A 56561-nucleotide genomic window follows, 5' to 3' on the forward strand; every position below is an offset into this window, starting at 1 on the left:
GGGTGCGGCGGCGGGGGCGGGCGGGGCGGCGCTGGGGGCGCTCGGGCTGGCGGCGGCCGAGGCGGTGGTACGGGCGCGGCTGCGGCCGGGTCAACTGCCCCCGCTCCCCCAGCGGATCGCGATGAGCGGCGCGCTGGCGGCGTCGCTGGGCTGGGCGGCGGGGCGGGTGGCGGGGGCCGGTCCGCTGGCGGTGGGCACGGTCGCCGGGGCGGCGGCCGGGGCGCTGGGGCTGCGGCCGCAGAAGGTGGCGCTGGGGCCGGTGGTCGGCGCGGCGGTGGGCGGGGCGGTCCGCGGGCGGGCGAGGCGGGGGCCGGGGGATGGCGGGCTGGGCGCCGGCGGGCGGGACGTCCGTACGCGCGGCGCCGAGGCCGAGCGGGCGGCGGCGGCGCCCACCGCCGCCGTGGTCTCCTTCCGTACGCTCTCGGCGCTGCTCTTCCGCGATCCGCAGGTCAGCCTGGTCGCGCAGGAGGTCCCGGCCGAGGAGCTGCCGTTCGTGGTGCCGCGCGCCGCGCGCTCGCGCTACGTCGGCACCGGCTACGTACGGGAGTTGGCGGCGGAGCTGGGCGGTACGTACACCGCCGGGGAGCCCGACCTCGGCATCGTCGCCTCGCTCGACGACCTCGCCGGGCCGGACTTCGACCCGGCGCGCGTGGACGCGCGGGTGCGGGAGTTCTACGAGCACACCGCGCGCTTCACCCTGGACATCGTGCCCGAGTGGCGCACCTGGGTGCGCCCGGCCTACCTCCTCTACCGCACCTTCGTGGCCCGCCCGCTGGGGCAGGCGAACGTGCCGATGAACCAGCGCGAGACCCAGCGCGGCATGCGCTCGCGGATCGACACCGTCACCCCGGCAAAGGGCGGGGCGCCCACGGTGCGCGGCTGGATCCGCAGCTACGCCGACACCGACGACCCGATCTACGTCGGTATCTACACCACGTACCGGCACGGCGGCGAGGGCTTCGTCAGCGTCGGCTTCCCGCTGCCGCAGGCGAGCTTCACCGCCACCCTGCGGCCGTCCGGGCGCCCGGACGGCGGGCTGTCGCTGAGCAGCAGGGCGGCGGCGCGCGCGGACGGCGCCGTCGACCAGCCGGGGCACTACCTGAGCTATGTGGACGAGGAGAGCGGCGGGCTGACCACCCTGGCCGTGCACGGCTTCGCGGAGGAGCTGGACGTGTACGTGGCGGACGGCGAGCTGCGCGCCGAGCACGCGTTCTCGCTCTTCGGCATCCCGTTTCTGGTGCTTCGCTACCGGATGTCCCCCAAGGGCTAGCGGCAGGAGCGGGGGCGGCCGTACGGGGCGCGGCCCAATCCGCCATACTGCGCGCTGTGGAGCCGAATCGAGGTCAGAACATCACGCCGGTCAACGCCGCCGCCACCGATCCCTCCGCCCTTCCCGGGCTGATCGTGCCACGGCCCCGTACGACCGAGGAACCGCAGGAGGCGCCGGCCCCGGAGGAGGAATCCGCCGGGGCGGCGGAGTCCGAGGTGGCGGAGCCTGAGGCGGCGGAGCCGGTCGGGCTGCTGGAGAAGGCCGCCCCCGACACCTCCGCGGACGCCGCCGAGGACTCCGAAGTCGCCCCCGAGTCCGTCGAGTTGGAGTTCTCCGACCGCCGGGGCTCCGTCGTCGCCGACGCCGCCGGGATGCGCTTCACCCTCGACGACACCGAGGCGGAGTTCGACTGGGAGGAGATCGGCGCCGTCGAGTACGCCACGTCGCGCTTCGGCCGCCGCCTCACGGTGACGGTGCACCTGCGCGGCCGCAAGCTCTACGAGACGGACGTCACGGCGCCCGACAAGGCCGCCCTCGCCCGCTGGACGAAGTCCCTGGACGAGCTGATGGACGCCCGTTTCGACGACTGAGTCGACAACTGGGTCGACAACTGGGTCGACAACTGGGTCGACGGAGCCCGTACCCCCGCATCCCCGAGCGCGGACCACTCGCCACTGGCGGGTGGTCCGTCTCCGCGTTGCGGTGACGTAACGCCGGTGTCACCGCCCCTTGACCCCGTATCCACGCGATTGCATACTCGCCTCGCGGAAGTTAATCGATTGAACTAGCGCGGGGCGGGGTGGGGACGGTCATGGCTCGGGTGCGGATGTCCGATGTCGCCGCCGTGGCGGGCGTGTCGACGGCGACGGTGTCGCTGGTGCTCAGCGGGGCCGGCAGCCACCGCATCTCGGCGCAGACGCAGGCGAGGGTGCGGGAGGCGGCCGAGGCGGCGGGCTACGCGCCCAACTCGGTGGCCCGCAGTCTGCGCACGCAGCGGACCGGGATGATCGGCCTGCTGTCCGACACCATCGCCACCACGCCGTTCGCCGGCCGGATGCTGGCGGGGGCGAACGACGCGGCCCGCACGCACGGGCGCCTGATGGTGCTGGTGGACACCGACGGCGACGCGTCCCGGGAGCGGCAGGCGATCGAGGCGCTGACCGGGCAGCGGGTCGACGCGATGATCTACGCCCGGATGTGGCACCAGGTGGCCGACGCCCCGGTGGGGCTGCCCCAGGGCAGCGTCTTCCTGGACTGCCGTCCGTCGAGGGGGAGTTGGCCGACCGTGGTGCCGGACGACCGGGACGGCGGGGCGGCGGCGACCCGGGAGCTGGTGGCCGCGGGCCACCGGCGGATCGCCTACCTCGACGCGCCAAAGAGCGCCGGCCTGATCGCCTCGGCGCTGCGGCACCAGGGGTACCTCCAGGTGCTGGCCGAGGCCGGCATCACCCCCGACCCGGCCCTGCACGTGCGGGCCGGGACGGACGCGGAGGGCGGGCGGGCCGCCGCCGGGGAGCTGCTCGACCTGCCTGCCGAGCGCCGGCCGACCGCGCTGTTCTGCTTCAACGACCGGATGGCGATGGGCGCCTACACCGCGGCCCACCGCCGGGGGCTGCGCATTCCGGACGACCTGTCGATCGTCGGCTACGACGACCAGCAGCTGATCGCCGCCGAACTCGACCCGCCGCTCACCACGGTCGCCCTGCCGCACTACGAGATGGGGCGCTGGGCGATGGAGGTGGCGCTCGGGGAGCGGGAGGCCGATCCGGCCGAACCGCACCACATGCGGTGCCCGATCATCCGTCGGGACTCCGTGGGTCCGCCGCCGCCCTGGTCGGGGGACCGATAACGGCGGCGAACCCCCCGTACGAAAACGGCAGTTGGCGCTGCCGTCCGCTGGAGAAACCACACGGCAGTTGGCGCTGCCGCTCACTCGGGGGCCGACCGACGGCCGGCCCCGGGAAAGGGACCACCTGATGCGCAATCCCCTCGCGATCGTAGCAGCGGCGAGCCTGCTCGCAACGGCCGTACTGACCGGCTGCGCCAAGGCCGGTGAGGACACCGCCTCCGACGACGGCCCGGCGAAGGTCACCATGTGGACCCACTCGGCCGGCAACCCGGGCGAGCTGGCCGTCTACAAGCAGCTCATCGCCGACTTCAACGCCTCGCAGGACGACTACCAGGTCGTCCAGCAGAACTTCCCGCAGGGCGCCTACAACGACGCCATCACCGGCGCCGCCGCCGCGAAGAAGCTGCCCTGCCTGCTCGACATGGACGGTCCGATCATGCCGAACTGGGCGTGGGCCGGATACCTCCAGCCGCTCGACCTGCCCAAGACGATCACCGACAAGCTGCTCCCGACCGCGGTCGGCAGCTACGACGGCAAGATCTACTCCGCCGGCTACTGGGACGCGGCGATGGCGATCTTCGCCCGTACCTCCGTGCTGGAGAAGAACAAGCTGCGCGTCCCGACGATCGACCGGCCCTGGACGCAGGCCGAGTTCGACGCCGCGCTCACCACGCTCAAGGGCGCCGGGTACAAGACCCCCGTCGACCTCGGCGCCGCCGACACCGGCGAGTGGTGGCCGTACGCCTACTCCTCCATGCTGCAGAGCGCGGGCGGCGACCTGATCGACCGCTCCACGATGAAGTCCGCCGACGGCGTCCTCAACAGCCCCGACTCGGTGCGCTTCCTCACCTGGTTCCAGAACGCCTTCGAGAAGGGCTGGGCCGACCACGCGGGCCCGGTCGGCAACCAGCGCTTCATCGACGGCAAGGTCGCCCTCAGCTACACCGGCGTGTGGAACGCCAAGGACGCGGTGGAGAAGGTCGGCGACGACCTCGCCATCCTGCCTCCGGTCGACTTCGGCAAGGGCGCGAAGATCGGTGGCGGCTCCTGGCAGTGGGGCATCTCCACCGGCTGCTCGGGCAAGGCCGCCGAAGGCGCCCGCAAGTACCTGGAGTTCAGCTTCCAGGACAAGTACCTGACGGCGTTCTCCGACAGCCAGGTCGTCATCCCCGCTACCGACAGCGCCGCCGCGGCCTCGAAGTACTTCGGCCCGAACGGCAAGCTGAAGACCTTCGCCGAGCTGTCGAAGAAGTTCGCGCTGTCCCGCCCGGCCACCCCCGCGTACCCGGTGATCTCGACCTCCTTCGAGAAGGCCGCCAAGGCCGCGATGGACGGCCAGGATCCGAAGGAAGCCCTGGACGAGGCCGTGCAGTCGATCGACAGCGACCTCAAGTCCAACGGCTACGGCGACTGATCCCGCTCGGGTGCGGAAGTCCCCCCGCGCGGGGGGACTTCCGCACCCGACCTGAGGCCGCACGCACCTTGAGGGGAGGGACGACGCGCCCGCCGTCCCTCCCCGGCCCAGCCCCGAAAGGCATCCCATGACGGCGAACCATCCGTCGCGTCCGGCCCGCGAGCCGGACGACCCGGTCGGTACGGACGTGAGCACCGCCCGTACCACCAGCGGCCCCGCGCGGGCCTTCGGCACCGCTCCGGCGAAGGCCGCCAGGCGCCGGCGCCCCAGCTCCTCCGCGCGCGGTGAGCGGCGGGCCGGATGGGCGATGATGAGCCCCGCCGCCCTGCTGCTCCTGCTCTTCCTCATCATCCCGGTGCTGCTCGGCTTCGCGCTCTCCTTCACCAACGCGCGGCTGATCTCCCCCGAGCCGCTGCGGTTCGTCGGCCTGGAGAACTTCCGGCGGGCTTTCACCGTCGACCCGACCTTCTTCAAGTCGATGCGCAACACCTTCGCCTTCGCCGCCGTGGTCGTGCCCGTACAGGCGGGTCTGGGGCTGGTGCTGGCCCTGCTGGTCAACCAGAAGCTGCGCGGCGTCACCGCCTTCCGGGTCATCTTCTTCATCCCGGTCGTCACCTCGATCGTCGTGGTGTCGATCCTGTGGAAGTTCATGTACCAGCCCGACGGCGTCGTGAACTCCTTCATCGACACCGTCACCTTCGGCGCCTGGCAGGGCGCCGCCTGGCTCAACGACCCCGGCACCGCCCTCGGCGCGATCATCGTGCTGTCGATCTGGCAGGCGGTCGGCTTCCACATGCTGATCTGGCTGGCCGGCCTCCAGACCATCCCCGAGGAGCTGTACGAGGCGGCGCGGATGGACGGCGCGGGCCTGTGGCAGCAGTTCCGCCACGTCACCTGGCCCTCGCTGCGCGCCACCCGCGTCTTCGTCCTGATCACGATCACGATCGCCGCGCTCGGGCTGTTCGTCCAGGTGGCGGTGATGACCCAGGGCGGCCCGGTGGACTCCACCTCCACGCTCGTCTACCACGCGATCCGTACCGGATACAGCCAGCAGCAGGTCGGCTACGGCTCGGCGATCTCGCTGGTCTTCTTCGTCATCGTGCTCGTCATCGCGCTGATCCAGCGCCACCTCACCCGCGAGAAGGACTGACCGATGGCCGCCAACATCCCCCACCCCGCCCCGGGGCGTGCGAAGAGCGAGCGGGCCCTGCGCCGTCGGCGCCGGATCTGGTCGTACACCGCCCTCGTCGCCTTCGCGGTCTTCTTCCTGTTCCCGCTGGTCTTCCTGTTCGTCGCGAGCCTGAAGCCGGACAGCCAGATCCTCTCCGACATGAGCGGCTGGCGGTCCTTCCTGCCGGTCGGCGACATCAGCCTGGACAACTACGCGGGCGTCTTCGAGCGGGTGCCCGTGGGGCGGTTCATGGTCAACTCGCTGCTCGTCACGGTCCTCATCGTCGTCTTCGGTCTGATCGTCAACTCGATGGCCGGGTTCGCGCTGTCCCGGCTGCGCTGGCGCGGCCGGGGACTGGTCCTGGCGATCATCATCGCCACGCTGATCGTGCCCTTCGAGACGATCGCCGTGCCCCTGGTCTACTGGGTCGCGCAACTGCCGACGCTCGTGCTGGAGGGCGGGCAGATCAAGTACGACATCGGCTGGCTCAACACCTACCAGGTGCAGATCATCCCCTTCGTCGCCAACGCCTTCTCGGTGTTCCTCTTCGCCCAGTACTTCTCCACCATCCCCACCTCGATCGACGAGGCGGCGCGGATCGACGGCGCCGGCTGGTTCACCATCTACCGGCGGATCATCGTGCCCCTGTCCGGACCCGCCTTCGCGACGGTGGCGATCCTGACATTCCTGCCCGCCTGGAACCAGTACCTGTGGCCGCTGATGGTCGCGCAGGACGAGAGCCTGCGCCCGGTCATGGTCGGCCTGCAGTACTTCTTCCAGGACAACCCGGCCTGGGGCGAGATCATGGCGTACGCGGCGATGATCACACTGCCGGTGCTGGTCGTCTTCCTCGCCTTCCAGCGCGCTTTCGTCTCCAGCGTCGCGGCCAGCGGCGTCAAGGGCTGACCCGGGCGCCGCGCCCCGGTGCCGCCCCTTCCCCGCTGCCCCGCTGCCCCGCTTCCCCGCTTCCCCCTGCCCGCACCCGACCCCGCCGTCCGGCACCGGCGCGGGTCTGCGCGGCCCGCCCCGAAAGGCCCCCATGTACGCGCTTCCCGACTCCTGGGTCTGGGACTTCTGGTTCGCCGACGACGGAGAGGAGTACCACCTCTTCTTCCTCTACGCCTCCCGCGCCCTGCACGACCCCGAGGCCCGCCACTACCGCGCCTCCGTCGGCCACGCCGTCTCCCGCGACCTGCGCGACTGGACCCGCGTCGAGGACGCCCTCGTCCGCGCCGACGCGCCGGCCTTCGACGATCTCGCGACCTGGACCGGCTCCACCGTCCAGGGCCCCGACGGCACCTGGCACCTCTTCTACACCGGCTCCACCCGCGCCCCCGACGGCGTCAGGAACATCCAGCGCGTCGCCGTCGCCACCTCCACCGACCTGCGCACCTGGCACCGTTCCGGCGGCGAACCGCTGCTCAGTGCCGACGGCGAGTGGTACGAAACCCTCGACTCCGGCGCCTGGCACGACGAGGCGTTCCGCGACCCGTGGGTCTTCGCCGACCCCGAAGGCGAGGGCTGGCACATGCTGATCACCGCCCGCGCCACCGAGGGCGAGCCCTTCGAACGCGGCGTCGTCGGCCACGCCCACTCCACCGACCTGCGGACCTGGGAGCTGCGCCCGCCGCTCTCGGCGCCGACCGCGCACGGCTTCGGTCAACTGGAGGTCATGCAGGTCGAGATCGTCGACGGGAGGCCGCTGCTGCTGTTCTCCTGCCTGGCCGCGCACGCCTCGACGTCCCGGGCCGCCGTGGAGAGCCGGGGCGGAATCTGGGCGGCGCCCGCGAGCAGCCTCCTCGGCCCGTACGACATCGACGCAGCCACCCTCGTCACCGACGACCGCTACTACAGCGGTCGCCTCATCCGCCGTCGCGCGGACGGCCGTTGGGTGCTGATGGCCTTCCACCACACCGGCCCCGACGGCGCCTTCGTCGGCACGATCAGCGACCCGATGCCCGTCAGCTGGGACGGCGCGCGGCTGACGCTGACCGACCCCGCCGGCTGACCTCACCCCACTGACGTGGCCGACCGCCGGGCGCCCGCCCTCCCGCAGCGAAGGAGTACGACGTTGAACGCCAAGACCGCCATGGCCCTGGGCCTGGGATGCGCCCTCACCGCCTGGAGCCTGCTGGGCTCGGGCCCGGTGGGCGCCGCTCAGGCCACCACCGCTCAGGCCACCGCCGCCACCTCCGCCGCGGGCGCCGCGGCGGCCTCCAGCGCGGCGCCCGGCTACCGTTCGCAGTACCACTTCAGCGTTCCCGACCACTGGAAGAACGACCCTCAGCGGCCGATCTTCCTCGACGGCGCCTTCCACTACTACTACCTCTACAACGCCGACTACGGCACCAAGGTCGGCACCGCCTGGCGGCACGCCACCACCACCGACAACGTCTCCTTCGCCGACCAGGGCGTCGCCGCGCCCAAGGAGACCAACGCCAACTACGACCTGTGGTCGGGCTCGGCCGTCATCGACACGCACAACACCGCCGGATTCGGTGCCGGCACGGTGATCATGCTGGTGACGCAGATGGACCACCCGACCCCGCAGCAGATCACCGACGCCTCGGGCCCGCAGGCGCAGTTCCTCTGGTACTCCACCGACGGGGGCCGCAACTTCCGCCCGTACGGGGAGAGTCCCGTCATCCCCAACGGCGGCCGCCGGGACGCCCGCGACCCGAAGGTCGTCTGGGACGCGGCCCGCGACCGCTGGGTCGCCGCGATCGCCGAAGGCGACCGGATCAGCTTCTCCACCTCCCCCGACCTGAAGAACTGGACGCGTGTCTCGGAGTTCGTCAACGACCAGCTCGGCACCCTGGAATGCCCCGACCTCTTCCAGCTCCGCGCCGATGACGGCACCCTGCACTGGGTGCTGGGTCTGAGCGCCAACGGCTACCGCACCGGCGACCCCAACACCTATGCGTACTGGACAGGCGACTTCGACGGCACCCGCTTCACGCCCGACAAGACGGCGCCGCAGTGGCTGGACCAGGGCTTCGACTGGTACGGAGCGGTGAGCTGGGAGGACCCCGCCGCGCCGCTGGAGCGCCGCTTCGCCATGGGCTGGATGAACAACTGGACCTACGCCCACACCACCCCGTCGTGGCCCACCGACGGCTTCAACGGCACCGACTCCATCGTCCGCACCATCAACCTCAAGCGCTACAGCGACGGGTACGCCCTGGCCTCGCGCCCGGTCGACACCCTCGCCGACCACGCCACCGCCACCCGCGACCTCGGCGACCTCACCGTGAACGGCGTGCTGCCGCTCGACTACCAGGGCGACGCCTACCAGCTGGAGGCCGACGTCAGCTGGCAGACCGCCACCAACATCGGCGCCCAGCTGCGCGTCTCCGCCGACGGCACCCGGCACGCCGACGCCGGCGTCACCACGGGCCCCGGCGCCTACAGCTACCTCAACCGCGGCCAGACCGGGAACCCGGGCCCCATGGGTGGGAAGTACGAGACCCGGGGCGCCTTCGACCCGGCGAAGAAGAAGGTCCGCCTGCGCATCCTCGTCGACCGCACCTCCGTCGAACTGTTCGTCGACGACGGCCGCCAGACCCACACGCAGCTCGTCTTCGCCGACCCGGCGGACAAGGGCCTGAAGCTCTACGCCTCCGACGGACCCGCCACCTTCGCCAACGTCAGGATCACCGAGTTCGCCGGCCTCGACCAGCGCCCGGCCACGGTCCTCGCGGACTTCGAAGGCGGCTCGTACGGCAGCGGCTGGAGCGCCACCGGCGACTTCACCGGTACCGCCCCCGTCACCTGGGACGCGCCGGGCCGGGTCGGCACGGCGTACGCGGACACCTTCGTCCCCGGCCGCGACAGCGCCACCGGCACGCTCACGTCGCCCGCCTTCACCATCGACCGGCGCGCGCTCCACCTCCTGATCGGCGGCGGCCGCCACCCGCTCGGGCAGCCCGGAGCGACCTCGGTGAACCTGCTGGTCGACGGGCAGCCCGTCCGTACCGCCACCGGCTTCGACAGCGGTGAGCTGAGGCCGGTGCGCTGGAACCTGGACGACCTCCAAGGCCGTCGCGCGCAGCTGCAGATCCTGGACGACGCGAGCGGCGACTGGGGGCACCTGATGGTCGACCAGGTCGTCCTCAGCGATTGACAAGGCTGTCCGCGGGTGCGGGCGGTGCGCCCGTTCCCGGCGCACCGCCCGCACCCGTCCGCACCGCATCTCGTTCCGCCCCGCACAGGCCCACCCAGGAGCAGCCGAGTCCCATGGCAGAACCCGCCACCGCAGACGTCGACTTCCTCGTCATCGGCGAGTGCGTCGCCGACATCGTCCGCACCCCCGGCCGCCGCGACCGCCCGCATCCCGGCGGCAGTCCCGCCAACGTCGCCTACGGGCTCGCCCGGCTCGGCCGGCGCACCGCCCTGCTCACCCAGCTCGGCGACGATCCGTACGGCGAGCTGATCCGCACCCATCTCACCGCCGCCGGCGTGGACGTCCTGACGGACTCCCGGCCGGTGGCCACGCCCACCGCCGTGGTCACCCTGGACGAACACGGCGCCGCCGCCTACGAGTTCACCATCGACTGGAGTCTCGCGGCGAGCGAGCCGCCCCGCGCCCGCCACGTCCACCTCGGCTCGCTCGCCTCGGTGCGCGAACCCGGCGCGGCCGTCGCCCGGCGGCTGCTGCGCGAGGCGCGCGCCGCCGGCGCCACCGTCTCCTACGACCCCAACATCCGTCCCGCGCTGTTCGGTGAGCGCGCGGCCGGCCTCGCCGCCGTCGAGGACTGCGTGGCCCTCAGCGACCTGGTCAAGGCCAGCGACGAGGACCTGGCGTGGCTCTACCCCGGTGTCCCCGTCCGGGACAGTGCCGCCCGCTGGCTCGGCCTCGGGCCCGGCACCGTCATCGTGACCATGGGCGGCGAGGGGGCCTTCGCCCTCACCGCCGACGGCGAGACGCGTATCGAAGCGCCGCCGACCGCCGTCGTCGACACCGTGGGCGCCGGTGACTCCTTCATGTCCGCCGTCCTGGCAGTCCTGCCCGCCGCCCGCCCTGGCCCGGACGTGCTGGCCCGGGCGCTGCGGACGGCCGCCGCGGCCGCCGCGATCACGGTCTCGCGCGCCGGGGCCGACCCGCCCACCGCCGCCGAGCTCGCCGCCGCCCGACCCGGGGCCCGTACGGGCTGATCCGGTCGGCGTACGGGGGTGGGGCCCCTTCCCCAACTACTGGGCTGGCAGGGGGTGTTCAGCCGCGCCGCGACGTCGTCAGGCGTCCTCGCGGAACTCGCACCACACCGCCTTGCCCTCGCCGCGCGGCTCGACGCCCCAGCTGCCCGCCAGTTCGTCCAGCAGCAGCACGCCGCGGCCGGAGGAGGCCAGTTCGCCGGGGTGGCGGCGGTGCGGGAGGGCCGCGCCGGTGTCGGCGACCGCCAGGCGCAGGAGGCGGTGGCCGGGCGGGCCGGTGAGGTCGGCGCGGACCTCGGCGGGGCCGCCGGTGTGGAGCATGACGTTGGCGAGCAGCTCGGAGAGCGCCAGCACCGCCGCGTCGCGCGAGTCGGGGTGCTGCCAGTCGTGGAGCATGCCGCGCAGCTTGCCGCGGGTGTCGGCGATCCGCTCGCGTTCGTCCTGCGGGACGACCAGCTTCAGCCGCCGGGCACTGTCCCGTCCGCCGTCCTCCCCCTGCGCGCGGGCGCGGTCGGCGCGCAGCAGGACCAGCGCGATGTCGTCGTCGCTGTGGTGGGAGTGGGGGCCCGGGTAGCGGTCGGCGCCGGGGCCGGCGACCACGTCGACCAGGGCGTCGGCGACGGCCTCCAGCGGCTTGCCCACGGTGTCGTGGAACGCCCGCTGCAGGCGCTCCTGGCCGGTGTAGAGGTCGTGGCCGCCGTTCTCCGCCAGTCCGTCCGTGCAGAGCATCATCGTCTCCCCCGCCGCCAGGACGTGCGGGGTGACCGGGTAGTCGGGGTCCTCCTCGATGCCCAGCGGCAGGCCGCCCTCGGTGGGGTGGATGAGCATGGTGCCGTCCGCCAGCGTCAGGACGGGGTCGAGGTGGCCGGCGCGGGCGACGGCCATGGCGCCGGTGGCCGGGTCGATCTCCAGGTAGAGGCAGGTCGCGAAGCGCTCGTCCGCCTCGCCCTCGCCGAGGCGGTGCAGGAAGCGCGAGGCGCGGCGCAGGACCACCTCGGGGTCGTGGCCCTCGCTGGCGTAGGCGCGGATGGCGATCCGCAGCTGGCTCATCACCCGGGCGGCCCGCACGTCGTGGCCCTGGACGTCTCCGATGACCACGGCGATCTTCCCGGTGGGCAGCTCGATCACGTCGTACCAGTCGCCGCCGATGCTCAGGCCCGTACCGGTGGGCACGTAGCGGGCGACGAGTGCGAGCCCCTCGACCGCCGGCAGGTCGCCCGGCATCATGCTGCTCTGCAGTTCGTCCGCGGACTCCCGCTCGCTGTCGTGGGCCTGGGCGCGGTCGAGGGCCTGGGACAGCATCCGTGCGACGGTCGCCAGCACGGTCCGCTCCTCCGGGGCGAAGGCGGTCTCCTCGCGGAAGGCCAGCACCCACACGTCGCGCACGCCGTCACGGGTGGTCAGGGGCAGGTAGGCCCAGGAGTTCATGCCCGCGCGCTCGGCCGGGTCCCACACGGCCGGGAAGCGGCGGCGGAACTCCTCGCGGCTGACGAGGTAGACCGGCTTCCCGGTGCGCGCCACCTCGCAGGAGGGGGCGACGGTGGCGAGCGGCAGCGGGGGGAAGTCCGTGCGCTGCGCCCAGGAGCCGTGCCGGCTGATGATGCGCAGGTGGTCGTCCTCCTGTACGAGGACAGCCTGCCCGGCGGGGGTGAGGCCGGGCAGGGCGAGCGCGGCGGCCGTCCGCAGGACCGCGTCGGTCGAGGGGGCCTCGGCGAGGGCCCGCCCGGCGTCCAGCAGGAACGCCTCCCGGGAGAGCTGCCGCTCCCTCGGGACGTCGCCCAGGGCGGGCTCCGTCACCTCCTGGACGGTGCCGGAGGCGGTACGCGCCTGCGGGTCGCCGAACCGCAGCCGCACCCGCAGCCGGCGCAGCACCGCGCCGTCGGGGTCCACGACGCGGACGGTCGCCTCCGCGAAGGTGCCCTCGATGCGGGCGAGGTCGGCCGCGCCGGTCAGCCCCACGTAGTCCAGGCCGTGGATACGGGCGCGCAGGTCGGCGGGCGCCGTCCGGATCCCGGCCGTGGCGGGGTCCGGGGAGGGCAGCCCGAGGAGCTCCGCGGCCACGGCGTCGAGCGTGACCGCTCCGTCGGCCGTCGACCAGCTCCACACGCCGGTGTCGACGGCGGGGAGGACCTCCTCGGGGTGCATTTCGCCATTTTATTGGCGTTTCAGGCGTTTCGCCGGGTCGGGAGGCGGCCGTGGGGGCGGGGGTGGGCGGCGTCGCGGGTGCGGCGGTGGGCGTGGTCGTGCGGGTCGCCGCGGGCACGGGGTGCGTGCGGTGCGTGAGAGTCCACGGGCGGCGCCCTGTCCGCGTGCCGTGCGCGGGCTGTACGGGCGCCGGGGGGCGGGGAGTTGTCGGTGGGCGCCGGTACGATCTGCGCGAAGATCCGACGCGGGGGGTGCGTATGGCGTGGCCTGGGGAGCTGACGGACGCGGAGCGGCTGGTGTGGGAGGCGTTCCCGCGCGGCGGCCGGGTCGACCTGCGGACGGGGGACGCGGCGGCGGACGATCCGCGGCGGGCGGCTCAGTGGGGTCCGGAGCGGACGGTGCGGGCGGAGGTCATAGCCGCGCTGCTGCTGGGCGCCTGCGAGCCGGAGAGCGGCCACGTGGCGGCCGTGCACCTGCGGGGGGCGCGGATCACGGGCGAGCTCTTCCTGGAGCACGCGGACATCGGCTGCCACATCCGCATCCGGGACTGCGTCTTCGAGGACACGATCAACCTCTACGGCGCCCGGACGCGCAACGTCAGCATCCAGGACTCCCGGCTGCACTGCGTGGGCGCCCACTACGCGGTGGTGGAGGGGAACCTGCGGCTCTACCGCTGCCGGATAACCGACCGCGTCACCCTGCTCGGCGCCCGGATCGGCGGCAGTCTCAACCTGGGCGGGTCCACGCTGGGCTCTCCTGGATCGGGCTTCGGCCCTGGGTCCGGCTCCGGCGACGGCAGGGCGCTGGCGGCGAGCCGGCTGCAGGTCGACAGCGACGTCCTGCTCAACCAGGGCTTCACCGCCGAGGGCCTGGTCGAGCTGCGCAGCGCCCGGATAGGCGGCAGCCTGCAGCTGCGCGAGGCGCGGCTGCGGGGTGTGGGCGGGGTGGCGATGGACGCGGCGCGGCTGCGGGTCGAGGGCGATGTCTCCGGCTACAAGATGAGCGTGCGCGGGAAGGTGGGCCTGCGCGGCGCGGTCATCGCGGGCGCCCTCTTCCTGCGCGACGCGGAGCTGGCCAACCCCGGTCGGCGCACGCTGGACGCGCCGGGGGCGCGGTTCGGGGCGGACGTGGTGCTGGACCGCGACTTCCGCTCCCAGGGGGCCGTCCGGCTGGCCGCCGCCGGTATCGCCGGCCATCTCCAGCTGGGCGGCGGGGCGTTCTCGGCGCCGGGCGAGATCGCCGTCGACGCGTACGGACTGCAGACGGGCGGCGACATCGCCGCGCGCGAGGCCACGGTGGAGGGGATGCTGCGCATATCGGGCGCGCAGCTCACCGGCCGCCTCGACCTCACCGGCGCCCGGCTGCGCAGTGGTGACGCGACCACCTCGCGCACCGTGCTCTCCCTGCGGCAGACCACGGTGCGGGAGGTGACGCTCTCCACCGCGCAGCCCCCGGCGGGCACGGTGGACCTGCGGTACGCGACGATCGGGCTGCTGCACGACGACCCGGCGACCTGGCCGCCGCGCATCCGCCTGGACGGCGCCTCCTACCAGCAGCTCGACACCCCGCTCCCGGCCGCCGAGCGGCTGCGCTGGCTGGCCCGCGACGAGGGCGCGTACCTGCCGCAGCCCTACGAGCACCTGGCGGCGATGTACCGGCGGCTGGGCATGGAGGGCAATGCCCGCCACGTGCAGTTGGCCGGGCAGCGGGCGCGGCGCGGGCGGCTGCGGTGGTACGGGCGGCTGTGGAGCGTCGTCCAGGACGTGACGGTGGGCTACGGCTACCGGCCGGCGCGGGCGGTGGGCTGGCTGCTGGGGCTGCTGGCGCTGGGGTCGGTGTACTTCGCGCTGCACGAGCCGCTGCCGGCCGACCCGTCCCGCCCCGAGGGGATACCGAACTTCAACAGCGTCCTCTACGCTCTCGATCTACTGCTGCCCGTGGTCGACTTCGGGCAGGAGAAGGCCCGGGTGCCGGTGGGGACGGCGGGGCAGTGGGTCGCGTTCGTGCTGATCGCCTCGGGCTGGATCCTGGCGACGGCGGTGGCGGCGGGCCTCGCCCGGGCGCTGAACCGGCCGTGAGCGCGGCGGCGTGCCGGGGACGGGCCGCCTCCGGTATCGAACAGAGATCAAATCTCAGGGCTGGCCCTGATGTGGGCCTCTTGGGGCGCCCGTAGCGTGTGCATCACCGAGCACCGCTCCGCGGCAACGTACGGGGGACGTACGGGGGACATGGCGGGGGGAGTCGCGGAGCGGCGCATCGGTGGGGGGGATCAACTTCCGAGATAGGCCAGTACGGCCTTCACCCGGCGGTGCTCCATGAGTCCGCCGTCCAGCCCGAGCTTGGCGAACACGTTGCGCACGTGTGTCTCGACCGTCTTGGCGCCGATGACCAGCTCCCGGGAGATGGCCTCGTTGGAGTGGCCCTGCGCCATCAGCTCCAGCACGTCGCGCTCGCGCGCGGTGAGCGCCGCGAGCGGCTCGGCGGCCCGCGCCGCCTCCATCAGCCGCGCCACCACCTGCGGGTCCACCACCGACTCGCCCGCCGCGACCCGGCACAGCGCGCTGACCAGTTCGCCGGGGTCGGCGACCTTCTCCTTGAGCAGGTAGCCGAAGCCGCGCGGATCGTCCAGCAGGGCCTGTACGGGCCGCCCCGTCTCGACGTACTGGGAGAGCAGCAGCACGCCCGTGCCCCGATGGCGGGCGCGGATGCGCTGGGCGGCGCGCAGCCCCTCGTCGGTGTGGGTCGGCGGCATCCGGATGTCGAGCAGCACCGCGTCGGGGCGCAGCGCCGCGACCAGGTCCAGCAGGCGCTCGGTGTCGGCGCACTCGGCGGCCACCTCCACCCCCTCGTCCCTCAGCAGCCGCACCAGTCCGGTGCGCAGCAGGGCCGAGTCCTCCACGACGATCACTCGCACGGCAGCTCCGCGACGACCCGGGTGCCCTGGCCCGCCGGGCTGTGGACGCGCAGGACCCCGCCGACGGCGGCCACCCGGTCGGCGATGCCGCGCAGCCCGGTGCCCAGGGCGGTGTCCGCGCCGCCCACCCCGTCGTCGACGGTCTCCACCACGAGGCGCCCCGCGCGGCTGCGGGCGCTGACGCTGATCGCGCGGGCCCCGGCGTGCTTGGCGGCGTTGCTCAGCGCCTCGCTGACGGTGAAGTAGGCGGTGGCCTCGGTGACCGCGTCGAAGCGGCGCTCCTCGGCGGCGACGACGACGGGCAGCGCGGTCTGCCCGGCCAGCTCCTTGAGCGCGGGGGCGAGCCCGTCGCGGGTGAGGACGGCCGGGTGGATGCCGTGGGCGAGGGCGCGCAGCTCCTCGACGGCGGCGTGCAGGCTCTCGCGGGCCTCGGCGAGCGAGCGGCGCACCTCCTCGTCGGGGTGGTCGGCGAGCCGGGTCTCCACGCGGCGCAGCGTCATCAGGGTGAAGACCAGCCGGGTCTGGGCGCCGTCGTGCAGATCGCGCTCCAGGCGGCGGCGCTCGCTGTCGGCGGCCCGGACGATACGGGCGCCCACCTCGCGGGCCTGGCCGCGCAGCCAGACGTTCTCCAGCGCCAGGCGCAGCGCGGCGACGGCCGCCTCCAGCAGCCCGGCGTCCGCCTCCAGCGCGGGGTCGTGGCGCAGCAGGGCGAGGGGGGCGCCGCGGGAGGAGTCGACGCGCACGCAGCCGCGCGCGGCCGGCTGCACCGCGGCGCCCGCCTCGTCGGTGTAGCCGGCGCGCTCCTCGTCCCACAGGCCCAGCCGCAGGTCCGGGTCGGCCAGTACGTCCGCCAGCGCCGCGCGCAGCCGCCCCGGATCGGAGTCGGCGCCGACCTCCATGACCAGTCCGCCCACCCCGGCGCGCTGCAGCCGCATCCGCAGCAGGCCGGTGAGGAAGGCGATCGGCACGGCGGTCTGGGTGAGGTCGGACAGGAGGGTGAGGCCCTGTTCGAAGGCGGGGCCGCCGACGGGGAGCAGCACCACCAGCACGTCCCAGAGCATGACCAGGACGGCGAGGAGGAGCGCGATCCAGGCGGGCAGCAGTGCCCGGCGCCGTGCCGTCGAGGCGCGCCGCCAGCGCCGTACGACCAGGGCGGCCAGCGCGGCGGAGAGGATCCAGCCCACCACGCGGTAGGCGCCGTCGACGTACGGGAAGAGGTCGGCGGCGGCGGGGACCAGCAGGGCGTTGGGGCCGCAGATGTCCGGGCAGCTCAGATAGGTGACGTCGGTGTGGACGGCCGGGTCGAAGGTGAGGGCGCGCAGCAGGCCGCCGCCGACGGTCACCCCGTAGCAGGCGGCGACCAGGGTACGGGCCCGGCGGCCGGTGAGCCGGCCGTCGGGGTAGACCACCAGGAGGTGGGCGAGGACGGCCAGGTTCAGGCCCTCCCCCCAGGCGCCGGCCGCGAAGAGCGCGGGGACGCCGCTGCCCTGAAGGTTGCCGGCGAACCAGACGACGCCCTCGATGAGCATCAGCGGGCCGACGAGGTTGCCGGGGCGCCGCCACCAGGCGACCAGTCCGGCCGCCGCGTAGGCCCAGCCGACCGACAGGTCGCGCACCACCTCGGCGGCCGAGCCGCCGGCGCGGGCGTACGCCCAGGCGCCGACCAGGCCCGCGAGCGCGGCGGCCGCCGCCCCGGCGGCGAGCCGGCCGCGCACCGAGGGGCGTGCCTGACCGTTGTTCACAAGGAACAAAGCTAAGCCATCCGAGGGACGCCGTCCGCATACCTCGGGTACGGAAAGCGGCTACCGGGTGACCGCGCGGTCCCGGATCAGCCCTGGACACCCTGAATACCGGAGGTGTCGCGCTGCCGCGGCAGGAGGCGCGTCGCGTCCTGGAGGCCCTCGGCGTCCTCGCGCTGCAGCATCACCCGGCGCACCGGGTAGGCGATCTCGATGCCCTCGGCGCGGTAGCGGGCGTGCAGGCGCTTGATGAACTCGTGCTTGATGCGGTACTGGTCGCCGTACTCCCTGGTCCGCATGATCACGGAGAAGCCGATGCGCGAGTCGCCGAAGGTGTGGAAGCGCACCACCGGCTCGTAGTCCGGCACGCCGCCCTCGACCTGGACCATGACCTCGCCCGCGATCTCGACGGTGGTCTTCTCGACCTGTGCGAGGTCGCTGTCCAGTCCCACGGCGGCCTGCACGATGACGGACATCTCCTCCGCCGGCCGGTAGTAGTTCGTCATGATCGTGCCCGCGAGCTTGTCGTTGGGGATGATCACGAGGTTGTCGGACTGGGTGCGCACCACGGTGTTGCGCCAGTTGATGTCGGTGACGTAGCCCTCCTCGTTGCTGCTGAGCTTGATGTAGTCGCCGACCTGCACGGTCTTGGAGGCGAGGATGTGCACGCCGGCGAAGAGGTTGGCGAGGGTGTCCTGCAGCGCGAGGGCGACGGCCAGACCGCCGACGCCCAGGGCGGTGAGCAGCGGGGCGATGGAGATGCCGAGCGTCTCCAGCAGGACCAGCACACCGATGGCGAGCACGGCGATCCGGGTGATGTTGACCAGGATCGTCGCCGAGCCCAGGCCCACGGAGCGCGAGCCGACCAGCTCCCCGATGATCCGGGCCACCGCGACGGTGACGGCGAGGATCAGGACGGCGACGACGACCTGCTGGGCGGTGCGCTGCACCGCGCCCTTCAGCGGCAGCACCTCGGCGGCGACGGCCAGGCCGCCCGCCAGCGCGCTCCACGGCACGATCGTGCGCAGGGCGGCGACGAGGTGGTCGTCGCCGCTCCAGCTGGTACGGGTGGCGCGCTTGCCGAGCCAGCCCAGCATCATCCGCAGCAGCAGGCCGGCGGCGAGACCGCCGCCGACGGCAGTCGTGGCGAGGAGTATGTCGTGCAGTGTGAGAGCCCGGTGCAAGGCGTCATCCGTCCCGTATCGAAAACCAGTTGTGCTGCCGGACACCTCAACGGGCCCGGCACGGTGGGACATCCTGCCTCATCGGCGGCGGTGGTCGTTTCGGGAGGGGCCGTATCCGGTCGCCGGGTGGGGAGTTGGGCGCCTTTGCGCTCGGCGCTCCCGCCCCTTCGTGCTCAGCGCTCCCCCGCGTCCGGCTGGACGAGCAGTCGCGCGGCCGTGTCGGCGACGGCCCGCGCCACCCGCGCCAGGGCGGGGACGTCCAGCTTCCACTGCTGCCAGTACAGCGGTACGTCCAGCGCCCGGCCCGGCGTCAGCTCGACCAGCGCGCCCGTGCGCAGCAGGGGCGCCGCGTGCTGCTCGGGGACCAGTCCCCAGCCCAGGCCCGCCACCACCGCGTCGCGGAAGCCCTCGGAGGCCGGGACGAGGTGGCGCAGTGGGCCCGCCTGCGCCGCGCCGCCGGTCAGGGAGCGGACGAAGCGGTCCTGGAGTTCGTCGCGGCGGTCGAAGACGATCACCGGGGCCGCGGGGAGCGCCTCCGCCGGCGGGCGGCCGGCCAGCCACCGCGCCGCGAAGGCGGGGCCGGCGGCGGGGACGTAGCGGGCCAGGCCCAGCGGGCGCACCGTGCAGCCGGCCACCGGGTCGGGCGAGGAGGTGACGGCCGCCATGACCTGCCCGTCCCGCAGCAGGGTCGCGGTGTGGGCCTCGTCCTCCCGGTGCAGCTCCAGGCAGACGGGCGGCTGCCGCGGGTCCTCGGCGGCCAGGTCTGCCAGCGCGCCCGTCAGCGCGGGGAGCAGCCAGGTCGCCAGGGAGTCGGCGTTGACGGCGATCGGCAGCCGGACGGCCGCCGGGCCCTCGCCGATGCCCAGCTCGGCGCGCGCGTCCTGCTCCAGCGCCGCGAGCTGGCGCGCGAGGCGGACGATGACCTGGCCGGACTCCGTGGGGCGCACGGGCTTGGTGCGTACCAGCAGCACGCGGCCGGTGCGCTGCTCCAGCGCCTTGACGCGCTGGCTGACCGCCGAGGGGGTCACGTGCAGGGCCGCCGCGGCGGCGTCGAAGGTGCCCTCGTCGACGACGGCGAGGAGGGTGCGGACCTGGTCGAGAGGCAGCTCACTCATCACGGCCGCTAATGATACGTAAGATTCCTTAGCTTCCCTGAAGAGCGCGCGGCGTTTAGCGTCGAAGCCATGACCAGCGTTCTTCCCGCCGCCCTCGCCGGTTTCGGCACCGGGCTCTCCCTCATCGTCGCCATCGGCGCGCAGAACGCCTTCGTGCTGCGCCAGGGCATCCGCCGCCAGTCCGTCTTCGCGGTGGTGGGCATCTGCGCGCTCTCGGACGCGGTGCTCATCGCGCTGGGGGTGGCGGGGCTGGGCGCGGTCGTCACCGCCTGGCCGGGCGCGTTGACGGTGGTCGCGCTGGCGGGCGGCGCGTTCCTGCTGGGCTACGGGGCACTCGCCGCGCGCCGCGCGCTGCGGCCGGCGGCGGACGCGGCGGCGGGGCTGGCGGTGCGGGGGGACACGGCGGGCTCGGTCCGTACCGCCGTGCTCACCTGCCTCGCCCTGACCTGGCTCAACCCGCACGTCTACCTCGACACCGTGCTGCTGCTCGGCTCGGTCGCCGCCGACCGGGGCCCGCTGCGCTGGGTCTTCGGGCTGGGCGCGATGGCGGCGAGCGTGGTGTGGTTCGTGGGACTGGGCTACGGGGCGCGGCTGCTGAGCGGACCGCTGGCCCGGCCGGCGGCCTGGCGGCTGCTGGACGGGCTGGTGGCGGCGACGATGCTGACGCTGGGGGTGCTGCTGGTGGCGCGGGCGGTGTGAGGGCGCGCGTCCGCGCCTACTCCTCGATCTGCGCCGCGGCCGGGTCCAGCACCCGGGCCAGGAACGTCCGGGTGCGCTCGTGCTGGGGGTCGCCGATGACCTGCGCCGGGGGCCCCTGCTCGACGATCATGCCGTCGTCCATGAACACCACCCGGTCCGCGACCTCGCGGGCGAAGCTCATCTCGTGCGTGACCACCAGCATCGTCATCCCCTCGTCGGCCAGCGAGCGCATGACGGCGAGGACGTCGCCCACCAGCTCGGGGTCGAGCGCGGAGGTCGGCTCGTCGAAGAGCATCAGCCGCGGGTCCATCGACAGCGCGCGGGCGATGGCGACTCGCTGCTGCTGACCGCCGGAGAGCTGCGCGGGGTAGGCGGTCTCCTTCTCCGCCAGTCCGACGCGGGCGAGGTTGCGCCGGGCGATCCCGGCGGCCTCCTCCTTGCCCCGGCCCAGGACCCGGCGCTGGGCGATGGTGAGGTTCTCCAGCACCCGCAGGTGCGGGAAGAGGTTGAAGCTCTGGAAGACCATGCCGATGCGGCGCCGCACCCGGTCGATGTCCACGTCGGGGTCCGTGACCTCGGTGCCGGTGACGGACACGGTGCCGGCGGTGGGCTCCTCCAGCAGGTTCACGCAGCGCAGCAGCGTCGACTTGCCCGAGCCCGAGGGGCCGATGACGCAGACCACCTCGCCCTCGGTGACGGTCAGGTCGATGCCCTTGAGGACGTCGAGATCGCCGAACGCCTTGTGCAGACCGGCCACTTCGATGGCGTGGCCCGCGTCGGGCGCGGCCTTCGTCCCGCTTCCAGTGCTCATCGCGCCTTCGCCGTCCTCGCTTCGAGCCGGCGGACCAGCTGGCCCAGCGGCACGGTGATGATCATGTAGCAGAGGCCGATCAGTAGGATCGGCGTCAGACTCCGGTTCTCGTTCAGCGCGTCACGGCCGAACTTCGTCAACTCGTACTCGCTGATGGACAGTCCGAGCAGGTAGATCAGCGAGGAGTCCTTGGTGAGCATGATCAGCTCGTTGGTCAGCGAGGGCAGCGAGATGCGGAACGCCTGCGGGATGATGATGGAGACCATCGCCCGCGAGCGGGACATCCCCAGCGAGCGGGCGGCCTCCAACTGCCCCTTGGGTACGGCCTGGAGACCGGCCCGTATGGTCTCCGCGATGTACGCGGCACCGACCAGGCCGAGTGACAGCATCACGGTGACGAGCTTGTCGAGGTTGATCTGGAAGGCGAACGACACGCCGTAGCCGAAGGCGATGAAGACCAGCAGCGCCGGCACACCGCGGAAGAGCTCGATGAAGCCGATCGCCATCCAGCGGTACGGGCCCACCGGAGACAGCCGCATCAGCGCCAACACCAGCCCGAGGGCCAGTGCGAAGCCGAATCCCAACGCCGTGTACATCAGGGTGTTGACGAGTGCGACTGTCAGCACCTCGGGGAACTGCGCCTTCGCCACGTCTATGTCGAAGAAGGCGCGGCGCAGTTCGCCCCAGTCGGCGGTCAGGACGAGGACCAGCAGGAGGGCGATGAGCAGCGCGTACTGGGCGCCGCGCACCACCTTCCCCCGCTGGCGTGGGCTCATGGACATCTGGGCTGTCTCCGGTGTCGTACTGAGAACGGTCTTACGACTGCGCCTACTTGGGCGCAGTGCCGAACCACTTCTTGTAGATCTCGTCGTACGTTCCGTCCGCCTTCGCCGCCGCGATCACGTCGTTGACCGCCTTCAGCAGCTCGGCGTTGCCCTTGCGGATGCCGATGCCGTACTGCTCGCCGGTCTGGAACTCGGCAGTGACCTCAAGGTCCGGGTGGTCCTTGACGTAGTCGTAGAGCACGCCGTTGTCGTTGATGGCGGCGTCCACGCTGCCGGTCTCCAGACCGGCGAGCTCCAGGCCGAGGTCCTCGTACTGCTGGAGGGTTACCCCGGGGCCGTTGTCCTTGGCGTACTTCTCGCCGGTGGTGGACTGCTGGACGCCGAGCTTCTTGCCCTTGAGGTCGGCGAGGGTGGCATAGCCGGAGCCCTTCTTCGTCAGCAGCGCCTGCGTGGCGTCGAAGTAGGGGGCGGAGAAGTCCAGCTTCTGCTTGCGCTCGTCGGTGATGGTCATACCAGCGGCGGCCAGGTCGCACTTCTTGGAGTTGAGGTCCTCACCCGACTCGATGCCCTCGAAGGGCGTGTCCACGATCTCCTGCTCGACACCGAGCTTCTTCGCGACGAGGTCGACCAGGTCGACATCGAAGCCGACGACCTCCTTGCCCTCCTTGTGCTCGAAGGGCTTGTACGGGAGGCCGGTGCAGTTCACCAGCTTCCCCTTCTTGACCAGGGGGACCCCGCCCTTGCCCTCAGCGCCGGAGTCGGAGCTGCTGCAACTGACGAGCAGGGTGGCCGCGGCGGTGGCGGCAAGGAACACGGTGAACCGGCGGGCAGACACGACGCCTCCAAGACGGGGAGTGCAGGTGGAACCAACTCGGTGATCAGATGCGGTGCATCCTGTCAGCCCTCCCGAACACCTGTCGCCATCCCGGGAGTTGCGACCTTGTAACGGTCTGCTACACCGCAGGTGGCACCGGTGCCTGCCCGGCCGCCCCCTATCCCAGCGCCCCCTCCAGCGCCGCCGGCAGCGGCTCGCTGTGCAGGACGCCCAGGCGCTGCGTCGCCCGGGTCAGCGCCACGTACAGGTCGCTGGCCTCGTAGCGGCCCGGCTCCACCACCAGCACCACGTCGAACTCCAGCCCCTTGGCCCCGCGCGGGTCCAGCAGCACGACCTGCCGGGTGAGGTCGGGCCCCTCCCCCGCCCGGACGTCCGGCAGCCACTCCCGCAGCGCAGGTGCCAGCGCCCCGTGCAGCTCGCGCGGGGCGATCACCGCGAGGCGGCCCTCCTCGGGCAGCTCCGCCGCGACGGCCCCGGTGAGCGCGGCGGGGAGGTCCGCGGCGGCGCGGGCCCAGGGCCGCACCCCGGTACTGCGGACCGACTCGGGCGGGTGGAAGTCCGGGTGCGCGACGCGCGGTACGGCCGCCGCGACCTCCATGATCTCGGCGGGCGTGCGGTAGTTGACGCCCAGTCGGGTGTGCTCCCAGCGGTCGTCCACGTACGGCGCGAGGATCTCGTCCCACGAGCCCGCGCCGGCCTCACGGGCGGTCTGCGCGGGGTCGCCGACCAGGGTGAGGGAGCGGGTGGGGCAGCGGCGCATCAGCAGCCGCCAGGCCATCGGGGAGAGCTCCTGCGCCTCGTCGACGATGATGTGGCCGAAGGCCCAGGTGCGGTCGGCGGCGGCGCGCTCGGCGGCGGTGCGGTGGTCGGCCTCCTCGTGGCGCTCGGCCATCCGCTCGGCGTCGACGATGTCGTGCGCGGCGAGGACCTCGGAGGCGTCCCCGTCCAGCTCCTCCTTGTCCTCGAACTCGTAGGTGCGCGAGGCGTAGGAGGCGTCCAGCACACCCTGCGCGTAGGCGATGCGCTCCAGCCGGTCGGCCTCCTCGGCCGCCAGCCGCCCCCGGTCGTCCTCGCCCAGCAGCTCGGCGGCCTCGTCCAGCAGGGGTACGTCGGCCGGTGTCCACTCCTGCGCCCGCCGGGGCGCGCGGCGGATCGCGGCGGCGTCCTCCTCGGACAGGTGGCCGGGCTCGGTGAGGTAGTCGGCGAGGAAGCCCTGCGGGGTGAGGACGGGCCACAGCTCGTCCATCGCGGACCAGACCTCGGGGTTGTCGCCGAGGTCGTCGCGGATCTGGGTGATGTCGCTGGCGTCCAGGAGGTTGGGGCCGCCGAAGGGGTCGGCGCCGAGGCGGTCGGCGACCTGCTCGGTGAGGACGTTGAGGAGGTGGCCCTCGAAGTGCTCGCGGGCCGCGTTGTGCGGCAGCCCCAGGGCGCGGGTCTTCTCCCGTACGGGCGCCACCAGCGCCTCGTCCAGCTCCACCACGGCGCCGTCGTGCTCGATGTCGATCACCGGCTCGGGCAGGCGCTGGCGGTCGGCGAGGGCGCGGGCCAGTACGTCGGCCATGGCGGCGCGGCCCTTCACCTGGGCGGCGTGGTCGCTCTCGGCGGCGGTGGCGTGGACGCCGGGGAACAGCTCGCCCTGGGTGGCCAGCAGGACGCCGGTCTCGCCGAGGGCGGGCAGCACCTCGCCGATGTAGCCGAGGAAGGCGGGGTTGGGGCCGACGATGAGGACCGCGCGCCGGGCGAGGAGTTCGCGGTGCTCGTAGAGGAGGTAGGCGGCGCGGTGCAGGGCGACGGCGGTCTTGCCGGTGCCGGGGCCGCCCTCGACGACCAGCACGCCGCGGTGCGGGGCGCGGATGATGCGGTCCTGCTCGGCCTGGATGGTGCGGACGATGTCGCCCATGCGGCCGGTGCGGGCGGCGCCCAGGGCGGAGAGCAGCACGTCGTCGCCGCTGTGGTCCTCATGTCCGGTGCGCTCGCGGTCGGCGAGGTCGAGGTGCTCGTCGTGCAGGGCGGTGACCTCGCGGCCGTCTGCGCCGCCGGTGGTGAGGTGCCGGCGGCGGCGCAGGCCCATGGGGGTGTGGCCGGTGGCGAGGTAGAAGGGGCGGGCGACGGGGGCGCGCCAGTCGACGAGCAGCGGGGTCAGCTCGGGGTCGTCGGCGCGTACGCCCAGCCGGCCGATGTGGTGGTGGCCGCCGCCCTCGCTCTCGGCGAGGTCGATGCGGCCGAAGCACAGCGAGCTGCCGACGGCGTTGAGCGCGGCGAGCAGGCCGGAGCGCTCGGTGACGCGCACATCGCGCTCCAGGCGCGCCTGGGCGGCGTTGCCCACCGGGCCCAGCGCCTCGGCCAGCTCCTCGGCGGTGGCGCCGCGCAGGTGGTCGACGCGCTCGTGGAGGCGGTCGACGAATTCCTGCTCCTCGTGCAGCTCCCGTTCGGCCCGCGTTTCCTGATTTGACAATTCCCTGCCCGCCCTAATAGAGTGCGTATTAGTGGTCCGCCTTGTTGCTTAATGCCGGTGGAGCCACGAAGAATTGACGATACGCAAGGAAATCCCCCGGCGCAATTGCGCCGGGGGATTTCTGCTGTCCGCCCTGGAAGCTCAGCGGGCCCGCCGGGCCGCCGTCAGCTCCGCGTACAGCTCCGGCCCCGACCAGTCCCGGGGCGCCTGCTCCCGCTCGCGGACCAGCTCGACGAGGCGGGCGTTGACCGGGGCGCGCAGGCCGTGGGCCTCGGCCAGGCGCACGATCGCGCCCTGGAGGGAGTCGACTTCGGTGGGGCGGCCCCGGCGCAGGTCCTCCCACATCGAGGAGCGGGCCCGGGCGTCGATGCGCAGGGAGGCCGCCGCCGCGCGGCGGAAGAGGGCATCGGGCAGGTCGAGGACGTACGGCGTGAACGCGGGCTTCGTCGGGCCGAGTTGCGCCGGACGCACCCCCGCCGCGCGGTAGGCGGCCAGGGCCTCGCGCTGGCACAGCGCCAGGCAGCGGCGCCAGGGGCGCTGGGCGAGCTGGTCGCGCAGGGGGAGGCCGGAGAGGGCGTTGAGCGCGTTGTTGAGGTTCGTCAGCAGCTTGCCGTACTGCACGGCGGGCATGTCGGTGCGGGCCGCCATCGACAGTCCGGCAGCGCGGCAGGCGGCGATCAGCCCCTCGTCGGGCTCGGTCAGCACGGTGCCGGGCATGCCCTGGTGGACGGTGCCGGGCTCGGACTGCAGCACGTTGTACGGGACCATGCCCGCGAGCACCCGGTGGCCGGGGAGCGCCTCGCGCAGGGCGGCGGGGTTGTGCAGGCCGTTCTGGAAGCTCACCACCACGGCCTCGGGCCCCAGGTGGGGGGCGAGGTCCTTCGCGGCGGTGCGGGTGGCGGCGCTCTTGACGGTGACCAGTACGTAGTCGGCGCCAGCCGCCGCCTCGGGGCCGGTCGCCAGGCGCAGCCGGTCCGGGGCTATCCGGCGCGGCTCGCGGGCCGTGGAGCTGAGCGTCAGACCGCGCTCGCGCAGCACGTCCATGGCGGCGGGGCGGCCGATGAGCACCACCTCGTAGCCGGCGGCGGTGAGGTGGCCGCCCAGATGGCAGCCGATGGAGCCGGCACCGAGGACGGCGAAGCGGGGCTTGGGCGGCATACGGGACTCCTGGGACGGGGCGGCCGGGAAAGGGCGGCGCGGCAGGGGCGGGGCAGCGGTGGGACGGTGGCAGGGCGGTAGCAGGGCGGTAGCAGGGCGGTAGCAGGGCGGTGACAGGACGGGGGCACGGGGCGGGGGCGGAACAGCGGTGGGGCGCGGGCCGCCATGGTGCCTTCCGCCTCCCCGTGCACGTCAAGCCCCTCTTCGGGCCGCCGGGCGCCGGACACCCGCCGAGCCGGGGGCGGGGACGGGAGGTAGGGTCGCGCGCATGACGATGCGTGAGGCCGTGGTGGCCGTCCTGCGGCGGGCGGACGGGCGGCTGCTGATGATCGAGCGCGGCCCGAAGGCCCGGATGGCCGGCTACTGGGGGTTTCCCAGCGGGACCGTGGAGCCGGGCGAGGACCAGCCCGAGACGCTGGTGCGGGAGATGCGCGAGGAGTTGGGCGTCGCGGTCGCGCCGCTGCGGAAGGTGTGGCAGTGCCCGGCCGACGGCGTGGACTACCTGCTGCACTGGTGGACGGCCGAGATCACCGAGGGCGTCCCGGCTCCCGACGGCGCGGAGGTGGCCGAGGTCCGCTGGGTCACCGCGCGGGAGTTCGCCAAGCTGAGCCCGACCTTTCCGGGGGACCGCCCCTTCTTCGAGGACGTCCTGCCGACGCTGTGAGGGCCGGGGTGCGGCGCGCGGCGTGCCGACCGCCGCGCCCCGGCCCGCGTCCCGTACTCCTCAGATCTCCTTCATCTCCGGCATCTCGCCCTCCGTGGTCTCCGCGTCGATGATCGCGAACGGCGTGCCCCAGGGGTCGCTGACGGCGGCGAAACGGCCGAACGGCGAGTCCTTGGGGCCGAAGTCGACCCGGCCGCCCGCCTTCGTGACCTTGCCGATCGCCTCGTCGACGTCGGCCACGCCGAAGTAGACGCCGATGCCCGAGGGCATCTCCGGCGGGCACTCCTCCCCCATCGCGAAGCGGCCGAGCGCCGGCATCTCCGCCCCCGGCGTGCTCCAGACGTGGAAGTCGACCGCGTCGTCCTGCACCTTGCGCACCTCGTAGTCGAAGACGGCCGGGAAGAAGCCGTCGGCCGCCGCCGCGTCGCGGGTGGCCACCTCGGCCCAGCAGACGGCGCCGGGGGCGTTCTCCTTCTCGAAGCCCTGGTGCGTGCCGGGCTGCCAGACGCCGAAGGGGACGCCGGCCGGGTCGGTGGCGATGATCATGCTGCCGTAGTCGCCGACCTCCATGGGCTCCAGCACCGTCGTGCCGCCGGCCGCCGTGACGGCGGTCGCAGTCGCGGCGACGTCGTCGGAGGCGAGGTAGAGCGTCCAGGCGGGCGGCATCTCCTCCGAGCCGGGCATCGGCGGGGCGAGGGCGCCGACGCGCTTGCCGTCGGAGAGCGCCTGGGTGTAGCCGCCGAACTGCGGGTCGCCCTCCTCGAAGGTCCAGCCGAGGAGGTCGCCGTAGAAGGACTTGGCGCCCTCGATGTCGGAGAAGGTCGCGTCGACCCAGATGGGGGTGCCGTTGGGCTTGGGAGACATGGGGTTTCACTTTCTCTCAGCTGACGGTCTGTCCGTTTTTTCACCGTACCGCCGGGCACTGACAGCGGCCCGGAGAACGGCCGCCGACGGAGGCGCGCGCACGCGCCGGCGCGCCCCCGCCGGCGGCGGCGGCAAAGCGGTTCGGCGCCGGTCCGCGGGCGTCGTTCAGCAGGCTGCCAGCGGATTGGGGACGGGTACGTAGCGCGCGGCCGCGCCGTCCGCCGCCGTCCAGCGCAGCAGGAGGTTCGCCTTGCCGGGGACGGTCGGCGCCTTGAGGAGGCCGTGCAGCTCGGGGAGGTCCAACTCCTCGGCCCAGGAGCGCAGTTCACGGCGGGCGGTGGGCCACAGGGAGCGGGCGTGGGCGGGGTGGCGGTCGGCCAGGGTGGCGGCGATCTCGGTGAGGTGGTTGACGAGGAGGCAGTAGACCAGGCGCTCCCAGCCCGCCGCGCGCCCCGACTCGGCGAGCGTCCTGACGCCCTCGGCGTCGCGGAAGAGCGCCTGGACGGGCAGTCCGGCGGCGTCGACGGCGAGCAGGCAGTTCTGCAGATGGCACTCCAGCACCACCCCGTGCCGGGCGAAGGCGCGCAGCACGGGCGGCACGAGGCAGCGCAGGTACGCCGTCCACCAGCCGGCGGGGTCGGGCGCCGCCGCCAGCGGGCTGCCCTCGAAGCCCTCCGCGAGGGCGGCGGCGAGCAGCGGGGTCGCGCCGGGGCGCAGTCGGGTGCCGAAGCCCTCGCGGACGACGACGGCGAGCTCCTCGCCGAGGCCGGCGACCGCCCGGTAGCCCCGGTCGCTGAGCCAGGCCGCGCCGGTGTCGGCGGCGGGGTCGGCGCCGGGGTCGGCCGCGAGGGCGGCGCTGACCGCCGTGTCGGTGCGCCGCAGCCGGCGCAGGTCGTGCCACCACAGGCGGCGGATGTCGTTGGTGATGCGCACGTCGAGGCTGAACTTCAGGAAGAGGTCGGCGCCGGCGAGGTGCACGGTGCGCACCGAGGAGGTCGGTGCGGCGGGCTCGCTGCGGGCGGCCAGCCGCAGGAGGCGTCCGTCGGTGAACGCGGCGCGGATGCCGGGGTGCTGGTCCAGCAGGGCGAGCTGCCAGGGGTGGGCGGGCAGCAGGTGGTAGCCCGGCGGTACGGGGGTGCTGTCGGGGGCACTGTCGGGGGCGAGAGCGTCGAGCGCGCTGGTGTCGCCCTCCTCGGCGAGGGCGTCGGCGCGGACGGCGAGGAGGGTGAGGGGGAAGCGGGCGTACGCCTCGGGGGCGTAGCGCAGCCAGGTGCCGGCGGGGCCGCCGCCGCGCGCCTTGGGGGCGGGGTGGTGGGGGTGGCCCATCAGCAGGGACTGCTCGGAGCGCAGCCAGGGGTCGGCCGGGGGGTGGGCTCCGGCGCGGGCGGTGAGGATCGCGGCGAGCGCGTCGCGGCTGTCGATCATCTCGGCGGGCAGGGTGTCGTTGCTGACGCCGGTGAGCAGGCTCAGTTCGTCGGAGACGAGTTTGACCAGGTCGGCGTGGGTGAGGGGGCGCCATTGGCCGTCGGTGAGCAGTTGGGCGCGCCGGGGCCGGTGCGCGCTCGCCACGCGTAGCAGGCGGCCGCCCGCGCGGGTGCGGTGCACGCCGCCGCCCAGCGGCTCGGCGGCCTCGCGCAGGAGGCAGCCCAGCAGCGGGGCGGTGGCGAGTTCGTCGGCGGTGGCTGCGAAGGTGTCCATCGTTGATCAGTATGGGTGGCGTGGCCCGTGCGGGCGGAGCCGGGAGTGGACGCGAAAGGGACTGGGAACGAACTGTGCCGCAGACTGCCGCCGAGCGGACCGTACTCGCGCAACTTCTGGCCGTACGGCCCGAGTCGGCCGACGCCTACACGGCCGCGCTGCCCGGTGCGCGGGCGGCGGTGCTGGGGCGGTTGTGGCGGGGGCTGGTGTACGAGCCGCTCTCGTGGGTGGCGCGGCGGGAGGGCGGCGTGCTGGAGCTGGCGGACGGGCGGCGGCTCGTCGGGCCGCCCTGCGATCCGTACGCGGTGCCGGGCGCCGGGTCCTCCGCCGGCGGGGCGCCGGCGCTCACGCTGGACGGGGTGCGCCTGCGCCATCCCGGGGAGCTGGCGCGGGCGCTGGGGTTCGCGGCGTTCGCGCGTGAACTGGACGGCAGCGCGGCCTCGTTGGCGCTCTCACGCGCCGCGGCGCCCCCCGCCGGAGCGGGGCGGCCGGACGGGGGCGCGTGGGCGTGGGAGCAGGCGGTGGTGGACGGGCACCCGTACCATCCCTGCTGCCGCCACCGCCCCGGCTTCGGCGTGGCGGAGGAGCTGGCCTACGCGCCCGAGCACCGGCCGCTGGTGCGCCTCGCGCTGGCCCCCGTGATGCGGACGCGGGCCCGGGTGAGCGGGGAGTGGCCGGCCGAACTGCGCGACGGGCGGCGGCTGTTGATCCCCGTCCATCCCTGGCAGGCGGCGCACGTACTGACGCGGACCGCGCTCACCGACGGCTTCGACGCTCATCCGCTGATGGCGCTGCGCACCCTCGCCCCGGCCCACTCCCCCCGTCTGCACGTCAAGACGGCGCTGAGCGCCCGGCTCACCTCCTCGGTCCGCGACATCTCGACCGGCTCGATCGACTCCGCCGCCGCCGTCTCCGCCCTGGTGGCGGACCTCGCCGCCCGGCTCGGCGGCCTGCTGCACGTCACCCGCAACCTCGGTGCGGCGAGCGCCGGTCGCCCCGAGCTGGCGGCGGTCGTCCGCGAGGCGCCCGAGGTGTACGCGGACGCGGCGGCCGGCGAGTACGTCGTCCCGCTCGCCGCCCTGGCCCCCCAACCCCCCGACCGGGTAGCCGAGTTGGCGCGGCTCGCGCTGCCGGTCTGCCTGCGGCTGCTCGGCCTGGGTGTGGCGCTGGAGGCGCACGGCCAGAACCTCCTGGCCGTCCTGGGCCCGGACGGCCGCCCGCGCCGCCTGGTCTACCGCGATCTGGCGGACATCCGTGTCAGCCCCGCCCGCCTGGCCCGCCACGGCCTCACGGCACCCGTACTGCCTGCGCGCATGCTGACGGACGACCCGGCGGCCCTGCGCCGCAAGCTCTTCGGCTCGCTGGTCGCCGGGGCGCTGGGGCCGCTGGCGGGGAGCCGGGAGGTGCTGCGTACGGCGCTGGCGGCGGCGACCGCCGGCCTGGAGCCCGGCGCGGACCTGACCGCCCTGCGCACCCGCCCGCTGCCGGTGAAGGCGCTGACGCTGATGCGGCTGGACGCCGGGGGGGCGGGGGGCGACCGCTGGACGGAGCTACCCGGCCCCTTCGGCTGAAGGGGTCGGGCAGGCGCCCGCTCAGACCGGCTCGGCCAGCAGCAGGGCGAAGCGCTCGTGCTCGTCGGTCCACCACTGGCGCACCGCCAGTCCGGCGGCGGCGAGTTCGGCGGCGAGGGACTCCCGGCGGAACTTCACCGAGATCTCCGTCCGCCACTCCTCCCCCTCCTCGAAGTGCAGCAGCAGGTCCAGGGCGGCGATCTTCACCTGCTGCTCGTGCGCGGAGCGCAGCCGCATCTCGACGCGCTCCTCCGCGGGGTCCCAGACGGCGCGGTGGTCGAAGGCGTCGGGGTCGAAGTCGGCCTGCAGTTCGCGGTTGAGGACGTGCAGCACGTTCTTGTTGAACGCGGCGGTCACCCCGCTGGAGTCGTCGTAGGCGCGCAGGAGTTCACCGGTGTCCTTCACCAGGTCGGCGCCCAGGAGCAGCGCGTCGCCGGGCCCCAGCGCGGTACGCACCGAGGTCAGGAAGGCGGCCCGCTGGCCGGCGTCCAGGTTGCCCAGCGTGCTGCCGAGGAAGGCCAGCAGGTACGGGCCCGGGGTGTCGGGCAGCACGATCGGCGACTCGAAGTCGGCGACGGTGGCGGCGACTTCGAGGTCCGGGTAGTCGCGCACCAGCGCCTCCCCGGCCTCGCGCAGGGCCGACTCGCTGACGTCCAGCGGGGCGTACCCGCGCAGGTTCGCGCCGAGCGCGTCGAGCAGCAGCCGGGTCTTCTCCGAGGAGCCGGAGCCGAGTTCGACGAGGGTGCGGGCCCCGGTGAGCTGGGCGATCGCGGGGGCGGCGGCGGTGAGGATCTCGCGCTCGGTGCGGGTGGGGTAGTACTCGGGGAGGCGGGTGATCTCCTCGAAGAGGTCGCTGCCGCGCGCGTCGTAGAACCACTTGGGCGGCAGCGTCTTCGGGGTCGCGGTCAGTCCGGCGCTCACGTCGGCGCGCAGGCTGCGGGCGGCGTGGTCGGGGGCGAGGCGGCGGGTGAGGGTGAAGCGGGGCGTCATGGGGTCCTCTCCAGGTCCAGGTGCGGGTCCGGATCCGGGGTGGTCGGCTGGGTCGGGGCCGGTGGGCTCAGGGGGTCCAGCGGGTCCAGGGGGGTGATCGCGACGGTGCGTGCGGTGGCCAGCAGGACGGAGCGGTCGGGCACCTCGTGCCAGGGGCCGGGGGTGTCGTCCGGCTCGGAGGCGACCAGCACCTCGCCGTCGCCCGTGCGGTACCAGAGGGTGTCGCCCCAGCGCGTCGCGGCGATCCGGCGGCCGTCGGTGGCCAGCAGGTTCAGCCGCGCGGTGGGGCGCACGGCGGCCGTCTGCCGTACGACGGCCGCCAGCGCCTCCCCGGGCTCCTCGCCCGCCGCCAGCCGGGCGGCGAGCACCGCCCACAGCAGCGCCGAGTCGCAGCGGGCCTCCAGGCGCAGGAGCGCGGCGGCGTCCAGCGGCCAGCCGGTGTCGGCGGGCAGCGACTCCCAGTCGGGGACGGCGCCGTTGTGGCTGAAGAGCCAGTCGCCGGCGGCGAAGGGCGCGGCGGCCGTCTCGTCCTGGCTCGTGCCGGGGGTGGCGTCGCGGACGGCCGCGAGCACGGCGGTGGAGCGCAGGGCGCGGGCCAGGTCGGGGAGGTTGGGGTCGGCCCAGACAGGGACGGCGCGGCGGTAGCGGGCGGGGGGTCCGGCGGGTGGGTACCAGCCGAGGCCGAAGCCGTCGGCGTTGACCGTCCCGTAGCGCTGGCGGCGCGGGGCCCAGGACTGCTCGTAGAGGCCGTGGGGCGGGACGGTGACCAACTCGGCCAGGGTGCGCGGTTGTTCGCCCAGCCAGACGAGGTGGCGGCACATCAGGAAGCCCCCCGTGCGTCCGGTCCGGCGTCGCGCGCGGTGCGGAAGCCGGCGAAGATCTGGCGGCGGATGGGGTAGTCCCAGTTGCGGAAGGTGCCGCGCACGGCGACCGGGGCCGTGCCGAAGGAGCCGCCGCGCAGCACCTTGTAGTCGCTGCCGAAGAACACCTCGCTGTACTCGGCGTAGGGGAAGGCCGTGAAGCCCGGGTAGGGGGTGAAGTCGGATGAGGTCCACTCCCAGACGTCGCCGATCAGCTGGCGCGCCCCTGCGGGCGCCGCGCCCTGCGGGTAGGCGCCGGCGGGGGCCGGACCCAGGTGCCGCTGGCCGAGGTTGGCGTGGGCCTCGGCGGGCTGCGCCTCGCCCCAGGGGTACGTGCGGGAGCGGCCGGTGTCCGGGTCGTGGCGGGCGGCCTTCTCCCACTCCGCCTCGGTCGGCAGCCGCCGCCCGGCCCAGCGGGCGTAGGCGTCGGCCTCGTACCAGCTCACGTGGACGACGGGCTCCTCGGGCGCCACGGGCTCGGTACGGCCGAAGCTGCGGCGCAGCCACCTCCCGCCCTCGCGCTGCCAGAAGAGCGGGGCGTGCAGTTTGGTGCGCCGGACGTGCTCCCAGCCCAGGGGGTGCCACCAGCGCGGCTCGCGGTAGCCGCCGGCGTCGATGAACTCCAGGTAGGCGGCGTTGGTGACGGGCATGGTGTCGAGGTGGAAGGCGGCCACGTGCACGCGGTGGGCGGGGCGCTCGTTGTCCAGTGCCCAGGGGTCGGTGGAGGTGCCCATGGTGAAGTCGCCGCCGGGGACGAGGACTTCGGCCGGGAGGTCGGCTGCGGGGGCGGCGGGCGGGTCGGGGGCGAAGAGGACGGGCTCGCCCCGGCGGAGCTGGTGGGTGGCGAGCATGGTCTCGTCGTGCTGCTGCTCGTGCTGGGCGACCATGCCGAAGACGAAGGCGCCGTTCAGCAGGGGGTTCTCGTCCTCGGGGTCGGAGTCGGCGAGCACCTTCAGGGCGCGTTCGCGGACCTCGGCGAGGTAGTGGCGGGCCTCGTCGGGGCTGAGCAGCGGCAGGGCGGGGCGGCCGGCGCGGGGGTGGCGGAAGGCGTCGTAGAGGTCGTCGAGGTCGGGTCGCACGCCGGGGAGCGCGCCCGCGCCGCGTACCAGCCAGATGTCCTCCTGGCTGCCGATATGGGCCAGGTCCCAGACCAGTGGGGACATCAACGGGGAGTGCTGGGCGGCGAGTTGGGCCTCGTCCAGGCAGTCGGTGAGCAGCAGGGTGCGCAGGCGGGCCTGCTCCAGCGCCGCGAGAGCGAGCTCACGCACAGGGGCATCCGGCGGGGTGCTGTCCGGCGGGGTGCTGTCCGACAGGGTGCTGTCCGGCGGGGTCGTCATGGGCGTATTCCCTCCAGCAGATCGTCCGCGGGGCATCGGCCGCGCTCGCTGTAGCGCTCGGCGAAGTCGCCGGTCAAGCGCCGCACCTCACCGTCGAGGGCCGACTCGGCGGCGCTCAGGCAGGCCCGCACCGCCTTGCCGAGCACCGGGTCGGCGGGCCCGTAGCGCGCCGCGTGCAGCCACAGCTCCGGCGGCGGCAGCTCGGCGCCGGCGGTGAGCGGCTCGGTCGCCTCGTAGGCGGCGCGGGCGGCTTCGGGATCGTCCAGCAGGGCGCAGGCCACCGCGAAGGCGACGGCCCAGCCGTGGCCCGGCTGGGCGTCGATCATGCGCAACTCCAGCCAGCCGCGCGGGCGTACGGGCGGGAAGAGGGTGCTGAGGTGGTAGTCGAGGTCCTGCGGGTCGACCGGGCGGCCCACTGACCCGCCCTCGCCGGGCTCCGCCAGCCAGTCGCGGAAGGTGAGGCCGTCGGGTGCGGTCCAGCCCTGCGGTTCGGGGCGGCGTACGCACATCACCCCGGCGTCCAGGGCGTAGCGCACCCAGTCGGCGCGCGGGTCGCCGCCGCGCGCGGCGGGCGCGGTGCGCCGGGGGTCGGTCCAGGCCCAGACGGCCTGCCGGGTGGACTTCCAGCCGGTCGAAGCGCCGCGCCAGAGCGGCGAGTTGGCGAAGGCGGCGAGGAGTACGGGGCCCAGCCGGTGTGTCAGGACCCAGCGCTGCCGGTAGCCGGAGAGGGTGTCGGAGGCGTCGCCCGCCTCCACGTTGACCTGGACGGAGGCGGTGGCCCGCATCATCACGCGGCCCCAGGGGCCGATGCGGTCGAAGTGGTGCTCCATCGCCGCGTAGCGCGGGTGCTCCAGGATCCGGGCGGGCATGCGGTGCGGGTCGAGTCCCAGGCCGGCGGCGGCGAGGCCGCAGTGGGCGAGGCGGGTGTGGAGGACCTCCTGGTCGGCGGCGACCGCGCGGGCGCACGCGGCGGCGGAGGCGGCAGGCCGGGAGCTCAGCTCGACCTGTCCGCCGGGCTCACGGGTGAGGCGGCTGCCGCCGGGCAGCGCGCCGGGGGCGGCGAGGGGCGCGAGCGCGGCGTCCAGGCGCCCGGCGGTGAGCGGCCGGGTGGGCCGCCCGCGGTCGTGGACGAGCCATTCCAGCTCGACGCCCACGGTGCCGGGCGGGCCGGTCTTGAAGCAGATCGCGCCGATCCGCGACTCGGCGTCCCGCCTGCGGAGCTGCACCTCCACAGCGTCCTCCTTCACACATGCGATGGGACCAGTGAAACCCGGTGGGGTGGCGCGGGCATTCCACGAAGGGCGAGAAGGGTGACGGACGCGGCGCACCGGCGTGCGGACCGGGCCGGCCTCCCCGGGTCAGCCTCCCCGGGGCGGGGCCTCCTCGTTCAGCAGCGACTCCGCGAAGGCCCGCACCCGTGCCAGGACCGCGCGGTCCACCGGCTCGTGGTGTGCGAGCGCCCGCTTGATCTCCCGGTAGGCGTCCGCCTCGAAGCCGCACCACGCGCAGCACCCCAGGTGCTCCGCGACCCGCGCGGCCAGCCGCGGCCGGATCTCCCCGTCCACGAAACCCTGGAGCGCCCCGGCCACCTGGGCGCAGTCCAGGGGGCGCCGGTCGCGCCTGCGCCCCGTACCCCGTGCCGTCATCCCGCGCCTCCCCCCGGGGCCGCCCCCACCGCCGCGAGCCGCTCCCTGATGCGGGTACGGGCCCGGTGCAGCCGGCTCATCACCGTCCCCTTGGGTATCCCGAGGAGCCGGGCGGCCTCCTCGTAGCTGAAGCCGTCGATGTCCACCAGCCGGACCACCTGCCGGTGCTTCACCGGAAGCCCGGCGTAGGCGGACTCCACCTCCTCCTCGAAGAGCGTGTCCACCACCAGCGCCTCCGGTGTCTCCTGCAGTCCGCCCAGCGCCACCGGCAGCCGCTCCAGGTCCGTGTCGGGGTCGTCGAGGAGCTGCGGGCGCCGGCGGCGGTGCCGGTTGCGCTCCGCGCGCCGCATGATGGTCAGCAGCCAGGCGCGGGGGTGGCGGCCGTCGAAGCGGTCGGCGGCTCGGTAGGCCCGCAGCAGGGTCTCCTGGACCAGGTCCTCCGCGTCGGCCGGCTGCGGGGTCAGCGTGCCGGCCGCGCGCAGCAGCACCTCCACCTCCGGCAGCACGAACTCGGCGAAGACCTCCCCGCGCCTGTGCTCCGGCACCGGGTGCGCCACTGGTTCCTCCACGCCGCGGGTAACCCGTTGGGGCAGCTTCGTCATTCCCTCAGCTCTACCCGCCGGTAGTACGGGATAAGACCGCCCCGGCGTTCACCCACGCGTTCACCCAGCGGTGGCCCGGTCTTCGCCGCCCGGCATTGACGGAGCCACAACCGTCCTCCAGATTGCGGTGGTTGAGCCGTCCGACCCCTGCCCGATCCTGCGGAGGAAGTCCGATGAGACCGCGTGCCCGTGCTTTCCGCCGTCCGCTCGTCACGCTGCTGGCGCTCTGCGGCGTCCTCGCCCTCGCCCGGCCGGCCGGCGCCGCGCCCGCGCCGCGCGACGACTTCGACCTGCAGGCCCACCGCGGCGGTCTGGGCCTGGTGGTGGAGTCCACACTGGACGCCTTCGCCAACGGCCTGGCGGTCGGGGTGACCACCCTGGAGCTGGACGTCCAGATCACCGAGGACCACCGGGCGGTCGTCACCCACGACCGGCGGGTCTCGGGCGCCAAGTGCCGTGACACGGGGCCCGCGTCCGCCGGCGATCCCGAGTACCCGTACGTGGGGAAGTACCTCGTCGGGCTCACCCTGGCGCAGGTCCGCACCCTGGACTGCGGCTCGCTGACCCTCCCCCAGTTCCCGGGCCAGCGGCCCAGCCCCGGCGCCCGGATGCCGCTGCTGACCGAGGTCTTCGAGCTGGTACGGAGCAGGGGCGCGGAGAAGGTCCGGCTGAACATCGAGACCAAGGTCGAGGCCGGCGCACCGCACGAGACGGCCCCGCGCGAGGAGTTCGTGCAGCTCGTCGCGGCGCAGGTGCGGGCCTCGGGGCTGGCCGGGCGGGTGACGGTCCAGAGCTTCGACTGGGGCGCGCTGATGCGGATGCGGCAGGTCGCGCCGGAGCTGCCGCTGGTGGCGCTCACCAACGGCCCGCAGTTCCTGCAGCCGGGCCTGCCGGGCGCCTCGCCGTGGCTGGGCGGCATCGACATCGACGACTTCGGCGGTGACCCGGTCGCCGCGGTGGCGTCCTTCGGCGCGGACGCGCTCTCGCCCGTCCACGGCTTCCCGCAGAACGGGAAGGTCACCGACGCGGACTACCAGCCGTACACCACACGGGAGTTGGTCCGCCGGGCGCACCGCCAGGGCATCAAGGTCGTGCCGTGGACGGTCGACGACGCGCCGACGATGGAGAAGCTGACGGCCGACGGGGTGGACGGGATCATCACCGACTACCCGGACGTGCTGCGCGGGGTGATGGCGGACCGCGGCCTGGAGCTGCCGAAGCGCTATCCGTGACACCGCCGCGGCCCGGCGAGCGAAGGGCCGCGGCGTCGGTATGAGCCCCGGGCAAGGCGTGCTCCTGGCCCGATTCACCACTTCGATGCCTTCCGTTCGCCCTGCGTCCTCTTCCAGGCCAAGGGGAACGGCGGGCTCCCGTCTAGCGTGTGGCACGTGGTCAAACTCTCTGTCGTCGTGCCGTTCTACAACGTACGGACATACGCTCCCGAAACCCTGCGAAGTCTGCGGGCCAACGCCCAGAGTGACTTCGAGTTCATCCTCGTCGACGACTGCTCGACCGACGGAACGCTGGAGATCCTCCAGCGCGCCGAGCGCGAGATCCCCGGCGTCGTCCTGATCAGGCACGAGAAGAACGGGGGCCTGGCCACCGCGCGCAACACGGGGATCGACGCGGCGCGCGGCGAGTACCTCACCTTCCTCGACGGCGACGACTGGGCCGTCCCCGGCCACTACGAGCGGCTGCTGGCCGCCATCACGACTCTGGGCTGCGACTTCGTCCGTACGGACCACGTGCAGTTCACCGACCGGACACGTACCGTCCACCCGGTTCCGTACGGCCTGCGCAACACCGTCGTACGGCCGCGCGACGTGATCCTGCCGGCGGATCGCTCGACGCCGGTGGACTACGCGTACGCCTGGGCCGGCGCCTACCACCGCAGGCTCGTGGACTCGGGGGTGCTGCGGTTCCGGGACGGGCTGCGCACGGCCGAGGATCGGCCCTGGATCTGGCGCCTGCACCGCGAGGCCCGCTCGTTCGCGGCGGTCGGTCTTCCGGGGATCTTCTACCGGCGCGGGGTCGCCTCGTCCCTCACCCAGATCGGCGACGTGCGCCAGCTCGACTTCATCAGGGCCTTCGACCAGGTCGTCGAGGAGACCGCACAGGACGCGGAGGCCGAGCTGCTGCTGCCGAAGGCGATCCGCACCTACTGCGCGGTGATGGCGCACCACCTGCAGTCCATCGAGAGGTTCGAGCCCGCGGTGGCACGGAAACTGCGCTCCATGAGCGCGGCCGCCCTGCGGCGGATGCCCCAGGACACTCTCACCGCCACGCTGAACTCACTGGACGACCACCGTGCCGGCCAACTGCGCCGCGTACGCCGTCGTCCCGTCTCCCAGGAGGCCGCGGCCTGATGCCCGGTACACCCACCGCGCCGACCGGCCGGTCCACCACCCAGATATTCTCCGCGTGCACGCAGTACGCTGCCGCCACCCTCGTCGCGGCGCTGCGCGCGGGCCTGTTCGGTCCGCGGTCGCAGCACCGGCGCATCCTCGTCGTCAGTGACACCTCGCCCTCCCCCGAACTGGGCACCCCGCTCCACCTCAGGCCCGGATTCGGGGGCCTGGCCGGCGAGTTCGACGCGGTGCACTCCTGGAACGACTTCATCCGCCCCTTCCATCCCGCGGGCTGGTCGCCCCGGGCGCAGGACGCCTCGCTGTGGGAGCGGGCCGTACGCCGGGAGTGGGACCTCGGCGACGAGGAGGTGGAGCTCGCCTGCGAGTCCATCCAGGCCAACCCCGCCCAGGCCCTCACGACGGTCTTCGGCGACAGCCCGGTGCACATCTACGCCGACGGGCTGATGAGTTACGGACCCACCCGCAGCAAGCTCAACCAGCTGGTCGGCACCCGGATCCGCCGGCTGCTCCACCTGGACCTGGTGCCGGGGCTGCGACCGCTGCTGCTCACCGAGTTCGGCGTCGGTTCCGAGATCGTCCCGACCGACGTCTTCCTGAAGGTGCTGGCCGAACTCGCCGACTCGGCGGACACCCCACTCCCCGCCTCCGGCGAGGGCGACGGCGGTGCCCCGGCCCTGCTGCTCGGCCAGTACCTCGCCGCGCTGGACCTGATCACGCTGCGGGAGGAGGAGGAACTGCACGCGCGGATGCTGCGCGGCGCCGTCGCCCTCGGCCACACCCGCGTCGTCTTCAAGCCGCACCCCAGCGCGCCGGCCCACTGGACGCGGGCGCTGGAGGAGGAGGCGCGGCGGCTCGGCGCCGACCTCACCGTCCTGGACAGCCCGGTCCTCGCCGAGACGCTGTTCGAGACCATGCGCCCGGCCCTGGTCGTCAGCTGCTTCTCCACCGCTCTGCTGACCGCCGCCGCCTTCTACGGCCTCCCGGTCGCCCGCGTCGGCACCGGCCCCCTGCTGGAGGAGCTCACTCCGTACGAGAACAGCAACCGCATCCCGCTGACGATCGTCGACGCACTCCTGCCCGACCTCGAGGACCCGGCCGCGGTCACCAGCTGGTCGCTGCCCTCCGCCGCGGAGGTCAGGGGCGAGCTGTCCCGCCTGGTCAACGCGGTCGGCTACGCCATGCAGCCGCAGCTCCAGGCCGGGCTGCACGCCGAAGCGGAGCGCTACCTCCTGGAGCGCCACGCCGTCATGGGGCGCTACTTCCAGCGGCGGCGGCTCACCAGGCTGGCGCTGCCCGGGGGTGTGCCCGCGCGACTGGCGTTCATCCCGCGCAGTCCCGCGGTGCGCCGGCTCGCCCGCAAGGCCCGCGCCCTGAAGCAGGCGGCGACCGGCTGAGCCTTTGCACCGGCCGCCGGCCACCGGATGCCCCCGCCTGACGCACCGCAGATTCCAGTGATTCCGCACGGCCCGGCCCGTTCCGGGAGAGGAGCCTTCCCCCGTGGCCGAAGCGCCCACGACGATCCGGACCACCACGGTGGCCGCACCGTCCGACCTGTCCGCCTCACCCGTCCTGTCCGCCCCGCGCTCCGGCGCGAGCCGGATGCGGGCCCTTGACGGACTGCGCATCCTGGCCGCCCTCATGGTCTGCCTGTACCACTTCGCGGGGAAGAGCGGCACGGTCGCCGAGTCCTGGGGGCAGTCGCCGGGCCTGCTGTTCCCGACCCTGTCCCAGGCGGCCGTCTACGGCTGCCTGGGTGTGCAGTTCTTCTTCGTCATCAGCGGTTTCGTCATCTGCATGAGCAGCTGGGGGCGTTCACTGGGCGACTTCTTCCGGTCCCGGGTCGTGCGCCTCTACCCGGCGTACTGGGCGGCGATCGTCCTGGTGACGGCGGCCGCGGTCGCCCTGCCGGTCGTCGTGGAACCCCTGCGCACGGACGAGCTGCTGCTCAACCTGACGATGCTGCAGCAGCCCATGGGCGCGGACCGGGTGCTGGGGGTGTGCTGGACGCTCTGGGTCGAGCTGCGCTTCTACGTGCTGTTCGCGCTCTTCGTCGTCTGGCGCGGCGTCACCTACCGCCGGGTGGTGGTCTTCTGCTGCCTGTGGACGTTCGCGGGGGTGCTCGCCCGAGTCGCCGGCACCCCGCTGACGGACGAGCTGGTCATGCGCGACCACGCGCCGTTCTTCATCGGCGGCCTGGCCCTGTACCTGATCCACCGCTACGGCAGCGACCTCCTGCTGTGGGGCATCGTCGCGATGAGCTTCCTGCTCGGCCAGCGCTACTCCGTGACCGCGCTCTGGCACCCGGGCATGGGGGGTGACTTCCACCGCTCCCCGTACGTGATCCAGCTGATCGTCGCCGCCGCGTTCCTGTCGGTCGCCGCGGTGGCGCTGGGGTGGCTGCGCTGGGCGAACTGGCGCTGGCTCACCGTCGCGGGCGCGCTGACCTATCCGTTCTACCTGGTGCACGAGCACCTGGGCTGGTTCTTCATCCGGGTCCTGCACCGGGACTGGGGGCTGGCGCCGATCCCGACGCTGCTCGTCTCGGTCGGCGGCCTGCTGACCCTCGCGTGGCTGATCCACCGATACGTGGAGAAGCCGCTCGGCCCGCGTCTGAAGCGGACCATGACCGCCCAGAGCGCCCGGCTGAACGCGGCGCTGCGCAAGGGGGCGTGAGACACCCGGACGCCGAAACGGCCCGCCCCCGCGCCGGGGGACGGGCCGTTTCGGCGTCCGCGTCAGGCAGTGGCCGGGGTCCGTTCGCGGGTGGCGGGCTTCGCCGGGGTGAGGTAGCTCTGCCAGCCCTCGCCCGGCTGCTGGCCGACCTGGAGCTGCTGGAGTTTGGCCAGTACGGCCGGGTCCTGGGCGTCCAGCCAGTCGGCGAGCTGGCGGAAGGAGACGCACTGCACGTCGGGGCGCGGGCAGATGCTCTTGATGGTGTTCTCCACGGCCCGCATGTACGCGCCGCCGTGCCACTGCTCGAAGTGGTTGCCGATGATCAGCGGCGCCCGGTTGCCGGCGTAGGAGCGGTCGAAGCCCAGCATCAGGCTGCGGTAGACCTGGGCCTCGGCGGTGGCCGGGGTGATGTTCGGGTTGACCTTGTAGTTGTAGTCCATGGTCAGCGCCTCGTACTTGCTGCCGGGGAAGGGCACCGTCTGCATGGACAGGTCCCACAGGCCCTCCGGGCCCTTCTTCGGCCAGACCTGGAGGTTGACGCCGCTGGTGTCGTAGCGCCAGCCCAGCTCGCTCGCGGCCTTCACCAGGTTCTTGCGGCCCTCCAGGCAGGGGGTGCGCGCGCCGGTCAGCTCCTTGTCGTAGTCGAAGGGCAGCGGGGCGGAGCTGCGGTCGCCGGTGGTGGTCTTCCAGCTCTTGACGAAGCGCTTGGCCTGGCTGATCTCGCTCTTCCAGTCCTCCACCGACCAGCTGTCGACGCCGGTGGGGCCGCAGAAGTGGCCGTTGAAGTGGGTGCCGATCTCGTGGCCGTCCATCCATGCGGCGCCGACCTGCTCCAGGGTCTGCTTGACGTGCAGGTCGTTGAGGAAGCCGATGTCGGAGGCGCCGGGGGCGTGGCCGGGGGCGGTGTACTCGGTGCGCTTGGATTCGGGGAGCACGTACAGGCCGCTGAGGAAGAACGTCATGGTGGCGTCGTACTTCTTACCGACCTCGCGGAAGTGCTGGAAGAGGCCGGAGCCGTCCTCGCCGGCGCCGTCCCAGGAGTAGACGACGAACTGCGGGGGCTTCTCACCGGGCTTGAGGCGGGTGAACTTGGGCTGGTCGGGCTGGCGGCCGGTGTAGGCCGTGGAGCCGTCGCCGATCAGCCGCAGCGGCTTGCCGTTGCTGACGGCCGCGGCCGCCTTGTGGGCTTTGCCGGCCGCGGCCTCGCCGTCCGCCTGCGTGCCGCCGGCGGCGCAGCCGGCGACTCCGGCGGTGAGTGCCGCGGCGGTGCAGGCCGCGAGGGCCAGACGCATGGGGTTGTACACAGGGCCACCTCTCCAGTCGACCGAACACATAGAGAGATAACCCGAAAGTCCCATCAATCAGACTTATTCACTCTTTTGCTGATTTCCGTGTCGTGGCCGCCAGGCCGCCGCCGCTCAGTCCTGCTGCGCCCGCACCAGTACGTCCCCCGCGGCCGTACGGAAGTACAGCACCGAGCGCCCGGAGCGCCGGCGGGCGACGAGGCGGGCGTCCAGCAGCACCCGCAGGTGCCGGCCCACCGAGCCCAGGCCCTGACCGGTGAGCGCGGTGAGCTGGGTCGTGCTCAGCGGGGTGCCCAGGAGTTCGAGCACGGCCGCGCGCGCCGGGCCCAGGAGGGCGGCCAGCGCGGCGGGGACGGCGGTGCGGCCGGCCTCGGCCAGCACGCCCGAACAGGGGTACACCACCGCGTACTTGCCGGCGTGGTCGTAGGACACCCAGCCCCGGTGCGGGGTGACCGGCACGAAGAGCAGCCGCCGCCCGGAGAGGTCCTGCGGCGGGTGGTCGTGCGCGTTGATCTGCAGCCGGCTCTCCCCCAGCCAGCGCATGCCGGGCCGCATGTCGTCCAGTACGGCCGCCCAGCCGCCCTCGGTGAGCCGGCGGGTGCGGGCCACGACGTCCGCCTCCAGGATCCGGCGGCGGCGCGGCCAGGTGGGCAGCACGGTGTGCGTCCAGACCCACTCCAGCAGGTCGGCGAGCAGCCCGGGGAGGTCGTCGCGGTCCAGCGCGGGGGGCAGCGGGCCGGGGCGGGAGACGACCAGGTGGGCGCGGGCCCGCCCGGGCGGGGTGCGGCGGATGTCGGCCAGCTCCTCCTCGAAGGTGCGGGCGCCGTCGAAGGAGGGCACGGGGGTGAGGAAGTCGGCCAGCCAGTTGCGGTGGCCCAGCGCCGCGTCGGCGAGCTGTGCGGTGACGGGGCGGGCCGCCACGTGGGCGCGGTAGCCGGGGAGATGGTCCGCACGCCAGCTCAGCTCGCCCGGGTCGGCGGGCTTGGGGCGCTCCAGGGACATGAAGGCGGCGACGGCCTCGCTGAGCGGGGAGAGGGCGAAGCGCCCGCCCGCGAGGGTGTCGGCGTCCAGTCGCCAGTAGCCCATGTCACCGCTCCCCCGCCGCAGTTCGTTTCGCCGTGCCGCGAAACAGTAACGCCGCGGTGGCGGCCGGTCCGAGACTCCCCTCCATGCGCACCTACCGGCAGCTCCTCGCCACCCCGCAGTTCACCCCGCTCCTCCTCCTCGCCCTGATCCAGAGCGCCGCGACGACCGTGGGCGTCCTCGCACTCGGCACCCTCGTCTTCCGTACGACCGACTCGCCGCTGCTCTCCGCGCTGAGCATGTTCGGCGCCGCCTTCGCCCAACTCCTGGGCGCCACCTTCCTGATGTCCGCCGCCGACCGGCTGCCGCCCCGGGCCGCGCTGTGCTCCGTCGCGCTGGTCTTCGCCGCCGGGGAGGCGGCGCTGGCCGTGCCGGGGCTGCCGCCGGCGGCGCTCTTCGGGGTGCTGCTGGTGGCGGGGGCGGTCGGCTCGGTGGGCACCGGGGTGCGGCTGGGGCTGCTCGCGGACGTACTGCCGGCGGAAGGCTACGTACTGGGACGCTCGGTGCTCAACATGGCCAACAGCACGATGCAGGTAGGCGGTTTCGCACTAGGCGGCGTCCTGCTGCAGTTCCTCCCGGAGCGCACCGTCCTGCTGCTGTGCTCGGGGCTGTACGCCGCCTCGGCGCTCCTCGCGCGCTGCGGGCTGCGGCGGCGGGCGGCGCGGGCCGCGGGGCGCCCGTCGGTGCGCGAGACCTGGCGGGTGAACGCGGTGCTGTGGTCCTCGGCGGCGCGCCGCTACGTCCTGCTGGCCAGCTGGGTGCCCAACGGCCTCGTCGTGGGCTGCGAGGCGCTCTTCGTCTCCTACGCGCCCGGGCACGCCGGGGTGCTGTACGCCGCCGCGGCGGCCGGGATGTTCGCCGGGTACCTGCTCGTCGGCCGCTTCCTCACGGCGACGTGGCGTGAGCGGCTGGCGGCGCCGCTGCGGCTGCTGCTCGCCGTGCCGTACCTGGTGTTCCTCCTGCACCCCTCGGCACCGCTCGCCGCGTCGGCGGCGGCGCTCGCCTCGGTGGGCTTCTCGGCGACGCTGCTGCTGCAGGAGCGGCTGGCGCAGCTCACGCCGCCGTCCCTGACGGGCCAGACGCAGGGGCTGCAAACGGCGGGGATGCTGACGATGCAGGGGGTGGGCGCCGCGCTGGCGGGCGCGCTGGCGACGCTGCTCTCCCCGGCGGTGGCGATCCCGGTGATGGCGGCCGCGTCGATAGCCGTCACCCTGGCGCTCGCGCCGGGGCTGCGCCGGCGCCCCCAGGAGGCCGGCGGCTACGGCGAGGAGGTCTCCGACTCCAGCGCGGCGCGGGTCGCCGGGCCGTAGACACCCGCCGGGTCGGCGTAGACACCCCGGCTGCGCTGGTAGTCGTGGACGGCGCCGCGGGTGCCCGTGTCGTACGTGCCGTCGGGCTGCTCCTCGTAGAAGCCCAGCTGCCCCAGGCGCAGTTGGAGCTCCTGGACCTCGGCGCCCGTGTCCCCGCGGCCGAGCGTGGGGCCGGCCGGCGGCGGGGGCCCGGTGGTGGCCGGCGCGCTCGGCGGGGCGGACGGCGCGGCGGGCGCGGGTGGCGGCGCGGCGGCCGTGCCCGGCCGGGTGGGGTCGGGGCCCCCGCCCGCGCCGGGGGCGGCCGAGCGGGAGGACGCGTCCGGGGTGGCGCTCGGGGCGCCGGTGGAGGCGCCGGGCTCCGCGCTGCGCGCGTCCTTCGGGGGCGCCTTCTTCGAGCCCTTCGAGGGCTCCTGCGACGGGGTGGCGTCCGGCGGCAGCTCCATCGCCGAGGTGCTCGGGTCGGGCAGCACCTCGGTCGTCCGGTCGGTGTCCTGGAAGACCTTCATCCCCAGCGCCATGAGGCAGGCGATGACACCGACGGCGAGCAGCGCGCCGAGCACGGCCGGCGGGCTGCCCAGCGCGCCGGGGGCGCGGTGGCTGCCGCGTCCGCCGCGGCCGGCCCTCCGGTACGGCACGACCTCGGCGCCGGGCGGCTCGTAGCGGACCAACTCGGCGCCCGGGTGCGGCGCCTGCGGATACTCGGTGGTGAAGAGTCCGAGGTCGGCGACCTCGGGCCCCGGCTCCGTGCCGTGCCTGATCGTCCGGCGTATCTCTGATTCCACCGGTCCGGCCCCCTTCGCGAACATCCGGCTGACATCGGACTCTAATGGAGAACCGCCGGGCACACGACTGCCACCGGACATCCCGCGTATCCCCGCGTATCCCCGCGTACCGGCTAGTGTGCTCAGCGATGTTCTCCTCAGGCGGACCCACCCTGCGCGAACTCGCCGTCCAGGCGCTCTCCTCGGTGGAGCGCGGCTACGACCTGCTCGCGCCCAAGTTCGACCGCACGCCCTTCCGCACCCCGGACACCGTCCTGGACGCGGTGGGCGGTGTCCTGCGCCGCCTGGGCCCGTTCGGCAGCGGGCTCGACCACTGCTGCGGTACGGGCGCGGGCGTCGGCGTGCTGCGGGGGGTGTGTACGGAGCGGGTGGTCGGCGTGGACTTCAGCGCCGGCATGCTGGAGCGCGCCCGCGCGGCGTACGGCACCGCGCCGACGGGCCCGCGGACGGGGTGGGTGCGCACCGACGTGCGGCGGCTGCCCTTCGGTGCGGACTTCGACCTCGTCACCGGCTTCGGGGCCTTCGGGCACTTCCTGCCGCGTGAACTCCCCGCGCTCTTCGCCGAGGTGCGCTCGGTGCTGCGCCCCGGCGGCGTGTTCGCCTTCCCCGTCGCCGCCCCGCCGCGCGTCGGCTCGGCCGGGTACTGGACGGTGTACGGCTTCGACGCGGTGATGCGGCTGCGCAACGCGCTGTGGCGGCCGAGGTTCGTGATGTACTACCGGACCTTCCGACTGCCGCACGTGCGCCGGGAGTTGGAGGCGGCCGGCTTCGAGGTGTCGACGGTGGCGCTGGCGGGGCCGGGGCTGCGCGCGGACGGCAGCCCGCGGTGCCGGCTGGTGGTCGCCCGCGCCCGGTGAGCGCCCCGTCGCGGGGGCGCCCACCGGCGGTGCGGGCTCAGACCGCCGGCCTCAGACGCCCCTGATCCACCGCAGGAGCCCCTGCCACCACGGCACCGGACCGCTCTGCACGGGCGCGGCGCCCTGCGTGACCGGCACCGGGAGCAGCGCGTCGTCGGAGGCGGGGTCGGGGTGGCCGGCGGCGTGCGCCTGGCCCACCGCCGCGGGGTCCATCGGCGTGAACTCCACCGGCAGCGAGACGAGTTCGCGGGAAAGCAGCGAGGTACGCCACCGCAGCTCACCCCCGTCGACGGTCAGGCGCAGGTCCGGCAGCCGGGCGAGGAGCGCGTCCACGCCCGTGTCGGCTATCGCACGGCCGATGTCCTGACCCGGGCACTCGTGCGGGCCGCCGCTGAAGGCCAGGTGGGAGCGGTTTCCGTGGACCGGCACCGAGGGGTCGGGGCGGATCGCGGGGTCGGCGTTGCCCGCGGCCAGGCCCAGCACCAGCATGTCCCCCTCCTTGATGCGGTGCCCGGCCAGCTCCGTGTCACCGGTCGCCCAGCGCCCGTACACCGCGGTGAACGGCGGCGCGTCCCACAGGACCTGCTCCAGTGCGTCGGGCAGCGTCATGTGGCCGCCGGCCAGGTTGCCGCGGAAGCGCTGGTCGGTGAGGACCATGTGCAGGGTGTTGGCGATCAGGTTGCCGGTGGTGGTGTAGGCGGCGATGAGCACCAGGCGCAGGTGCTCGACCAGTTCCTCGTCGCCCAGCGCCGAGCCGTGCGCGATCAGCCAGCTCGCGAAGTCGTCGCCGGGCAGCTCCTTCTTGGCGGCGACGAGTTCCCTCAGGGCCGTGACGATGAAGGCGTTGCTGGCGATGGCCGTCTCGGTGCCCTGCACCATGTCCCGGGCGGCGTCCAGGAGTTGGGGTCCGTAGGAGTCGGACATGCCGAGCAGCTTGGTCATCACCAGCATGGGCAGCACGCCGGCGAAGTCCGCCTGGAGGTCCGCGTGGCCCCGGGCGGCGAAGGAGTCGATCAGCTGGTCGGCGTAGCGGGTGACGTAGCGGCGGATGCCGCGCCGGTCCATCCGGTTCAGCGACTCGGTGACGGCCACGCGCAGCCGCTTGGCCTCCTCGCCGTCGAGGAAGGCGCACAGCGGCTGCCACATCGTGATGGGCAGCAGCGGGTTGTCGATGGCGACGCGGCCCTCGCGGGCCTCGCGCCACAGCCGCGAGTCGCGGGAGAAGCGGGTGGGGTTGCGGCTGACGTCCAGGTTCTCCCGGTAGCCGAGGACCAGCCACGCCGGTACGTCGCCCTGCACCAGTACGGGGGCCACGCCGCCGTGCTCGGCGCGCAGCTTCTCGTACAGGGCGGGGGCGTCGTGCTCCACCTCGGGCCCGTAGAGCCGGGTCGGGCCCTCCTGGGAGCGGGGGCCGGGTATGTGGGCGGGGCAGCCGGGCGGGGGCGCCGGGAGGCCGTCTGCGGAGTCGTGCGGGGTCGCGGTCACCGTGCCTCCAAGGGCTGGGCGAGGGTGTGCAGTCGGCGCAGCAGCGCCAGCAGGACGTCCCGGCCCGCCTCCCGGTGGCGCACGTCGGCGCCGACGAGGGGGACGTCCGGGGAGAGGTCGAGGGCCAGGCGGATGTCCTCGAGCGAGTGCTGCGGTGCGTCGGGAAACTGGTTGACGGCCACGATGAAGGGCACCCCGCCCTCCTCCAGCCGGCCCAGCACGTCGAAGCAGGACTCCAGCCGGCGGGTGTCGACCAGGACGACGGCGCCGAGCGCGCCCTCGAAGAGGCCGTTCCACAGGAACCAGAAGCGCTGCTGGCCGGGGGTGCCGAACAGGTAGAGGACCAGGCGGTCGTTGAGGCTGATGCGGCCGAAGTCCATGGCGACCGTGGTGGCGCTCTTCTCCTCCACCCCGAAGAGGTCGTCGACGCCGGCGCCGGCCTGCGTCATCGTCTCCTCGGTGGTCAGCGGCGCGATCTCGCTGACCGCGCCGACCAGGGTGGTCTTGCCCACCCCGAAGCCGCCGACCACCACTATCTTCACGGCGACGCTCGCCGATTCCGGCAGTACGTCCTGCGGCCGGGGACCGGCCACCGCGTCAAAGCTGTTCAAGCCCATGGATGATTTCCTCGATGAGGCTCATGTCGGCGACGGGGGGCACGGTGGAGCGGGTCACGATCAGCTCCCGGGCGAGCAGGTCGCCCAGGAGGACGCTCACGACGCTGAAGGGCAGCTTCAGGTACGCCGCGACCTCGGCGATCGAGATCGGGGCGGTGCACAGCCGCAGGATCGCGGACTGCTCGGGTGGTAGCCCGTGCGGCGGCCCGGCGCGCGCGATGACCAGCGTGACGAGGTCGAGCGGCTCCTTGGCGGTCTCACCGGTGCGGCCACCGGTGATCACGTAGAGCCGTTCGGGTCCCGCCTCGTACCACGCGTGATCCTCGTCGCTCATATGGCCGTTCCGTCGGCCGTGCTGCGTGGCGGGCTGGTGAGATGGGAGCCGATGCGCGCCACCAGGTCGCGCATCCGCCGTCCCATCAGGCCCGCGTCCACACCCTCGTCGGCCGCCACCGCCAGATAGGCGCCGGAGCCGGCCGCCATCAGGTAGAAGAAGCCGCCGTCCACTTCGATCACGATCATCTTCAGCAGTCGGCTGCTGCCCGGGAAGACGTCCGAGATCGACCGCGACAGGCTCTGCAGGCCGGCGCAGGCCGCCGCCAGCCGGTCCGCGGTGTCGGGCTCGGTGTCGTGCTGGGCGATGCGCAGTCCGTCCGACGAGAGCACGACCACGTGGCGGGTCTGCGGAACGCTCTCGGCGAGGTCCTTGAGCATCCAGTCCATATCCGCTCGGCGCACCACGGCTACTCCCTCTTGTCGCGCTCGTCGCGCTCGTCGGTTGACTCGTCACCACTCTGGGGGGCCGCGGCGCCGGGCACCGGGTCCCTTCCGGCCAGGGCGTCCGTGAAGTCCCCCAGCCACAGGCCCGGTTCGCCCGTGTCGGCGGCGGGCTCGGAGGCGGTGGTCGTTCCCGCGGGTCCCGCGGGCCTTGCGGGGGAGGCCGGGGCCGCGCCGCCGGCCGGCTCCGCGGGCGGGGCCGCGGGCAGGCGCCGGCGCCGCTGGGGCAGACCGTTGGCCGTCGGGGCCGCGAGGCTCCCGGCGGGCGGGGATGCCTGCGGGCCGGGCACCCGGCGGCGCTCGGGGGGCTGCGGGGCGCCGCCCAGGGGCCGCGGGCCCGAGGTCGTGCCGATCCCGTGCGCGGCATCGGTCGCCGGGGTGGAGGTGACCAGGGCGGCGGGGACGATGAGCACCGCGCGCACGCCGCCGTAGGCGGAGGAGCGCAGGGCCACCGTCAGGTCGTACGCCTGGGCGAGCCGGCCGACGACCGCCAGGCCCAGGCGCGGGGTCTCCCCCAGGTCGTGCAGGTCGATGCCCGCCTGGGCCTCGCGGAGCATCCGCTCGGCGCGCTCGCGGGCCTCCTCGCTGAGGCCGACGCCGCCGTCCTCGATCTCGATGGCGATGCCCGACTGGACCTCGCCGGCGGTGAGATGGACCTTGGTGCGCGGCGGGGAGTAGCGGGTGGCGTTGTCGAGCAGCTCGGCCAGGGCGTGGATGAGGGGCTCGACGGCGGGGCCGACGACGGCGACCTCGGAGACCGGGTGCAGCTCGACGCGCTGGTAGTCGGTGATGCGCGACATGGCGCCGCGCAGCACGCTGTAGAGCGGGACGGGCTTGCTCCAGCGCCGGCCGGGGCGGTCGCCGCCGAGCACCGCGATGCTGTCGGCGAGGCGGCCGACCAGGGCCGTACCGTGGTCGAGCTTGAGCAGGTCGGCGAAGACCTGGTGGTCCTGGCCGTGGCGCTGCTCCATCTCCCGCAGGCCCTGGGCCTGCTGGTGGACGATGGCCTGGACGCGGCGGGCGATGTTGACGAAGCCGCGCTCGGCGGACTCGCGCAGGTCCTCGGCGTTCTGGATGGCCTCGACGACCGCGCGCAGGGCCGCCTCGTGGGCGGCGCGGAACTCGGGGGCCACGGCGGGGTCGTAGCGCACCCCGCCGAGGACGTCCTCGGCGAACTCGCCCTTCTGCAGCCGCTGCACGGCCTCGGGGAGCAGCGCGGCGAGGCGGGCCGTCTCCGCCTCGTGCTGGGTGAGGCGGCGGCGGGCGGTCGCCTCCTGGCCGGCGTACTCCCCGCGCAGGGCCGTCAGCGTCCGGGTGCGCTGGTCCACCACGAGGGAGAGGAAGGCCGTCAGCGCGGTGGCGAGGCCGCCGGTCCAGGCGACCGCCGCCCGGCCGCCGGAGGCGGTGGCGAGCAGGGCGATCACGGTGGCCAGGGCGAGTGCGGCGGGCGGTATCACCCAGGGCGAGACGGCGGTCGCGCGCCGGTCCCCGGGGGCCGGTCCTGTGGGATCCATCGGCATCCTCAAGCTGTGGTGGTCACATCGAACTGGCTGTCGCGTCAAGCCGGGTGAACAGGCACGCAGCGTAGCCCCTCCCCATGGGCCGCGCATCGCTTCCTGGCATATTCACCTGAAGAGCAACTGACGTGGTAGGCAGGAAAGTTACCGCTTGCGCGCCGGTGTTTTCCACGCTTCCCCCGAGGATGCCGAAAGGACGCCGCCGGGCGACTCCGCGTCAGCTTCCGACGAGCGGCTGCCAGGGTCGTACGGCCTCCAGTTCGAAGCCCGTCTCCAGCAGCGTGCGCTCGTCGCCGTGCATCGCGGAGAGCATCACACCGATGGGCAGTCCGGCGGCGGTGGTGCCGCCGGGCAGGGAGAGCGCGGGGGTGCCGGCGATGTTGGCGAGCGGGGTGAAGGCGACGTAGGAGGACAGCCGGCCGATCAGCTCCTCGTAGGGGACGTTGGGGCTGAGGTGGCCCAACTCGGGGGTGGTGTGGGCCAGTACGGGCGTGAGGAGCAGGTCGTGCCCGGTGAACGCGGCGGCCGTCGTCTCGCGCACCCCGTGGCGCAGCCGGCGCAGGAAGGCCGGGGTGCTGAGGAGGCTTCCGCGGTAGCGGGCGCGCAGGCCCTGGCTCAGTCCGTCCATCCGGCGCGCCTCGAAGCCCCGGCCGAAGGCGAGCTTGCCCATGGCGCCGCAGAGGAAGGAGAGCATGCCCCAGTAGGTGATGAAGTCCGCCTCGAAGGTCGGCGCGAGGGGCAGGCGGGCCGGCTCCACGGTGTGCCCGAGCTTCTCCAGCGCCTCGGCGGTGGCGGTGACGGCCGCGCGGGTCTCGGCGTCGGTGACGGCGCCGGTCGGCGAGTCCAGCACCAGGCCGATGCGCAGCCGGCGCTTCCCCGGCCCCTCGACGAGGCCCAGCGCGGGCAGGCCCGGGGCGGGGCGGTAGTCCTCGGCCGCCGCGAAGAACGCCGCCGTGTCCCGTACGGTCCGGGTGAGCACGCCGTCGCTGATGATGTCGATGGGCAGCCGGCGCCCCTCCTCGTTCGCCACCAGGCGCCCGCGGGTGGCCTTCAGTCCGACGAGTCCGCAGCAGGCCGCGGGGATGCGGATCGAGCCGCCGCCGTCGTTGGCGTGCGCGAGGGGTACGGCGCCGGCGGCGACCAGGGCCGCGCTGCCGCCGGAGGAGCCGCCGGTGGAGTGGCCGGTGTGCCAGGGGTTGCGCGCCGGGGGCGCGGCGGCGAACTCGGTGGTGGCGTTGAAGCCGAACTCGGGGAGGCGGGTCTTGCCCAGCACGCTCACGCCGGAGCTGAGGAGTTGGCGGGTGAAGGGGGCGTGGCGGCGGGCGGGGCGGGCGGTGAAGGCGGCACTGCCGTGGCCGGTGGGCAGGCCCGCGTAGTCGGTGTTGTCCTTGACGAAGGTGGGGACGCCGGCGAGGCGCCCGGTGTGCCCCAGCGCGGGCTCGGGCAGCCGGGTGGCCACGGCGGCCAGCTCCCCGTCCACCCGCTCCACCCGGGCGCGGGCGGCCTCGGCCAGCTCGGCGGGGCTGAGGTGGCCGGCGCGGACGAGCGCGGCCAGGGCGACGGCGTCGTGGGTGGCGAGGATGTCGTCGGTGACGGCGGTGACGGTGTTGGTCATGGGGTCAGTATCGGCAGGGGGCGGGTGGTACGGCCAGAGGCCCCCGGGGTGCGGGGCCCTCCGGCCGTACGGACCGCTCAGTGCCGCGCTTCGAGGACGGGGTAGTAGCCGCCGGACTGCCCGGAGGCGGTGGGGTGGTAGGACTCGCCGATGTTGAACCAGTTGACGCTGTGCAGCCAGGCGCTCCCGGAGCAGATCTCGTGTCCGGTGAACGGCGGGCGGACGTCGCCGTAGGTGAAGCCGTGGCTCGCGACGCGGCCGGCGGTGACGGTGCTCAGCAGGTCCGAGGCGCTGTTGATGGCGGAGCGGGACGCCTCGCTCAGTCCGACGATGCAGCTGCCGCCGAGCTGGTAGAAGCGGGGGTAGCCCAGGACGACCACGTGGGCGTTGGGGGCGCGGCTTCGGATGGCGTTGTATACGGCGTCGAGGCGGCCCGGGAGGGTGCCCGAGATGTATGCCTTGGCCTCGTTGATGCGCGAGATGCAGGTGGCCTCGCTGTAGAGCACGCAGGTGGTCATGGCGTCGGCGAAGCCGGCGTCGTTGCCGCCGATGCTGATGGAGACGAGGCTGGTGGCGGAGTTGAGCGTCCCCAGCTGGTTGTTGATGACGTCGGTGGTGCGGGCGCCTGAGCAGGCGGGGAAGCTGAACGAGGCGGGTGCGTTGGCGTTCTTCCAGAGCACCGGGTAGGCCTTGGTGCTGCGTTTGCAGCTGCCGCTGGCCGAGTCGTAGGAGCCGGCGCCGACGCCGGAGGAGTACGAGTCGCCCAGGGCGACGTAGTTGTCCCCGGCGGCGTGCGCCGGGGACGTGCCGAGCAGGACCGCGGTGGCGGTGAGCAGTAGGCCCAGCAGGGCCGAGACGGTGCGGGACGTTCTCATGGAACCCCCTTGGCGAGAGTTGGTAACTCACAGGTAACAAAGCCTTACCCTGTCCTATGCGTGTCCATGCCAAACGCCAATGGGCGCTTCGGGCAATCCACTTGATCGTTTGGACCGCGTCCACCGATCGGTGCGCAGACCGCCCTCGGGGCGCGTGGGCGGCGGTCCTTGACACTGCAATCGAAACACTGTCACTATTGCAGAATGAGCGAGACGTGGACGATCGGTGAGCTGGCGAGGCGCGCGGCCCAGGAGTTGGGCCCGGAGGGCGCCGCGTCGAACGGCCGCGTGCGCGAGCTGCCGAGCGAACGGCTGATCCGGTGGTACGGCACGATCGGGCTGGTGGATCCACCGCTGACCCGCAGAGGCCGCGTCGCGCTGTACGGGGAGCGGCATCTGCTCCAACTCGTCGCCGTCAAGCGGCTGCAGGCCCGCGGGCACTCCATCGCGGAGATCCAGACGATGCTGGCGGGGGCGCCGGAGGGCCGGCTCCGGGAGGCGGCGGAGCTGCCTGCCGCCGACGGGGCCGCCCCGGGGGGCGCCCGTGCGGCGGCGGGCGCGACTCCAGCGGCTGCGGCGGCGGCTCCGCCGCGCGGGCGCTTCTGGGCCGCCGAGGGCCGCAGCGCAGCCGCGGCCCCCCTGGTCGAGGAGTGCGGGGGTCCGGTCGAGTGGTCGTTCACCCCGACTGTCAGCCCCGCTCTCCAACTGGCCCCCGGCGTCACGCTGCTGCTGGCGGCGACCCCCGCGGGCCGCCCCACCGCCGAGGACCTCACCGTCCTCACCGAGGCGGCGGCCCCCCTGCTCGACGCGCTGCACCGGCGCGGTCTGCTTCAGCTGTCTCCCCACCTACCACCGGATCCGTCGCACACGGATCCGGAGAGGAGTTCGCGATGAACGCTGCGACGACACCCGTCATCACACCGCTGGCGCCCGGTGAGGGCGCGCCGCTGCCGGACGCCGGGCTGGGCGCGCTGCGGACCGAGCGCGGCAACCTGCCGCTGGAGAGCGTCGCCGTGGCCGCCCGGATCGCCGGGATGAGCGCGGGGGTGGAGGTCGTCCAGGGCTTCCGCAATCCCTTCGACGTGTCCCTGGAGGCGACGTACGTCTTCCCCCTCCCGGACCGCGCGGCGGTCACGGCGTTTCGGCTGGAGGCCGAGGACCGCGTGGTCGAGGGGGTGTTGAAGGAGCGCGGCGAGGCGCGCGCCGACTACGACCGGGCGCTCGCGCAGGGCCGGCGGGCGGCGATAGCCGAGGAGGAGCGGCCGGACGTGTTCACGATCCGGGTGGGGAACCTCGCGCCGGGCGAGCGGGTGCGCGTGCGGCTGACGCTGAGCCAGCCCCTGCCGTACGAGGACGGGGCGGCGGAGTTCCGCTTCCCGCTGGTGGTCGCCCCGCGCTACGTCCCGGGCAGCCCGCTGGCGGTGGACCCGGCGGGCAGTGGCACGGCCCCGGACACGGACGCGGTGCCGGACGCCTCCCGGATCACACCGCCGGTGCTGCTGCCGGGCTTCCCCGACCCGGTGCGCCTCTCCCTGGAGGTGCGGGTGGACCCGGCGGGGCTGAGCCTGCGCGAACTGCGCTCAAGTCTGCACGAGGTGACGACGGTTCAGGCGGACGGCTCCCCGGAGAGCGGCGCGGTGCTGGTCCGGCTGCGTCCCGGGGAGCGGCTGGACCGGGACTTCGTCCTGCGCCTCGCCTTCGACGCCTCCGACTCACTGGCGCTGGTCGCGGACACCGAGGCGCCCGAAGGGGCGGACGGCGCACGGGAGTCGGGGGAGGGCGGCGGGGAGGGCGGCACCTTCGCGCTCACCGTGGTGCCGGAGCCCGGCGAGGCGGTGCGGCGGCCGCGCGACGTGGTGCTGGTGCTGGACCGCTCGGGCAGCATGAGCGGGTGGAAGATGGTCGCCGCCCGCCGGGCGGCGGCCCGGATCGTCGACACCCTGACCGTGCGGGACCGCTTCACCGTGCTCTCCTTCGACCACCGCGTCGAGCGCCCGGAGCGGCTGCCGGAGGGGCTGGCCGAGGCGGGCGACCGCAACCGCTACCGCGCGGTGGAGCATCTGGCCCGGCTGGAGGCCCGCGGGGGCACGGAGCTGCTGGGGCCCCTGCGCCAGGCCCTGGACCTGCTCCTCGGCCGGGAGGAGGCGCCCCGCGAGACGGCCGAGCGGGACCGGGTGCTGGTGCTCGTCACCGACGGCCAGGTGGGGAACGAGGACCAGATCCTGGAGCAGACCGGCGCCGACCTCTCCCGGGTGCGGGTCCACACCGTGGGGATCGACCGGGCGGTCAACGCCGGTTTCCTGGGGCGGCTCGCGGCGCTCGGCGGCGGGCGGTGCGAACTGGTGGAGTCCGAGGACCGCCTCGACGAGG

49 protein-coding genes (1 of these 49 running past the window's edge) are annotated in these 56561 nt (G+C 73.9%); 21 read left to right on the forward strand and 28 right to left on the reverse strand.

Annotated elements, in window-relative coordinates; all coding sequences use genetic code 11:
* The 9 genes from ACFQLX_RS04430 to ACFQLX_RS04470 form a co-directional block, all read left to right on the forward strand.
* Nucleotides 1-1270 (forward strand): hypothetical protein (locus tag ACFQLX_RS04430; RefSeq protein WP_386412125.1); only part of this gene is annotated, 1270 nt, incomplete at its 5' end.
* Nucleotides 1271-1326: 56 nt separating this feature from the next.
* Nucleotides 1327-1860 carry a hypothetical protein gene (locus ACFQLX_RS04435; RefSeq protein WP_386412127.1) on the forward strand — a complete coding sequence of 178 codons (534 nt, stop codon included), beginning with the start codon at nucleotides 1327-1329 and terminating at the stop codon, nucleotides 1858-1860.
* 221 nt (nucleotides 1861-2081) lie between these two features.
* Entirely contained in the window at nucleotides 2082-3119 is a 1038-nt protein-coding gene (locus tag ACFQLX_RS04440) for a LacI family DNA-binding transcriptional regulator (RefSeq protein ID WP_386412129.1), read from the forward strand.
* Between the two features lie 127 nt (nucleotides 3120-3246).
* Nucleotides 3247-4533, forward strand: coding sequence for a sugar ABC transporter substrate-binding protein (locus ACFQLX_RS04445; protein WP_386412131.1), 1287 nt, complete (start codon nucleotides 3247-3249; stop codon nucleotides 4531-4533).
* Nucleotides 4534-4660: 127 nt separating this feature from the next.
* Nucleotides 4661-5683: a carbohydrate ABC transporter permease gene (locus ACFQLX_RS04450; RefSeq protein WP_386412133.1), complete on the forward strand. Its 1023-nt coding sequence runs from the start codon at nucleotides 4661-4663 to the stop codon at nucleotides 5681-5683.
* A 3-nt stretch (nucleotides 5684-5686) separates the two neighbouring features.
* Nucleotides 5687-6610 carry a carbohydrate ABC transporter permease gene (locus ACFQLX_RS04455; RefSeq protein ID WP_386412134.1) on the forward strand — a complete coding sequence of 308 codons (924 nt, stop codon included), beginning with the start codon at nucleotides 5687-5689 and terminating at the stop codon, nucleotides 6608-6610.
* A gap of 133 nt (nucleotides 6611-6743) precedes the next feature.
* Nucleotides 6744-7712: a glycoside hydrolase family 68 protein gene (locus ACFQLX_RS04460; protein WP_386412136.1), complete on the forward strand. Its 969-nt coding sequence runs from the start codon at nucleotides 6744-6746 to the stop codon at nucleotides 7710-7712.
* 63 nt (nucleotides 7713-7775) lie between these two features.
* Nucleotides 7776-9827 (forward strand): glycoside hydrolase family 32 protein, encoded by a 2052-nt coding sequence (locus ACFQLX_RS04465; protein WP_386412138.1) that lies wholly within the window; start codon nucleotides 7776-7778, stop codon nucleotides 9825-9827.
* Between the two features lie 113 nt (nucleotides 9828-9940).
* Complete coding sequence (locus tag ACFQLX_RS04470) at nucleotides 9941-10858, forward strand: carbohydrate kinase family protein (RefSeq protein ID WP_386412140.1); 918 nt, start codon at nucleotides 9941-9943, stop codon at nucleotides 10856-10858.
* 78 nt (nucleotides 10859-10936) lie between these two features.
* Here the strand turns inward: ACFQLX_RS04470 and ACFQLX_RS04475 are convergent, their stop codons facing one another.
* A complete protein-coding gene (locus ACFQLX_RS04475) occupies nucleotides 10937-13000 on the reverse strand; it encodes a SpoIIE family protein phosphatase (protein WP_386412142.1) in 2064 nt (687 codons plus the stop codon).
* 257 nt (nucleotides 13001-13257) lie between these two features.
* On the opposite strand from ACFQLX_RS04475, the gene ACFQLX_RS04480 reads away from it, so the two are divergent.
* Complete coding sequence (locus ACFQLX_RS04480; RefSeq protein ID WP_386412144.1) at nucleotides 13258-15078, forward strand: hypothetical protein; 1821 nt, start codon at nucleotides 13258-13260, stop codon at nucleotides 15076-15078.
* 191 nt (nucleotides 15079-15269) lie between these two features.
* On the opposite strand, the gene ACFQLX_RS04485 is transcribed toward ACFQLX_RS04480, so the two are convergent.
* From ACFQLX_RS04485 to ACFQLX_RS04500, 4 genes are all read right to left on the reverse strand, one after another.
* The gene (locus tag ACFQLX_RS04485; protein ID WP_386412460.1) at nucleotides 15270-15908 is read right to left on the reverse strand and encodes a LuxR C-terminal-related transcriptional regulator; all 639 of its coding nucleotides are present in this window, start codon (nucleotides 15906-15908) and stop codon (nucleotides 15270-15272) included.
* Nucleotides 15905-17656, reverse strand: a complete 1752-nt coding sequence (locus tag ACFQLX_RS04490) for a sensor histidine kinase (protein WP_386412146.1) — start codon at nucleotides 17654-17656, stop codon at nucleotides 15905-15907. The genes ACFQLX_RS04485 and ACFQLX_RS04490 overlap by 4 nt, the downstream gene beginning before the upstream one ends.
* An 86-nt stretch (nucleotides 17657-17742) precedes the next feature.
* A complete protein-coding gene (locus ACFQLX_RS04495) occupies nucleotides 17743-18837 on the reverse strand; it encodes a mechanosensitive ion channel family protein (protein WP_386412148.1) in 1095 nt (364 codons plus the stop codon).
* Nucleotides 18838-19010: 173 nt separating this feature from the next.
* Nucleotides 19011-19952, reverse strand: a complete 942-nt coding sequence (locus ACFQLX_RS04500; RefSeq protein WP_386412149.1) for a LysR family transcriptional regulator ArgP — start codon at nucleotides 19950-19952, stop codon at nucleotides 19011-19013.
* A 69-nt stretch (nucleotides 19953-20021) separates the two neighbouring features.
* On the opposite strand from ACFQLX_RS04500, the gene ACFQLX_RS04505 reads away from it, so the two are divergent.
* Entirely contained in the window at nucleotides 20022-20651 is a 630-nt protein-coding gene (locus ACFQLX_RS04505) for a LysE/ArgO family amino acid transporter (RefSeq protein ID WP_386412151.1), read from the forward strand.
* 16 nt (nucleotides 20652-20667) lie between these two features.
* Here ACFQLX_RS04505 and ACFQLX_RS04510 read toward each other — a convergent pair whose 3' ends face one another.
* The 5 genes from ACFQLX_RS04510 to ACFQLX_RS04530 all read right to left on the reverse strand — a co-directional run bounded on the left by ACFQLX_RS04510 (nucleotide 20668) and on the right by ACFQLX_RS04530 (nucleotide 26695).
* On the reverse strand, nucleotides 20668-21462 hold the full coding sequence (locus ACFQLX_RS04510; protein ID WP_386412153.1) for an amino acid ABC transporter ATP-binding protein: 795 nt from the start codon (nucleotides 21460-21462) through the stop codon (nucleotides 20668-20670).
* The gene (locus tag ACFQLX_RS04515) at nucleotides 21459-22244 is read right to left on the reverse strand and encodes an amino acid ABC transporter permease (RefSeq protein WP_386412155.1); all 786 of its coding nucleotides are present in this window, start codon (nucleotides 22242-22244) and stop codon (nucleotides 21459-21461) included. The genes ACFQLX_RS04510 and ACFQLX_RS04515 overlap by 4 nt, the downstream gene beginning before the upstream one ends.
* Before the next feature lie 46 nt (nucleotides 22245-22290).
* Complete coding sequence (locus ACFQLX_RS04520; protein WP_386412157.1) at nucleotides 22291-23082, reverse strand: basic amino acid ABC transporter substrate-binding protein; 792 nt, start codon at nucleotides 23080-23082, stop codon at nucleotides 22291-22293.
* 157 nt (nucleotides 23083-23239) lie between these two features.
* Nucleotides 23240-25555, reverse strand: a complete 2316-nt coding sequence (locus ACFQLX_RS04525; protein ID WP_386412463.1) for a HelD family protein — start codon at nucleotides 25553-25555, stop codon at nucleotides 23240-23242.
* A gap of 123 nt (nucleotides 25556-25678) precedes the next feature.
* On the reverse strand, nucleotides 25679-26695 hold the full coding sequence (locus ACFQLX_RS04530) for a 2-dehydropantoate 2-reductase (RefSeq protein ID WP_386412159.1): 1017 nt from the start codon (nucleotides 26693-26695) through the stop codon (nucleotides 25679-25681).
* A 268-nt stretch (nucleotides 26696-26963) separates the two neighbouring features.
* On the opposite strand from ACFQLX_RS04530, the gene ACFQLX_RS04535 reads away from it, so the two are divergent.
* Nucleotides 26964-27359: an NUDIX domain-containing protein gene (locus ACFQLX_RS04535; RefSeq protein ID WP_386412161.1), complete on the forward strand. Its 396-nt coding sequence runs from the start codon at nucleotides 26964-26966 to the stop codon at nucleotides 27357-27359.
* 60 nt (nucleotides 27360-27419) lie between these two features.
* Here ACFQLX_RS04535 and ACFQLX_RS04540 read toward each other — a convergent pair whose 3' ends face one another.
* Nucleotides 27420-28223 carry a VOC family protein gene (locus tag ACFQLX_RS04540; RefSeq protein ID WP_386412163.1) on the reverse strand — a complete coding sequence of 268 codons (804 nt, stop codon included), beginning with the start codon at nucleotides 28221-28223 and terminating at the stop codon, nucleotides 27420-27422.
* Nucleotides 28224-28388: 165 nt separating this feature from the next.
* The gene (locus ACFQLX_RS04545; RefSeq protein ID WP_386412165.1) at nucleotides 28389-29921 is read right to left on the reverse strand and encodes an IucA/IucC family protein; all 1533 of its coding nucleotides are present in this window, start codon (nucleotides 29919-29921) and stop codon (nucleotides 28389-28391) included.
* A 74-nt stretch (nucleotides 29922-29995) separates the two neighbouring features.
* On the opposite strand from ACFQLX_RS04545, the gene ACFQLX_RS04550 reads away from it, so the two are divergent.
* Complete coding sequence (locus tag ACFQLX_RS04550; RefSeq protein ID WP_386412167.1) at nucleotides 29996-31492, forward strand: IucA/IucC family protein; 1497 nt, start codon at nucleotides 29996-29998, stop codon at nucleotides 31490-31492.
* A gap of 21 nt (nucleotides 31493-31513) precedes the next feature.
* Here ACFQLX_RS04550 and egtD read toward each other — a convergent pair whose 3' ends face one another.
* The 6 genes from egtD to ACFQLX_RS04580 all read right to left on the reverse strand — a co-directional run bounded on the left by egtD (nucleotide 31514) and on the right by ACFQLX_RS04580 (nucleotide 36882).
* Nucleotides 31514-32482: an L-histidine N(alpha)-methyltransferase gene (egtD, locus tag ACFQLX_RS04555; protein ID WP_386412169.1), complete on the reverse strand. Its 969-nt coding sequence runs from the start codon at nucleotides 32480-32482 to the stop codon at nucleotides 31514-31516.
* A complete protein-coding gene (gene egtC / locus ACFQLX_RS04560) occupies nucleotides 32479-33303 on the reverse strand; it encodes an ergothioneine biosynthesis protein EgtC (RefSeq protein WP_386412171.1) in 825 nt (274 codons plus the stop codon). Before egtC ends, egtD begins: the two co-directional genes overlap by 4 nt.
* Entirely contained in the window at nucleotides 33303-34679 is a 1377-nt protein-coding gene (gene egtB, locus ACFQLX_RS04565; protein ID WP_386412173.1) for an ergothioneine biosynthesis protein EgtB, read from the reverse strand. Before egtB ends, egtC begins: the two co-directional genes overlap by 1 nt.
* Entirely contained in the window at nucleotides 34676-35926 is a 1251-nt protein-coding gene (gene egtA / locus ACFQLX_RS04570; RefSeq protein ID WP_386412175.1) for an ergothioneine biosynthesis glutamate--cysteine ligase EgtA, read from the reverse strand. The genes egtB and egtA overlap by 4 nt, the downstream gene beginning before the upstream one ends.
* A gap of 111 nt (nucleotides 35927-36037) precedes the next feature.
* Nucleotides 36038-36325, reverse strand: coding sequence for a zf-HC2 domain-containing protein (locus tag ACFQLX_RS04575; RefSeq protein ID WP_386412177.1), 288 nt, complete (start codon nucleotides 36323-36325; stop codon nucleotides 36038-36040).
* Complete coding sequence (locus tag ACFQLX_RS04580) at nucleotides 36322-36882, reverse strand: sigma-70 family RNA polymerase sigma factor (RefSeq protein WP_386412179.1); 561 nt, start codon at nucleotides 36880-36882, stop codon at nucleotides 36322-36324. The genes ACFQLX_RS04575 and ACFQLX_RS04580 overlap by 4 nt, the downstream gene beginning before the upstream one ends.
* Before the next feature lie 218 nt (nucleotides 36883-37100).
* Here ACFQLX_RS04580 and ACFQLX_RS04585 point away from each other — a divergent pair, with 218 nt between their 5' ends.
* The 4 genes from ACFQLX_RS04585 to ACFQLX_RS04600 all read left to right on the forward strand — a co-directional run bounded on the left by ACFQLX_RS04585 (nucleotide 37101) and on the right by ACFQLX_RS04600 (nucleotide 41969).
* Complete coding sequence (locus ACFQLX_RS04585) at nucleotides 37101-38159, forward strand: glycerophosphodiester phosphodiesterase family protein (RefSeq protein WP_386412181.1); 1059 nt, start codon at nucleotides 37101-37103, stop codon at nucleotides 38157-38159.
* 156 nt (nucleotides 38160-38315) lie between these two features.
* Nucleotides 38316-39293 (forward strand): glycosyltransferase family 2 protein, encoded by a 978-nt coding sequence (locus ACFQLX_RS04590; protein ID WP_386412183.1) that lies wholly within the window; start codon nucleotides 38316-38318, stop codon nucleotides 39291-39293.
* Nucleotides 39293-40690 carry a polysialyltransferase family glycosyltransferase gene (locus tag ACFQLX_RS04595; protein WP_386412185.1) on the forward strand — a complete coding sequence of 466 codons (1398 nt, stop codon included), beginning with the start codon at nucleotides 39293-39295 and terminating at the stop codon, nucleotides 40688-40690. The genes ACFQLX_RS04590 and ACFQLX_RS04595 overlap by 1 nt, the downstream gene beginning before the upstream one ends.
* 157 nt (nucleotides 40691-40847) lie before the next feature.
* Complete coding sequence (locus ACFQLX_RS04600) at nucleotides 40848-41969, forward strand: acyltransferase family protein (protein WP_386412466.1); 1122 nt, start codon at nucleotides 40848-40850, stop codon at nucleotides 41967-41969.
* A 62-nt stretch (nucleotides 41970-42031) separates the two neighbouring features.
* On the opposite strand, the gene ACFQLX_RS04605 is transcribed toward ACFQLX_RS04600, so the two are convergent.
* Both ACFQLX_RS04605 and ACFQLX_RS04610 read right to left on the reverse strand, forming a co-directional pair.
* On the reverse strand, nucleotides 42032-43261 hold the full coding sequence (locus ACFQLX_RS04605) for a polysaccharide deacetylase family protein (protein ID WP_386412469.1): 1230 nt from the start codon (nucleotides 43259-43261) through the stop codon (nucleotides 42032-42034).
* Between the two features lie 126 nt (nucleotides 43262-43387).
* Nucleotides 43388-44359, reverse strand: coding sequence for a helix-turn-helix domain-containing protein (locus tag ACFQLX_RS04610; protein WP_386412189.1), 972 nt, complete (start codon nucleotides 44357-44359; stop codon nucleotides 43388-43390).
* 83 nt (nucleotides 44360-44442) lie between these two features.
* Here ACFQLX_RS04610 and ACFQLX_RS04615 point away from each other — a divergent pair, with 83 nt between their 5' ends.
* Nucleotides 44443-45666 carry an MFS transporter gene (locus ACFQLX_RS04615; RefSeq protein ID WP_386412191.1) on the forward strand — a complete coding sequence of 408 codons (1224 nt, stop codon included), beginning with the start codon at nucleotides 44443-44445 and terminating at the stop codon, nucleotides 45664-45666.
* On the opposite strand, the gene ACFQLX_RS04620 is transcribed toward ACFQLX_RS04615, so the two are convergent.
* A complete protein-coding gene (locus tag ACFQLX_RS04620; RefSeq protein WP_386412193.1) occupies nucleotides 45615-46448 on the reverse strand; it encodes a peptidoglycan-binding domain-containing protein in 834 nt (277 codons plus the stop codon). The two genes, ACFQLX_RS04615 and ACFQLX_RS04620, sit on opposite strands and share 52 nt — an antisense overlap.
* 128 nt (nucleotides 46449-46576) lie before the next feature.
* Between ACFQLX_RS04620 and ACFQLX_RS04625 the strand changes: the two genes are divergently transcribed.
* On the forward strand, nucleotides 46577-47305 hold the full coding sequence (locus ACFQLX_RS04625; protein ID WP_386412195.1) for a class I SAM-dependent methyltransferase: 729 nt from the start codon (nucleotides 46577-46579) through the stop codon (nucleotides 47303-47305).
* Between the two features lie 51 nt (nucleotides 47306-47356).
* On the opposite strand, the gene ACFQLX_RS04630 is transcribed toward ACFQLX_RS04625, so the two are convergent.
* The 7 genes from ACFQLX_RS04630 to ACFQLX_RS04660 form a co-directional block, all read right to left on the reverse strand.
* Nucleotides 47357-48790: a cytochrome P450 gene (locus ACFQLX_RS04630; protein ID WP_386412197.1), complete on the reverse strand. Its 1434-nt coding sequence runs from the start codon at nucleotides 48788-48790 to the stop codon at nucleotides 47357-47359.
* Nucleotides 48787-49407, reverse strand: a complete 621-nt coding sequence (locus ACFQLX_RS04635) for a GTP-binding protein (RefSeq protein ID WP_386412199.1) — start codon at nucleotides 49405-49407, stop codon at nucleotides 48787-48789. The genes ACFQLX_RS04630 and ACFQLX_RS04635 overlap by 4 nt, the downstream gene beginning before the upstream one ends.
* Nucleotides 49388-49741: a DUF742 domain-containing protein gene (locus ACFQLX_RS04640; protein WP_386412201.1), complete on the reverse strand. Its 354-nt coding sequence runs from the start codon at nucleotides 49739-49741 to the stop codon at nucleotides 49388-49390. The genes ACFQLX_RS04635 and ACFQLX_RS04640 overlap by 20 nt, the downstream gene beginning before the upstream one ends.
* Nucleotides 49738-50130 (reverse strand): roadblock/LC7 domain-containing protein, encoded by a 393-nt coding sequence (locus tag ACFQLX_RS04645; protein WP_386412471.1) that lies wholly within the window; start codon nucleotides 50128-50130, stop codon nucleotides 49738-49740. Before ACFQLX_RS04645 ends, ACFQLX_RS04640 begins: the two co-directional genes overlap by 4 nt.
* A gap of 20 nt (nucleotides 50131-50150) precedes the next feature.
* Complete coding sequence (locus ACFQLX_RS04650) at nucleotides 50151-51698, reverse strand: sensor histidine kinase (RefSeq protein WP_386412203.1); 1548 nt, start codon at nucleotides 51696-51698, stop codon at nucleotides 50151-50153.
* A 220-nt stretch (nucleotides 51699-51918) separates the two neighbouring features.
* A complete protein-coding gene (locus ACFQLX_RS04655; RefSeq protein WP_386412205.1) occupies nucleotides 51919-53316 on the reverse strand; it encodes an amidase in 1398 nt (465 codons plus the stop codon).
* A gap of 77 nt (nucleotides 53317-53393) precedes the next feature.
* Nucleotides 53394-54191 (reverse strand): SGNH/GDSL hydrolase family protein, encoded by a 798-nt coding sequence (locus tag ACFQLX_RS04660; RefSeq protein WP_386412207.1) that lies wholly within the window; start codon nucleotides 54189-54191, stop codon nucleotides 53394-53396.
* Between the two features lie 204 nt (nucleotides 54192-54395).
* On the opposite strand from ACFQLX_RS04660, the gene ACFQLX_RS04665 reads away from it, so the two are divergent.
* Nucleotides 54396-55085, forward strand: coding sequence for a helix-turn-helix domain-containing protein (locus tag ACFQLX_RS04665; protein ID WP_386412209.1), 690 nt, complete (start codon nucleotides 54396-54398; stop codon nucleotides 55083-55085).
* Nucleotides 55082-56561, forward strand: the 5' portion of a protein-coding gene (locus tag ACFQLX_RS04670) for a VIT domain-containing protein (RefSeq protein WP_386412211.1). Its footprint extends 1085 nt past the window's final position; only the first 1480 of its 2565 coding nucleotides appear in the window; the start codon lies at nucleotides 55082-55084; its stop codon lies beyond the right edge, outside the window. The genes ACFQLX_RS04665 and ACFQLX_RS04670 overlap by 4 nt, the downstream gene beginning before the upstream one ends.

The sequence above is a fragment of the Streptomyces polyrhachis genome, assembly GCF_042663125.1.
GTDB classification, from domain to species: domain Bacteria; phylum Actinomycetota; class Actinomycetes; order Streptomycetales; family Streptomycetaceae; genus Streptomyces; species Streptomyces polyrhachii.

Coding starts and splice junctions, on each gene's coding strand:
- ACFQLX_RS04650 (WP_386412203.1), bottom strand. CDS start 51,698: ATGGATCCCACAGGACCGGCCCCCGGGGACCGGCGCGCGACCGCCGTC.
- ACFQLX_RS04540 (WP_386412163.1), bottom strand. CDS start 28,223: ATGTCTCCCAAGCCCAACGGCACCCCCATCTGGGTCGACGCGACCTTC.
- ACFQLX_RS04575 (WP_386412177.1), bottom strand. CDS start 36,325: ATGACGGCACGGGGTACGGGGCGCAGGCGCGACCGGCGCCCCCTGGAC.
- ACFQLX_RS04585 (WP_386412181.1), top strand. CDS start 37,101: ATGAGACCGCGTGCCCGTGCTTTCCGCCGTCCGCTCGTCACGCTGCTG.
- ACFQLX_RS04535 (WP_386412161.1), top strand. CDS start 26,964: ATGACGATGCGTGAGGCCGTGGTGGCCGTCCTGCGGCGGGCGGACGGG.
- egtD (WP_386412169.1), bottom strand. CDS start 32,482: ATGACGCCCCGCTTCACCCTCACCCGCCGCCTCGCCCCCGACCACGCC.
- ACFQLX_RS04455 (WP_386412134.1), top strand. CDS start 5,687: ATGGCCGCCAACATCCCCCACCCCGCCCCGGGGCGTGCGAAGAGCGAG.
- egtB (WP_386412173.1), bottom strand. CDS start 34,679: ATGACGACCCCGCCGGACAGCACCCTGTCGGACAGCACCCCGCCGGAC.
- ACFQLX_RS04615 (WP_386412191.1), top strand. CDS start 44,443: ATGCGCACCTACCGGCAGCTCCTCGCCACCCCGCAGTTCACCCCGCTC.
- ACFQLX_RS04445 (WP_386412131.1), top strand. CDS start 3,247: ATGCGCAATCCCCTCGCGATCGTAGCAGCGGCGAGCCTGCTCGCAACG.
- ACFQLX_RS04605 (WP_386412469.1), bottom strand. CDS start 43,261: ATGCGTCTGGCCCTCGCGGCCTGCACCGCCGCGGCACTCACCGCCGGA.
- ACFQLX_RS04530 (WP_386412159.1), bottom strand. CDS start 26,695: ATGCCGCCCAAGCCCCGCTTCGCCGTCCTCGGTGCCGGCTCCATCGGC.
- ACFQLX_RS04515 (WP_386412155.1), bottom strand. CDS start 22,244: ATGTCCATGAGCCCACGCCAGCGGGGGAAGGTGGTGCGCGGCGCCCAG.
- ACFQLX_RS04510 (WP_386412153.1), bottom strand. CDS start 21,462: ATGAGCACTGGAAGCGGGACGAAGGCCGCGCCCGACGCGGGCCACGCC.
- ACFQLX_RS04475 (WP_386412142.1), bottom strand. CDS start 13,000: ATGCACCCCGAGGAGGTCCTCCCCGCCGTCGACACCGGCGTGTGGAGC.
- ACFQLX_RS04480 (WP_386412144.1), top strand. CDS start 13,258: ATGGCGTGGCCTGGGGAGCTGACGGACGCGGAGCGGCTGGTGTGGGAG.
- ACFQLX_RS04450 (WP_386412133.1), top strand. CDS start 4,661: ATGACGGCGAACCATCCGTCGCGTCCGGCCCGCGAGCCGGACGACCCG.
- ACFQLX_RS04660 (WP_386412207.1), bottom strand. CDS start 54,191: ATGAGAACGTCCCGCACCGTCTCGGCCCTGCTGGGCCTACTGCTCACC.
- ACFQLX_RS04635 (WP_386412199.1), bottom strand. CDS start 49,407: ATGGGCTTGAACAGCTTTGACGCGGTGGCCGGTCCCCGGCCGCAGGAC.
- egtC (WP_386412171.1), bottom strand. CDS start 33,303: ATGTGCCGCCACCTCGTCTGGCTGGGCGAACAACCGCGCACCCTGGCC.
- ACFQLX_RS04665 (WP_386412209.1), top strand. CDS start 54,396: ATGAGCGAGACGTGGACGATCGGTGAGCTGGCGAGGCGCGCGGCCCAG.
- ACFQLX_RS04655 (WP_386412205.1), bottom strand. CDS start 53,316: ATGACCAACACCGTCACCGCCGTCACCGACGACATCCTCGCCACCCAC.
- ACFQLX_RS04500 (WP_386412149.1), bottom strand. CDS start 19,952: ATGAGTGAGCTGCCTCTCGACCAGGTCCGCACCCTCCTCGCCGTCGTC.
- ACFQLX_RS04645 (WP_386412471.1), bottom strand. CDS start 50,130: ATGGACTGGATGCTCAAGGACCTCGCCGAGAGCGTTCCGCAGACCCGC.
- ACFQLX_RS04440 (WP_386412129.1), top strand. CDS start 2,082: ATGGCTCGGGTGCGGATGTCCGATGTCGCCGCCGTGGCGGGCGTGTCG.
- ACFQLX_RS04640 (WP_386412201.1), bottom strand. CDS start 49,741: ATGAGCGACGAGGATCACGCGTGGTACGAGGCGGGACCCGAACGGCTC.
- ACFQLX_RS04610 (WP_386412189.1), bottom strand. CDS start 44,359: ATGGGCTACTGGCGACTGGACGCCGACACCCTCGCGGGCGGGCGCTTC.
- ACFQLX_RS04625 (WP_386412195.1), top strand. CDS start 46,577: ATGTTCTCCTCAGGCGGACCCACCCTGCGCGAACTCGCCGTCCAGGCG.
- ACFQLX_RS04595 (WP_386412185.1), top strand. CDS start 39,293: ATGCCCGGTACACCCACCGCGCCGACCGGCCGGTCCACCACCCAGATA.
- ACFQLX_RS04460 (WP_386412136.1), top strand. CDS start 6,744: ATGTACGCGCTTCCCGACTCCTGGGTCTGGGACTTCTGGTTCGCCGAC.
- ACFQLX_RS04505 (WP_386412151.1), top strand. CDS start 20,022: ATGACCAGCGTTCTTCCCGCCGCCCTCGCCGGTTTCGGCACCGGGCTC.
- ACFQLX_RS04545 (WP_386412165.1), bottom strand. CDS start 29,921: ATGGACACCTTCGCAGCCACCGCCGACGAACTCGCCACCGCCCCGCTG.
- ACFQLX_RS04470 (WP_386412140.1), top strand. CDS start 9,941: ATGGCAGAACCCGCCACCGCAGACGTCGACTTCCTCGTCATCGGCGAG.